The organism is Streptomyces sp. NPDC057438 (assembly GCF_042802995.1).
Classification (GTDB): Bacteria; Actinomycetota; Actinomycetes; order Streptomycetales; family Streptomycetaceae; genus Streptomyces.
The window spans coordinates 1-57,671 of record NZ_JBHVDD010000051.1; the positions used below are offsets into that span (position 1 = coordinate 1).

General features: G+C 72.0%; 43 protein-coding genes and 1 pseudogene (1 of these 44 running past the window's edge). 18 read left to right on the forward strand and 26 right to left on the reverse strand.

Annotation, left to right across the window (positions count from 1 at the left end):
* Both ACFU5F_RS25305 and ACFU5F_RS25310 read left to right on the forward strand, forming a co-directional pair.
* The coding region (locus tag ACFU5F_RS25305) for an acyltransferase (RefSeq protein WP_383891420.1) at positions 1 to 1,687 on the forward strand (1,687 nt) is incomplete at its 5' end.
* A gap of 341 nt (positions 1,688 to 2,028) precedes the next feature.
* Complete coding sequence (locus tag ACFU5F_RS25310; RefSeq protein ID WP_383891422.1) at positions 2,029 to 2,967, forward strand: alpha/beta fold hydrolase; 939 nt, start codon at positions 2,029 to 2,031, stop codon at positions 2,965 to 2,967.
* Between the two features lie 74 nt (positions 2,968 to 3,041).
* Here ACFU5F_RS25310 and fxsT read toward each other — a convergent pair whose 3' ends face one another.
* From fxsT to ACFU5F_RS25350, 8 genes are all read right to left on the reverse strand, one after another.
* Positions 3,042 to 7,031: an FxSxx-COOH system tetratricopeptide repeat protein gene (gene fxsT, locus ACFU5F_RS25315; protein WP_383891425.1), complete on the reverse strand. Its 3,990-nt coding sequence runs from the start codon at positions 7,029 to 7,031 to the stop codon at positions 3,042 to 3,044.
* Positions 7,028 to 8,362: an FxsC protein gene (fsxC, locus tag ACFU5F_RS25320; RefSeq protein ID WP_383891427.1), complete on the reverse strand. Its 1,335-nt coding sequence runs from the start codon at positions 8,360 to 8,362 to the stop codon at positions 7,028 to 7,030. Before fsxC ends, fxsT begins: the two co-directional genes overlap by 4 nt.
* 19 nt (positions 8,363 to 8,381) lie before the next feature.
* A complete protein-coding gene (locus tag ACFU5F_RS25325) occupies positions 8,382 to 8,969 on the reverse strand; it encodes a TIR-like protein FxsC (RefSeq protein ID WP_383891430.1) in 588 nt (195 codons plus the stop codon).
* Between the two features lie 239 nt (positions 8,970 to 9,208).
* Positions 9,209 to 11,653: an FxsB family cyclophane-forming radical SAM/SPASM peptide maturase gene (locus ACFU5F_RS25330; RefSeq protein ID WP_383891433.1), complete on the reverse strand. Its 2,445-nt coding sequence runs from the start codon at positions 11,651 to 11,653 to the stop codon at positions 9,209 to 9,211.
* A 33-nt stretch (positions 11,654 to 11,686) separates the two neighbouring features.
* Entirely contained in the window at positions 11,687 to 11,842 is a 156-nt protein-coding gene (gene fxsA / locus ACFU5F_RS25335; RefSeq protein ID WP_063649857.1) for an FxSxx-COOH cyclophane-containing RiPP peptide, read from the reverse strand.
* A 335-nt stretch (positions 11,843 to 12,177) separates the two neighbouring features.
* On the reverse strand, positions 12,178 to 13,188 hold the full coding sequence (locus ACFU5F_RS25340; RefSeq protein WP_383891437.1) for an ATP-binding cassette domain-containing protein: 1,011 nt from the start codon (positions 13,186 to 13,188) through the stop codon (positions 12,178 to 12,180).
* 8 nt (positions 13,189 to 13,196) lie between these two features.
* Positions 13,197 to 14,273 carry an ABC transporter permease gene (locus ACFU5F_RS25345; RefSeq protein WP_383891441.1) on the reverse strand — a complete coding sequence of 359 codons (1,077 nt, stop codon included), beginning with the start codon at positions 14,271 to 14,273 and terminating at the stop codon, positions 13,197 to 13,199.
* A gap of 5 nt (positions 14,274 to 14,278) precedes the next feature.
* Positions 14,279 to 15,298, reverse strand: a complete 1,020-nt coding sequence (locus tag ACFU5F_RS25350) for a sugar ABC transporter substrate-binding protein (RefSeq protein WP_383891443.1) — start codon at positions 15,296 to 15,298, stop codon at positions 14,279 to 14,281.
* Between the two features lie 653 nt (positions 15,299 to 15,951).
* Between ACFU5F_RS25350 and iolD the strand changes: the two genes are divergently transcribed.
* Both iolD and ACFU5F_RS25360 read left to right on the forward strand, forming a co-directional pair.
* Positions 15,952 to 17,829 (forward strand): 3D-(3,5/4)-trihydroxycyclohexane-1,2-dione acylhydrolase (decyclizing), encoded by a 1,878-nt coding sequence (gene iolD, locus ACFU5F_RS25355; RefSeq protein WP_383891445.1) that lies wholly within the window; start codon positions 15,952 to 15,954, stop codon positions 17,827 to 17,829.
* A gap of 139 nt (positions 17,830 to 17,968) precedes the next feature.
* Positions 17,969 to 18,739, forward strand: coding sequence for a GntR family transcriptional regulator (locus ACFU5F_RS25360; protein ID WP_383891447.1), 771 nt, complete (start codon positions 17,969 to 17,971; stop codon positions 18,737 to 18,739).
* A 60-nt stretch (positions 18,740 to 18,799) separates the two neighbouring features.
* On the opposite strand, the gene ACFU5F_RS25365 is transcribed toward ACFU5F_RS25360, so the two are convergent.
* On the reverse strand, positions 18,800 to 19,951 hold the full coding sequence (locus tag ACFU5F_RS25365) for a Gfo/Idh/MocA family protein (protein WP_383891450.1): 1,152 nt from the start codon (positions 19,949 to 19,951) through the stop codon (positions 18,800 to 18,802).
* A 112-nt stretch (positions 19,952 to 20,063) separates the two neighbouring features.
* On the opposite strand from ACFU5F_RS25365, the gene ACFU5F_RS25370 reads away from it, so the two are divergent.
* A complete protein-coding gene (locus tag ACFU5F_RS25370) occupies positions 20,064 to 21,089 on the forward strand; it encodes a LacI family DNA-binding transcriptional regulator (protein WP_383891453.1) in 1,026 nt (341 codons plus the stop codon).
* A 25-nt stretch (positions 21,090 to 21,114) separates the two neighbouring features.
* On the opposite strand, the gene ACFU5F_RS25375 is transcribed toward ACFU5F_RS25370, so the two are convergent.
* Positions 21,115 to 21,534 carry an ankyrin repeat domain-containing protein gene (locus tag ACFU5F_RS25375; RefSeq protein WP_383891455.1) on the reverse strand — a complete coding sequence of 140 codons (420 nt, stop codon included), beginning with the start codon at positions 21,532 to 21,534 and terminating at the stop codon, positions 21,115 to 21,117.
* Between the two features lie 176 nt (positions 21,535 to 21,710).
* Positions 21,711 to 21,812 (reverse strand): annotated as a pseudogene (locus tag ACFU5F_RS25380) (carbohydrate ABC transporter permease); the annotation flags it as partial.
* 666 nt (positions 21,813 to 22,478) lie between these two features.
* On the opposite strand from ACFU5F_RS25380, the gene ACFU5F_RS25385 reads away from it, so the two are divergent.
* Positions 22,479 to 22,934, forward strand: a complete 456-nt coding sequence (locus tag ACFU5F_RS25385) for an SRPBCC family protein (RefSeq protein ID WP_383891456.1) — start codon at positions 22,479 to 22,481, stop codon at positions 22,932 to 22,934.
* An 85-nt stretch (positions 22,935 to 23,019) separates the two neighbouring features.
* Complete coding sequence (locus tag ACFU5F_RS25390; RefSeq protein ID WP_383891458.1) at positions 23,020 to 23,673, forward strand: class I SAM-dependent DNA methyltransferase; 654 nt, start codon at positions 23,020 to 23,022, stop codon at positions 23,671 to 23,673.
* Positions 23,674 to 23,707: 34 nt separating this feature from the next.
* Here the strand turns inward: ACFU5F_RS25390 and ACFU5F_RS25395 are convergent, their stop codons facing one another.
* The 6 genes from ACFU5F_RS25395 to ACFU5F_RS25420 all read right to left on the reverse strand — a co-directional run bounded on the left by ACFU5F_RS25395 (position 23,708) and on the right by ACFU5F_RS25420 (position 31,297).
* Positions 23,708 to 24,472, reverse strand: coding sequence for a hypothetical protein (locus ACFU5F_RS25395; protein WP_383891461.1), 765 nt, complete (start codon positions 24,470 to 24,472; stop codon positions 23,708 to 23,710).
* 90 nt (positions 24,473 to 24,562) lie between these two features.
* Positions 24,563 to 25,717, reverse strand: a complete 1,155-nt coding sequence (locus ACFU5F_RS25400; protein WP_383891464.1) for an XdhC family protein — start codon at positions 25,715 to 25,717, stop codon at positions 24,563 to 24,565.
* 49 nt (positions 25,718 to 25,766) lie between these two features.
* Positions 25,767 to 27,212 (reverse strand): NCS2 family permease, encoded by a 1,446-nt coding sequence (locus tag ACFU5F_RS25405; RefSeq protein WP_383891467.1) that lies wholly within the window; start codon positions 27,210 to 27,212, stop codon positions 25,767 to 25,769.
* A 205-nt stretch (positions 27,213 to 27,417) separates the two neighbouring features.
* A complete protein-coding gene (locus tag ACFU5F_RS25410) occupies positions 27,418 to 29,805 on the reverse strand; it encodes a xanthine dehydrogenase family protein molybdopterin-binding subunit (RefSeq protein ID WP_383891470.1) in 2,388 nt (795 codons plus the stop codon).
* A gap of 2 nt (positions 29,806 to 29,807) precedes the next feature.
* A complete protein-coding gene (locus ACFU5F_RS25415) occupies positions 29,808 to 30,410 on the reverse strand; it encodes a (2Fe-2S)-binding protein (protein ID WP_383891473.1) in 603 nt (200 codons plus the stop codon).
* Positions 30,410 to 31,297 (reverse strand): FAD binding domain-containing protein, encoded by an 888-nt coding sequence (locus ACFU5F_RS25420; protein ID WP_383891476.1) that lies wholly within the window; start codon positions 31,295 to 31,297, stop codon positions 30,410 to 30,412. The genes ACFU5F_RS25415 and ACFU5F_RS25420 overlap by 1 nt, the downstream gene beginning before the upstream one ends.
* A gap of 341 nt (positions 31,298 to 31,638) precedes the next feature.
* Here ACFU5F_RS25420 and ACFU5F_RS25425 point away from each other — a divergent pair, with 341 nt between their 5' ends.
* Both ACFU5F_RS25425 and ACFU5F_RS25430 read left to right on the forward strand, forming a co-directional pair.
* The gene (locus ACFU5F_RS25425; RefSeq protein ID WP_383891479.1) at positions 31,639 to 33,324 is read left to right on the forward strand and encodes a PucR family transcriptional regulator; all 1,686 of its coding nucleotides are present in this window, start codon (positions 31,639 to 31,641) and stop codon (positions 33,322 to 33,324) included.
* A gap of 150 nt (positions 33,325 to 33,474) precedes the next feature.
* On the forward strand, positions 33,475 to 34,251 hold the full coding sequence (locus ACFU5F_RS25430) for a hypothetical protein (protein WP_383891482.1): 777 nt from the start codon (positions 33,475 to 33,477) through the stop codon (positions 34,249 to 34,251).
* A 216-nt stretch (positions 34,252 to 34,467) separates the two neighbouring features.
* On the opposite strand, the gene ACFU5F_RS25435 is transcribed toward ACFU5F_RS25430, so the two are convergent.
* On the reverse strand, positions 34,468 to 35,358 hold the full coding sequence (locus ACFU5F_RS25435) for a GntR family transcriptional regulator (RefSeq protein ID WP_383891485.1): 891 nt from the start codon (positions 35,356 to 35,358) through the stop codon (positions 34,468 to 34,470).
* 199 nt (positions 35,359 to 35,557) lie between these two features.
* On the opposite strand from ACFU5F_RS25435, the gene ACFU5F_RS25440 reads away from it, so the two are divergent.
* Both ACFU5F_RS25440 and ACFU5F_RS25445 read left to right on the forward strand, forming a co-directional pair.
* A complete protein-coding gene (locus ACFU5F_RS25440; protein ID WP_383891487.1) occupies positions 35,558 to 36,424 on the forward strand; it encodes a (2Fe-2S)-binding protein in 867 nt (288 codons plus the stop codon).
* A 336-nt stretch (positions 36,425 to 36,760) separates the two neighbouring features.
* The gene (locus tag ACFU5F_RS25445; protein ID WP_383891489.1) at positions 36,761 to 37,819 is read left to right on the forward strand and encodes a DUF2637 domain-containing protein; all 1,059 of its coding nucleotides are present in this window, start codon (positions 36,761 to 36,763) and stop codon (positions 37,817 to 37,819) included.
* A 110-nt stretch (positions 37,820 to 37,929) separates the two neighbouring features.
* Here ACFU5F_RS25445 and ACFU5F_RS25450 read toward each other — a convergent pair whose 3' ends face one another.
* Together ACFU5F_RS25450 and ACFU5F_RS25455 are read right to left on the reverse strand one after the other, a co-directional pair.
* On the reverse strand, positions 37,930 to 38,427 hold the full coding sequence (locus ACFU5F_RS25450; protein WP_383891492.1) for an ATP-binding protein: 498 nt from the start codon (positions 38,425 to 38,427) through the stop codon (positions 37,930 to 37,932).
* Between the two features lie 441 nt (positions 38,428 to 38,868).
* The gene (locus ACFU5F_RS25455; RefSeq protein ID WP_383891495.1) at positions 38,869 to 40,917 is read right to left on the reverse strand and encodes a protein phosphatase 2C domain-containing protein; all 2,049 of its coding nucleotides are present in this window, start codon (positions 40,915 to 40,917) and stop codon (positions 38,869 to 38,871) included.
* A gap of 392 nt (positions 40,918 to 41,309) precedes the next feature.
* On the opposite strand from ACFU5F_RS25455, the gene ACFU5F_RS25460 reads away from it, so the two are divergent.
* Positions 41,310 to 41,792, forward strand: a complete 483-nt coding sequence (locus ACFU5F_RS25460) for a DUF456 domain-containing protein (protein ID WP_383891498.1) — start codon at positions 41,310 to 41,312, stop codon at positions 41,790 to 41,792.
* A gap of 39 nt (positions 41,793 to 41,831) precedes the next feature.
* On the opposite strand, the gene ACFU5F_RS25465 is transcribed toward ACFU5F_RS25460, so the two are convergent.
* The 6 genes from ACFU5F_RS25465 to ACFU5F_RS25490 all read right to left on the reverse strand — a co-directional run bounded on the left by ACFU5F_RS25465 (position 41,832) and on the right by ACFU5F_RS25490 (position 49,501).
* Positions 41,832 to 42,341, reverse strand: coding sequence for a methylated-DNA--[protein]-cysteine S-methyltransferase (locus ACFU5F_RS25465; protein WP_383891501.1), 510 nt, complete (start codon positions 42,339 to 42,341; stop codon positions 41,832 to 41,834).
* A gap of 181 nt (positions 42,342 to 42,522) precedes the next feature.
* On the reverse strand, positions 42,523 to 43,632 hold the full coding sequence (gene rsgA, locus ACFU5F_RS25470; protein ID WP_383891504.1) for a ribosome small subunit-dependent GTPase A: 1,110 nt from the start codon (positions 43,630 to 43,632) through the stop codon (positions 42,523 to 42,525).
* Between the two features lie 332 nt (positions 43,633 to 43,964).
* Positions 43,965 to 44,801 carry an alpha/beta fold hydrolase gene (locus tag ACFU5F_RS25475; RefSeq protein WP_383891506.1) on the reverse strand — a complete coding sequence of 279 codons (837 nt, stop codon included), beginning with the start codon at positions 44,799 to 44,801 and terminating at the stop codon, positions 43,965 to 43,967.
* Between the two features lie 236 nt (positions 44,802 to 45,037).
* Positions 45,038 to 46,579, reverse strand: coding sequence for a cellulose binding domain-containing protein (locus tag ACFU5F_RS25480; protein ID WP_383891509.1), 1,542 nt, complete (start codon positions 46,577 to 46,579; stop codon positions 45,038 to 45,040).
* A gap of 367 nt (positions 46,580 to 46,946) precedes the next feature.
* The gene (locus tag ACFU5F_RS25485) at positions 46,947 to 48,290 is read right to left on the reverse strand and encodes a radical SAM protein (RefSeq protein ID WP_383891512.1); all 1,344 of its coding nucleotides are present in this window, start codon (positions 48,288 to 48,290) and stop codon (positions 46,947 to 46,949) included.
* Positions 48,291 to 48,493: 203 nt separating this feature from the next.
* A complete protein-coding gene (locus ACFU5F_RS25490; protein ID WP_383891514.1) occupies positions 48,494 to 49,501 on the reverse strand; it encodes a hydroxyacid dehydrogenase in 1,008 nt (335 codons plus the stop codon).
* A 154-nt stretch (positions 49,502 to 49,655) separates the two neighbouring features.
* Between ACFU5F_RS25490 and ACFU5F_RS25495 the strand changes: the two genes are divergently transcribed.
* The 6 genes from ACFU5F_RS25495 to ACFU5F_RS25520 form a co-directional block, all read left to right on the forward strand.
* Positions 49,656 to 50,903: an FAD-binding protein gene (locus tag ACFU5F_RS25495; protein WP_383891517.1), complete on the forward strand. Its 1,248-nt coding sequence runs from the start codon at positions 49,656 to 49,658 to the stop codon at positions 50,901 to 50,903.
* Positions 50,904 to 51,247: 344 nt separating this feature from the next.
* Positions 51,248 to 52,543, forward strand: a complete 1,296-nt coding sequence (locus ACFU5F_RS25500) for an ROK family transcriptional regulator (RefSeq protein ID WP_383891519.1) — start codon at positions 51,248 to 51,250, stop codon at positions 52,541 to 52,543.
* A gap of 249 nt (positions 52,544 to 52,792) precedes the next feature.
* On the forward strand, positions 52,793 to 54,058 hold the full coding sequence (locus ACFU5F_RS25505) for an ABC transporter substrate-binding protein (protein ID WP_383891522.1): 1,266 nt from the start codon (positions 52,793 to 52,795) through the stop codon (positions 54,056 to 54,058).
* 23 nt (positions 54,059 to 54,081) lie between these two features.
* Complete coding sequence (locus ACFU5F_RS25510; protein ID WP_383891525.1) at positions 54,082 to 55,047, forward strand: carbohydrate ABC transporter permease; 966 nt, start codon at positions 54,082 to 54,084, stop codon at positions 55,045 to 55,047.
* Complete coding sequence (locus ACFU5F_RS25515; protein ID WP_383891528.1) at positions 55,044 to 55,937, forward strand: carbohydrate ABC transporter permease; 894 nt, start codon at positions 55,044 to 55,046, stop codon at positions 55,935 to 55,937. The genes ACFU5F_RS25510 and ACFU5F_RS25515 overlap by 4 nt, the downstream gene beginning before the upstream one ends.
* A 21-nt stretch (positions 55,938 to 55,958) precedes the next feature.
* On the forward strand, positions 55,959 to 57,671 hold the 5' portion of the coding sequence (locus tag ACFU5F_RS25520) for a glycoside hydrolase family 2 TIM barrel-domain containing protein (protein WP_383891531.1). The gene runs 1,194 nt beyond the window's last position; the window shows 1,713 of its 2,907 coding nt (coding positions 1-1,713); it begins with the start codon at positions 55,959 to 55,961; the stop codon falls past the right edge of the window.

The window sequence follows — 57,671 nt, forward strand, 5'->3', positions numbered from 1 at the left end:
GACCACCGAGCAGCGAGCCGCGCAACGTGAACGGCAGCGGTCCCTCGGCGCCGCCAGCGAGGTGGGCGAGCGTTGCTACGTGGCCGGCTCGGCGGCGGTCTTCCCCGACCGGCTCCTCCTCGGCGCCGACTCGTACATCGCCGCCCACGCCTACGTCACCGGCGACCTCAGCACCGGCACGGACTGCACGCTGAACCCGTTCACCGTGGTCCGCGGCACCGTCCGTCTGGGCACCGGCGTACGCATCGGTGCCCACACCTCGCTCCTCGGCTTCAACCACTCGACCGCTCCCGACCAGCCGGTCTTCCGCCAGCCCCAGACCAGCCGGGGCGTCACCGTCGGCGACGACGTCTGGATCGGCTCCCATGTGGTGGTCGTCGACGGGGTCACCATCGGCGACCACTGCGTCATCGGTGCCGGGGCGGTGGTGACGAAGGACGTGCCCGCGTGGTCGGTGGCGGCAGGGAACCCGGCGCGGCGGATCCGGGACCGGCGGGACACGAAGGCCCTACCGGAGACGGAAGGCGGGCAGGAGACGAAGGGCCGGCAGGAGACCGGGGGCCGGCGGCGCCCCGTGGCGCGGGATGCAGGCAGCGGGGTCACCGACGACACACTGGCCCGGTTCGCCGACACCGCGCGCGCCCAGGCCGCCGGCATCCTCGCCCGCTGCTGGAACGGCGCCCATTACACCGACCGCCCCGGCGCCGCCCCCACCGTGCGGGCGCACTGCGACGCCGTGGAGATCGCCGACCTCCTCCTGGCCTCGGTGCCCGAACAGTTGGCCGAGGAGCAGCACATCGAGCGGCTGGCCTCGCTCCAGGACCCGCAGACCGGTCTGGTGCCCGAGTTCGGTGACCGGCCGCCGCGCCCGGACCCCGACGGCTTCGTCGGCGAGGGCCCGGCGCTCTACCACGTCCTGTCGGTGGGTTACGCACTGGATCTCCTGGGGGCGTCGTTCCCCCGACCGATCCAGGGCATAGAAGACATGACGGCCCAGCAACTCATGGACCGCTTGACCAAGTTGCCCTGGCGGGACCAGGCATGGGGAGCGGGCGCCTGGGTCGACTCCTGGGCCACCGCGGCCCATTGGAATCTCCGGCACCCGGACGCCACCGGCCTCACCCCGGGCACCCTCGAAGCACTCTTCGGGTGGCTCCTCACCCGGGCCGACCCCTGGACCGGTATGTGGGGCAGCCCCTCGACCGCCGACGGCCGTCTCCAGGTCGTCAACGGCTACTACCGGCTGACACGGGGTTCCTTCGCCCAGTACGGGGTACCCGTGCCGCATCCGGAGAGGGTCGTGGACGCGGTCCTGGACCACGCCCGCGACGTACGCCACTTCGGCGCGGGCCGCGAGAACGCCTGCAACGTCCTCGACGTAGCCCATCCGTTGTGGCTGTGCACACGGCAGTCGGGAGGTGCGGGCGCGGACGGCGACGGCTACCGCTCGGCCGAGGTCCGCGAGTGGGCCGAGCGACGACTCGCCGCGGTCCTGACCCGCTGGCAGGACGGCCGGGGGTTCGGTTTCGGAGCGGGCACGGCGGGGCCCGGCCCGGAGCCGGGGTTGCAGGGCACGGAGATGTGGCTGGCGATCGTCTGGCTGCTGGCGGACCTCCTGGGCCGCTCCGACATCCTGGGCTATCGGCCGCGCGGTGTGCACCGCCCCGAGCCGGCGCCGGGGGCGTGACACGCGCCACTTTCCGGAACGTCAGCGTCCGTCCTGCTCCGTACGAGGGATGTGTGTTCACCCAGGTGCCGGGCATCACGAAGGTGCGGAACGGGCGTCGGAAGCGCGATGAGGCGGGATATCCCATGGCTCACTCGGTCACCATGAATTCCATCCTCATCCGGCGACTCGTGCCCCGGTGCACTACCTTGGGGCGTGAACAGCCGAGTGGCCCACGTTTACCCAATTCTTGCCACATGAAGCCAGAACGGCTGAGCAGCTACTAGGAGCGGGGCCTCCCATGCGCAATGCTGGGAGGTCCCGCGCTTCACTCCACAGCCGCTGGCACGGGAGGGCATCGGGTGGTCAAGACAGTGAAGACGCCGTCCGGCGGACGGACGATCGCCTACGAGACCTGGGGCGATCCGGACGCACACCCGGTGTTTCTGCTGCACGGAACTCCCGGAAGCCGACTCGGGCCCCGGCTGCGCACCTTCGACCTCCACAAGCTCGGTGTACGGCTCATCGCCTACGACCGGCCGGGGTACGGCGGCTCCGACCGCCATCGCAGACGCACGGTGGTCGACGCCGCCGTGGACGTCAGTACCATCGCCGAGGACCTGGACCTCAAGAAGTACTCCGTGGTGGGCAGGTCGGGAGGCGCGCCGCACGCCCTGGCCTGCGCGGCCCGGAACATCGGCAGCCAGGTGGCGAGCGTCGCGGCGCTGGTCTCGCTCGCCCCGCCCGAGGCCGACGGCGACGGACTCGACTGGCACAAGGAGATGTCCGAGTCCAATGTGTCGACCTACGACCTGCTCGACCGCCACGCCCCCGACGTGACCGAACTGGGGGCACTGCTGGCCCGTAACGCCGAGACCATCCGCCGCGATCCGACCGTGTTCCTCGCGTCCCTGCGGGAGGAGATGCCGAGCGCCGACCGGGTGATCGTCGAGGACGCCGGAATCCGCCAGCACCTCCTGCGGAACTATCTGTCGGCGGTGGGCCGGGCGGAGCAGGGCGAGGAGGAGTCGGTCGATCCGCGCGCGCCGATGGGCTGGGTGGACGACCTGGTCGCCTTCCGGACACACTGGGGGTTCGAACTCAAGGAGATCGACGGTGCGGTGCCCGTGATGCTGTGGCACGGCGAGCGCGACGTGTTCGCCCCTGTCGCCCACTTCCACTGGCTGGCCAAGCGGATCCCCTCGGCCAAGGCCGTACTGCAGCCGTCCGTCGCCCACTTCGCGGCGCTCCCGGCCCTTCCCCAGGTGCTCGCCTGGGCCCGGGACACCGCAGGGCGCTGAGCCGGCACCCCCGCGCGCGAGGTGCGCGGCCGCCGCCGACACCGGCACCGGCCGCGCGCAGGGGCCCGTCGTGCTCAGATCGGGTGCGGCTCCAGGTCGAGGCAGCTGAGCTTCCACTCCTGGAGGGCCACCACACGGGGGTGTTCCCGGCCGATGCGCTTGCTCAGCGCGGCCAGGGTGTCATGGTGCTTGGTGCGGGCCGCGTCGGCCCGGCCCAGGTGGCTGAGGACGACGGCCAGGTTCCCGGCGCAGGTCAGCGTCGACGGGTGGGTGGGACCGAGCACCTCCTTGAGCAGTTCGTAGGCGTCGTGGCTGGTCCTCCTGGCCTCGTCCCACTTGCCGAGCGCGGCCTCCGCCACGGCGAGGTTCGCGCGGCAGATGAGCACATAGGGATGGTGGTCGCCGTTGAGTTCGCAGAACGTCCCCTGCGCCCAGACCAGCAACTCATAGGCCCTCTCCGCCGCTTCGGGGCGGATGGTGGCGATGTCGTCCAGCAGGAGGACGGCGTAGTTGACCGAGCAGGCCACCGTCTGGGAGTGGCCGTCCCCCAGGTTGTTGCGCAGGTCGTCGAGGACTCTGCGAATGAGGGTCAGCGCTTCCTCGACGCGGCCCTGCGCGGCCATGTCGCCCGCCAGGCTCATCTCCAGCAGCGAGCGTTCGGAGGACGATCCCTTCTCCCCCTCGGGGGTGCTCCTCAGCACATGGCGGACGAGTTCCTCGGCCTCCACCGGCTGGCCCGCGCGGCGCAGTGAACCGGCCAGGCCCTTGGCCGTGTTGAGCACGGTCGGCGAGCCCTGGGTGAGGCGCGGGTTGCGCAGACAGCGTTCGTAGGCGCGCTTCAGCAGGGTGACGGACTCCTCGTAGTCCCCGCAGTCACGCAGGTCGCGACCGAGGTTGACCGCCGACTCGATGGTGAGGGGATGGTCATGGAGCTGGATCGCCTCCCGCAGTTCCAGTGTCCTGCGGTCCAGTTCGCGCGCCTTGTAGTAGTCGCCGGACAGGCGCAGGGCGACCGCGAGGTTGTTGGCCGCGCTGAGGGTGCGCGCATGGTCCTCGCCGTAGATCAGCTCGTATCTCTGGTACGTCTCCTTGTCGTAGCGCAGTGCCTCCGTCAGGCGGCCCAGACCGCGCAGGTCGGCGGCGATGCTGCTGGTGGTCATGAGGATGTGCTGGTCGTCCTTGTCGCCGAGCACGGCGAGCTGTCGCGCCAGGATCTCCTGGTCCAGGGAGAGCGACTCCTCGTATCTGCCCTGGGCGCGCAGGATGTTGGCGATCTGGAAGCGCATGTGGAGCGTCCAGCGTTCGTCCGGCGGGCCCAGTGCGGTCCAGGCGTCCACCCGGCGCACGCTGTAGTCCATGGCCTGGGTCAGCTCACCCCGGCGGCGCAGCTGGCGGACGCGGTCGACGAAGAGTTCCCTGATGCCCTCGTCGGAGGACGTCTCGGCCCAGGGGGTGCCGAGGTGCGGCCAGATGATGCGGTACTTCTCCCAGGTGTTGGGGTTCTCGGGGTCGTCCCCGTTGGGCCGGGCGGCGATCAGCGAGCGGTAGACCACCTCGCGGGCGTCCGCGCGCTCCGCCTCGGTCATCTCCTCGCGCATGGCGATCTGCATCATGCGGTGCACCGTCAGGCTCCGGGCCTTGCGGTCGACCGTGACCAGGGAGAAACGGCTCAGCTCCTTGTAGGCGCGGGAGACCGTACGTGCTCCGCCCAGGGCCCGGGAGACCTCGAAGCCCTCCAGCAGGTCCATGGAGATCGGCTCGGGGCTGTAGTAGGAACAGATCTGCAGGAGCTGCACCGCCGGCGGGAAGTTCTCCTTGAGGTGCTTGAGAGCGAACTCCCAGGTGTTGGTGCTGGACTTGACGACCTCGCCGACCGTGTTGTCGGCGGGGGCTCCGGTGGCCTGGGGCTGGAGCTGCTTGATGTAGCCCCGGACGTCGACCCGGGTCTGCTCGATGTAGGCCGCGGCGCGTTCGATGGCGATCGGCAGGTCGCCCAGGGCCTCCGCGATCTGGTCGGCCTCCGTCCAGCCGCAGTCGGGCAGGCGGCTGTGCAGGTGGGCGATGCTCTCGTCCCGCTCGAACACGGGGACGTCGACGGTGTCGACGAACCTGCCCCAGCCCTCCGAGCGCTGACTGGTGATCAGCACATGGCCGCCCCGGCCGTCCATCATGAACTCGGGGAGATAGTCGGCCTCGGTCACGTTGTCCAGGATGACCAGCCAACTGCCGTACGGCTCACCGTGGTTGAGCGCCTCGTACACGGTCTTCGCGGTGTCCGTCGGGTTCGTCCGCTCCGACAGCCCCAGCGGCGCGGCCATCCGCGCGTACTCCTCGACGGCCGGGATCGTCTGCTCGGCCTGGATGTGCCAGATGACGTCGTAGTCGCTCCGGTAGCGATAGGCGAACTCCTGCGCCAGCAGGGTCTTTCCCACGCCGCCCATGCCCTTGAGGACCAGGGCTCTGGTGTCCTCCCGCCACAGCTTCGCCCGGATGCCCTCCAGCAGTTCGGTGCGGCCGGTGAAGGAGGAGGTCCGCAGCGGGACCGAGAAGATCGGCGGCTCCGCGCCGGGGAAGCGGGGCAGCTTCTGCTCCGCGCCGGTGAAGTGATTGCGCGTCAGCGCCTCCGCCGACCGGCCGAAGCTGCTCAGCAACGCCTCGCGGCCGGCCTCCCCGGTGTCGCAGCGGGTCATGTCGGCGAGCTGCTCCGTGAAGGGGGCGTCCAGCGACAGCTTGCGGTCGACCTGCATCGAGACCAGTTGGTGGGAGCGCCGGTCGCCCTCGGCGTAGACCGCCTCCCAGGTGGTGCGGAAGCGGGACGATCTCAGGTACGCCTCGGAGAAGATGACCAGGGTGTGCGAGGCCGACTCGACGCCGCGCTCGATCTCGTCCCTGCGCTGCGCGCTCTCGACCGTGCCCTCCTGGGCCAGGTGCACCTTGAAACCGGCCTGCTCCAGGACCGCGCCCGCCCAGTGGGCCCAACTGCGGTCCTGGGGAACGAAGCTGACGTAGACGTCGGAGATGCGCGGCGGACGGTGGCGGGTGTACCGCTCCAGGGTCTTGCGGCGCAGCGGCTCGTCGATGCGCGGCATGGAGGCGACCTGCCCCTCGGTGATGACCTCGGTGAGCCGCTCGTAGGCGGCGAGCAGGCTCTTGGGGTCCCCGGGCTGTTCACGGAAGGGGGCCAGTGTCTCCTCGTAGGAGTAGATGGGCCGGTAGGGGATCTCCACGCTCCCCCAGTAGTCCTCCGGGTCCTGGTGCGGGATGTGCTTGCGCACGACCCGGTCGAAGCGGTACGCGATCTGCCCGCGGGCGGCGTCCAGCCGGTCGGCCTCGGCGTTCTCGACGCGCATGGGGACCGGCAGGATACGGATGTCGCGGTTGCCGTACATCCCGTCGATGCGCTCGGCGACGCCGGCCGCGCCCTCGATGCTTTGGCTGCTCGGGGTGAAGCAGGTGACCAGGGTGTGGGGCAGGTTGACGGTGCAGATGTCGGAGATGTCGTTGAGCCCGGTGCGGCTGTCGATGAGGACGTAGTCGAAGTTGCCGACGAACTCGCGCTTGAGCGCCTCCAGGAACCTGGTGGCCAGCGGCCCGTCCATGAAGGGCTTCCAGTCGAACTGCGAGAACGCCGACAGATAGCCCTTGTTCTTCGTCCCGGCCGGGAGGTAGTAGAGCTGGCCGCCCTCGGGGAAGTCCCAGTCGACCTGGATGAGGCAGCTGTTGAGGGGGATGCCGTCGGCCGCCCACATGTCGACGGAGATCGACGATTCGGAATCCAGTTCGCCCGGGCGTTTCTGCTCCGCGACCGCGGAGGACTGGAGCATGGACTGGGTGGAGCGGCTGACCAGTTCGAGCACGCCGGGCGTGGAACGCAGCTGGTTCTCGCTGAGGAAGGGGTGCAGGAAGCGGTCCAGGCCGGGAGCGTCGAGGTCCCAGTCGACGACCAGGACCGCCTTGCCCGCGGAGGCCAGGATCCAGGCCGTGTTGGCGAGCGCCATCGTCCGTCCCGTACCGCCCTTGTACGAGTAGAACGTGATGATCCTGCCCGCGTCGTCGCCGGTCATGGCCTGCCCTCCACGCGACGTCCGTCGCTCGGTGCCCCGTCGTCCCTGCCGGCGTCGGGCCGTCGGGGCAGGTCCGCACCGGATTCCGGAACATCCCGGGCGTCAACGGCGCTCCGGGACAATTGCGAATGAATGTACCGTAGATACCGGATCTTGGTCGCCTCGGCCAGCTCGCTGAACCAGCGGGTGAAGACATCCGCCCCGCCCAGGCCGCGTACCGCCTCCTGCTCCCCCGTCCGCCCCTCGCTGAGGAAGCGGGGGAAGTGGGAGAGCAGCAGTCCGCGCAGCCGGTCGGACTGTTCCTTGGTCTGCAGGTCGTCGCCCGCCAGAGTACTCAGCACGCCCGTCCAGGGACGGCGGGCCCTGTCGAACTCCCTTGCCTGGGACGCCATTTGAGGATCCTCCAGAGCCCATGGGTCCACCACCAGGATCCAGGGCGCCGTCGGGATCTCCGTGCTCCTCAGCTCCGCCTGGTGCTTGTGGAAGGGATGCACGGTGGGCTCGAAGCCGAGGTTGCGGGCCAGGGCCTCCATCTGCTCGACCAGCGGTCCCACCGCCGGCCCGTAGGGCCGCCAGTCGTCGACGCGGGGGCCGTAGCGTGTGTTGTCACGGCCGACCGGTAACTGCTCCTCGGTCGGGGCGAGCACGGTGATGTGCAGCGGGGAGGCGAAGGGCGGATCGGCGAAGGCGTCGTCCAGCCCGGCCAGGGTGGCCGGTTCGGCCGTCCGCCCCCCACCGGAGTGCGCCGGGGGCTGCCGGGGCACCGTGGCCGCCTCGGCGACGATGCGCCGGGCGAGCCAGTCGGTGAGCTGGGCGACCTGGGCGGAGAACTGCGCCGCCATGTGCTCGTCGTCCGGGTCCGGTCGTTCGGTCAGGTCGAGCACCTGGTCGAGCAGGCGGTGCAGCCCCATGGAGGCGTAGTTCTCGGCGGTCTCGCCGAAGCCCTCCGGGACCTCGGGGTACTGCTGCTTCGCCTTGATCGTCGCCGGGAAGGACGTGGGTGAGTACCGTGTCCACAGCACTGGGACGATGCTCGGCCGCGCCCCCCGGCCAGTCCCCTGGGTGACGGCGGTCCACTGACGCCCGCACTGCGGATTGCTGAAGTACCGCTGCGAGTACAGCGGAACGAAGACCTGGCAGCCGAGCAGGGCCTCGATCGTCTTCTCCCCAGGCGCGCCGGGCCGCTCGACGTAACCGGCCTCCTCCACCCCACGCAGATTCGCGTGGCGAGCCACTCTCTCGCACAGTTCGTCGAAGAACTGGAAGACCAGCCGGTTGGGGTCCTGCGAGATGTCCCGGTGTTGGGGAGCAGGAACACGCGCATAGCTCATGAAGAACATCGGCATCCCGCTATTCCCCCTCGAAGACGTTCCGGAGGTCACTGAACAGCTCCACGTCGCACGGTTCAAGGCTGGTCTGCTGGGCCACTTTGACGATCATCTGGGCGAGCGCCCATACGGAGCTGCGGTACTTGGCGTGGCGGCCCGCCTGCTTCAGCCCGTAGAGGCCGGACTGCAGGTAATCCTTACCCAGATCGGGATGGGCGTACTGCACCTTGGCCGCGACGGTCGGCAGCGTCAGATGCTGCTCGCCCACCCACAGGACGGGGATGATCGCGTTGCCCGTGTAGGGCCGGGTACGGAGCTGCTGGCGCCGCGCGAAGGCGTCCCATTCCTTGCCGCACCATTCCCGCCTGAAGTAGCGGCTGTTGTAGATCGGCACGAAGACCCGGCAGGTGGCCAGGGCCTGTTTGAGCCGTCCCTCCCAGTCGTCCCCGGGGTGCATTCTCTTGTCCAGGAATCCCGGCAGCTCCTGACCGTCATGGTCGGTCAGCTGCATGATGTCGCTGCATAACTGCACGTGGAACTGTTCCAGCGCCACGTCCGACGCGTCTTTCCTGACCCGCATCCCCGCCAGCGGTGTCCGTGCGTAGCTCATGAAGAACACGTACGGATCGGAGGAATCCGCCGACCGAGTCGCCTGAGATACCGCCTGAACCATGGACTCGCCTTTCCCCTCCCCCGTAAGCCCACCGCGGGCCCCTCCCAGGCCCCGGACATCGCAGCCGGATCTCCTCCAAGGATCCATTGGAACGCGAGAACCACTGCCGGTGCCAGGGGTCGGGCCGGAGCAAGTTGTACCGGACACGGGTGCGAGGAGCGGGAGTTGGCTGACCATTACACCGCGATCGGGCCCGTTTCGGCCACTCCGCCCAGTGTTTCGGCCTCACCTCTCAGTCCGCGTACGAAACGGTGGCCCAGGGCGGTCAGCGAGCCGGTTCCGGCCACGGTGTCGAGCGCGTCCAGCACGGCCGTACGCCATCTGTCCGCCTCCGCGCGGGAGCGTTCGTACAGGGTGGCGCCCACGCCGGTCGCGCCGCGGCGGAGCCTGATCCGCCACACGTCGGCGACGGCGAGATGGGCGTAGGCCCCCTGGACGATGGCGTCGAGGGGTCTGGCGTCGGGCCGCCACAGCACGCGGTAGCGGCGCTCGTCGGCGCCGTCGAGCAGGTCGAACATGTCGAGCATCGCGCCCAGTTTGACGTGCTGGTACTCGTGGACCAGCAACAGGGCCAGGTCTTCGGCCGAGCGGGGCAGCGCGATGCCGACGGCCCCGAAGGCGTGCCGCGAGGTGGCGCTGACGTCGTCGCCGGACGGGGCGGGCGTGAGCGGGGTGACCGTGGTGAGTCCGGCGGCGATGCCCTGCGCGTAGTCGGCGTACTCGGTCCGGATCAGCTCCCATGCCTCGCCGAACATCGTCTCCCAGCGCCGGAACTCGGCCTCGGGCAGCCGGGGGCGGGGCGCGTAGCCGTAGCAGTCGCGGGAGGGGTCCAGGTCGTCCAGGGCCACGTCCAGTCCGTCCGCGGACAGATGGCGCAGCGGCTGCCAGATCATGCCGTCGGGGGGCCGCTCCCGGCCCAGGACGCGTCCCTCGACGGTGAGGGCGGTGTCGGCCGCCGTCACCGTGACCGTGCGGGAGGGGTGGTCGCGGCCGTCGCCGCGCAGCAACAGCCGTCCGATGCCGGGCAGATGGATCGCCGGGCCCTCGGAGCCGTGCCGCAGCGGGACGTCCAGGGTGAGCCGGCCCCCGGTGCGCGCGACGGCCGACAGGGCGGCCTCCGCCGGATGGCCCTCGGCTCGCCGTCGTACCGACTGGCCGCAGGCGAGGGCCCATACGCGCAGGTACGGGTCGGCGAGCAGCACGTCCAGTGCGGCGGCGGGCAGGGCGAGGACCGCGTCCCAGCCGGGTGCCGCATCCGCCGGGCCACCGGGCTCCGTGCCGTGCCCCGGGACCGGCGCCGGGCTGCCCGGTCCCGGGTGGGCCGGTCCCTGGGTGCCCGGTCCCTGGGTGTCCGCGCGGCGGGCGGCCGCCAGCAGGGCCCGCCGCTGGCTGTTCTGGGCCGCTGCCAGCGACCGGACCGCCGCCGTGCTGCCGTGCCCGGCGGCCAGTTCGTCGAAGTGGACCCAGGACAGACCGTGCCAGCCGTGCCGGACGTCGGCGTCGTCGCGTTCCGCGCCCTGGACGTACTCGATGATCCTCAGCAGGTCGGCGCAGTAGACGGAGGGGTTGTCGAAGCCGTTGGACCTGCGGTGGCGGTGCCCGTAGAGGCCACCGCCGCAGACCGTCACGACGGGACAGGCACGGCACTGCGCGCTGAGGCCGTCCAGGCCGGCGCGGCGGGCCTGGATGCCCCGGTGCGCTGCCGCCTCCTCCAGACGGTGGGTGTCGATGTGCATCCCGGTCTCGGGGGCGCCCGGATAGGCCGTCTTCAACCAGTCGGCCTGCTCCACGGCGCCGTCGGTCTCCACCACGAGCAGGTCCGAACTGCCCAGCCCCAGCGCCTCGGTGAGGCTGCCGCGACCCCGGCTCAGCCGGCTGATCGACTCGAACATCCGGATCCGCATCGGCATGCCGTCCGCGGTCCACTGCTTGTGCACGGCGATCAGCCAGTGGGCGTACTCGGTGCCGGTCTCCCCGCCGGGGCGGGGCGGCGGATACTCCCAGGTGGCGTGTGGCAGGAGGAAGTCGACGGCGGGCGGGTCGAGTTCGGCCAGTGCCCGGTACACCTCCACCGGGTCGTTCTCGACGTCGATCGTGCACAGCAGCCCGCCGAAGGCGGAGCGGTGGGCCGGCGCGCCCAGCAGGCGCACCGCGCGCACCACGTCGTGGTACGAGCCGGAGCCGTCCCGTCTGACGCGGTGCCGGTCGTTCGACGCCCGGTCCCCGTCGAGCGAGACGCTGGTGACGACGGACTCCTCGACGAGCATCGCGCAGAACGCGTCGTCCAGCAGGAGTCCGTTGGTCTGCATCCGCAGATCGAGCGCGGCCACGCCGTCGAGGGCCGAGCGCAGTGCGCGGGCGTGGCCGCGCAGCCGTTCCCGTCCGGCGAGCAGCGGTTCTCCGCCGTGCAGGACGACATGGACGCGGGGGAGCCGGTGGGCGGCGGCGTGCTCGGCGATCCGCTCGGCCGTACGACGGAACGTCTCCTCGGACATCGCCCCCGGACGTCGCCGCCAGCTCTGGTCGGCGTGCTGGTAGACGTAGCAGTGGTCACAGGCCAGATCGCACCGGCTGTGCACCTTGATCACGAACTGGCGGAAGGGCCGCGCCGCCCCCGTCACCGGTACGGTTCCCCGTCGTTCCGGCCGGGCCGGTCAGAGCGACGACTGGAAGGCGGCCACCGGCTCTCCGCCACCTGCGAGCGTCCTTGCCATGGCCGACTCCTGAGCGGACTCCGGCACCTCGTCCAGTGAGGTGTCGTGCAAGTCCCTGACGACGCTCGTGGCGAAGGGCTGCTCGTACCTGTCCATAGGCGTCTCCTCGAGCGTACGGCTCCGGGCGGCACACCTCATGGTGACGGCCCGGTAACCGAACAGCAAGGCGATCGCCAGCCAAGTCGTGAACCGGGCGGACGGCGCCCCGGCCTCGGCCGCGGCGCCGGAACGCCGGTCCGGGGCTGGTGAACCGCGGTGACCGGCAGGGGACTTCGTCTCCCGGACCGCCGTCGGCGCACGGCCGCGGTCGGCAGGACGCCTCTCCCGGGCGCCCTGCGGGTGACGGGGCACCCATGGGTTCCGGAGAGCCGTCCTGACGACCGCGGCCGTGTCACCGGCGCGACCGCTCGCGGGGAGCGGCGGCCGGGGTGTTACGCGGCCCCGTCCTTCGAGGCGGCCGCGGGTGCGGTGAGTTCCTCCGCTTCGGGGAGTTCCTCGACGTCGACACCGCGCACCTGGGCCAGTTCGTGCTTGAGGGCGGCGAGTTCGGTGCCGCCGGCCATGTGGTTGGTGAGTTCGTCGAGGCTGACCCGGTCGCGGGCGGCGCTCAGTTCGAGGGTGCCCAGGCGCAGGACGCTGAAGTGGTCGCCGACCATGTAGGCGTGGTGGGGGTTGTGGGTGATGAAGATGACGCCGAGGCCGCGGTCGCGGGCGGCGGCGATGTACTTCAGCACCACGCCGGACTGCTTGACGCCGAGGGCGGCGGTGGGCTCGTCCAGGATGAGGACCCGGGCGCCGAAATAGACGGCGCGGGCGATGGCGACGCACTGGCGCTGGCCGCCGGACAGGGTGCCGATGGGCTGGTCGAGGTCGTCCAGGACGATGCCCATGTTCCGCAGTTCCTCGTCCGCGGTCTTCTTCATCCGCTCGATGTCGAGGCGGCGCACGGGCCAGGGGCCCTTGGTCATCTCGGAGCCGAGGAAGAAGTTGCGCCAGACCGGCATCAGGGGCACGGTGGCCAGGTCCTGGTAGACGGTGGCGATGCCCGCGTCCAGGGCCTCGCGCGGGGTGGTGAACCGCACCGGCTTCCCGTCGACGAGGACTTCGCCCTCGGTGTGCTGGTGCAGGCCGGAGATGATCTTGATCAGGGTGGACTTGCCGGCGCCGTTGTCGCCCAGGACACAGGTGACACGGCCGGGGTGGACGGCGAGGTTCACGCCGTGCAGGGCGCGGATGTTGCCGTAGGACTTGCCCGCCTCGCGCAGCTCGACGACCGGGGCGTCCGAGCCGGGCGCCGCGTCCCGCGCGGCACCGTGCGCGGTGTCCTTCCCGGCGCTGTTCACGGTGTCCTTCGCGGCGCCGCTCGTAGCGCCGTTCGGGGCGCTGTCCGGGGCGTCGTTCGCGGCCGCACCGTCGGCCGCTGATCCGTTGGGGTCGGTCATGGGGTGGTTCACCTCCGGGTCGCCTGGCTGCGGACCCACAAGTTGACGAGGGCGGCGATCAGGAGCATCACGCCGAGGAAGGCCTTGAACCAGTCGGGGTTCCAGTTGGCGTAGACGATGCCCTGCGAGACCATGCCGAAGATGAAGGCACCGATCACCGGGCCGACCGCCGAGCCGTAACCGCCGGTCAGCAGACAGCCGCCGATCACCGCGGCGATGATGTACAGGAACTCGTTGCCCACGCCCTCACCGGACTGCACGGTGTTGAACGAGAACAGCAGGTGCATGCCCACGAACCACGCGCCCGCGCCGACCCCCATGAACAGGGCGACCTTGGTGAAGTTCACGGGCACGCCGACGGCCCGCGCACTGTCCTTGTTCCCGCCGACAGCGAAGATCCAGTTGCCGAACCTCGTGCGCAGCAGCAGCCACGTCGCGATCGCCGCGAACGCCAGCCAGTAGAAGACCGTGACCTTGACGTCCACGCCGCCGATGCCGACCTCGGAGGCGAAGACGCTCTTGGCCTGGTCGAAGCCGTCCATGTCGCTGATGGAGTCGCTGGCGACGTTGCCGGTGAAGATCTTCGTCACCGCCAGGTTCGAGCCCTGAAGGATCAGGAACGAGCCCAGCGTGACGAGGAAGCTGGGCAGACCGGTTCTGATCAGCAGCCAGCCGTTGAACGCCCCCACGGCCAGCGACACGATCAGCGCGACGAACACGCCCGTCCACACGTTCACCGTGAGCTGGAAACTCAGGATCGCGGCGGTCAGGGCGGAGGTGGTGACCGCGACACCGGCGGACAGGTCGAACTCGCCGCCGATCATCAGCAGGGCCACCGGGATCGCCATGATGCCCATGACGGAGGCCTGGTAGAGCACGGTCGCCAGCGAACCGGCCTCCCGGAAGGACGGGGCCACCGAGAAGAAGAAGACGTACACCCCGATCGCGGCGATCAGCGCCCCGACCTCAGGGCGGGCCAGCAGCCTGCGCCCGAGCGAACGCTGCGCGGTGCGCCCGTCCTTCTGGGTGCCGGCCGGCGGAGCCGGCGGCGAGGAACTCGCCGCCGGAGCCGTTGCTTGGGTCATTCAGATCACCGGGTGCCCTTCGCGGCGAACTTGGCGATCGTGTCGACGTTCTTCTGGTCGACGAACGCGGGGCCGGTCAGCACCGCCTGCTCGCCACCGCCGCTGTAGTTGCCGTTGTTCTTGTAGAGCCACAGCGAGTCCACGGCCAGGTAGCCCTGCAGGTACGGCTGCTGGTCCACCGCGAACTGGATGTCACCGCTCTTGATGGCGTCCGTCAGCTCCTTGTTCAGGTCGAAGGTGGCGATCTTCGCCTTGCTGCCGGCGTCCGCGACCGACTGGACCGCGGTCAGGGCGTAGGGGGCACCGAGGGCGACCACGTAGTCGATGGCGGTGTCCTGCTTGAGCTTGGCGGTGATGGTCGACTTCACGGACGGCATGTCGGTGCCCGTGACGTTGAGGATCTCGGTGTCGCCCTCGAAGGTCTTCTTCACACCGGCGCAGCGCTGCTCCAGGCCGACGTTGCCCTGCTCCTGCACGACACAGACGGCCTTCTTCGCACCGACGTCGTTCAGCCGCTTGCCGAACGCCTCGCCCGCCACGCTCTCGTCCTGCCCGAAGAAGGACATCAGACCGAGGTTCTGCCAGTCGCTCAGACCGGAGTTGAGGCCGACGACGGGGATGCCCGCCTTGGTCGCCTTGGCCACGACGTCCTTCATCGCGTCGGGCTTGGCGAGGGTGATGGCGATGCCGTCGACCTTCTGGTCGATCGCGTTCTGCACGAGGTTGGCCTGGGTGCCGGCGTTCGGGTCCGCCGAGTAGATCAGCTCGATGTTGTCCTTGGCGGCCGCCGCCTGCGCGCCCTTGCGGACGATGTCCCAGAAGGTGTCGCCGGGGGCCTGGTGGGTGACCAGCGCGACCTTCATCCGGGGGGTGTTCGCCTTGCCCGCGGAGGCGTCCGCCCCGCCCTCCTCGGACTTCTTGCCGCCGGAACCGCTGGAGCAGCCGGCTATCAGCAGCGCGGACGCGGCGGCCATGGCGAAGAAGGGGGCCACTCTGCGTGAGCGGGAGTGAAACGTGCGGTCCATCTTTCCTGCACCTCACTGTGCGACGGGGGGAAAGGGATCGGGACAGCGTCGGGCGGAGCGCCCGCGCGGGCCCGGACTCGGAAAGTCCGGATCATTGTGCCGGTAGGCCGACTGCGCTGATTCGTTGGGACGGGATACAAACCCCTGGCGGACCCCCCTGTCAAGGCTTTGTTAAGACATTATTTCAGGAGCAAGTCAGGATGTCAGTACAAAGCCTTGACAGGGGGTCGTTCCGGGTCCTACACCTGGGATACATCCGGACCCGAGCGCGCGCATCCCCGGGCGCCGCGGGCCTCCGGAGGCCCGCATCCCCCGCCCGAGGAGCGACGCGCATGCCCGAGTCCGCCGAATCCTTCGTTCCGGTCACGACGGCCGTGTCGGAATCGATCTCCATCCGTTGCAGACCGGCGTCCTTCCCGCGCGTGTCGAACCCCGCTGCGCGGCCCGGTGCGAGGTGCTGAAGGGGATCCTTGGTCCTCGTTCGTCCGCGGCCCGGTGGCCTTCTCGCGCGGTTCCCCGCGGTCCTGACAGGCCGGGAGTGCGCCCGTGCCCTCCAGGCCCGCAGGACCTGGTCCTTCAGGACCAGCCCCACCCACGTGACAGCTCCGCACCACCCGCCCGACACCCCACCCATCCCAACCCGTGAGGTCCCGATGCCCCAGTCCCCCACCCGCCGTCTGACCGTCGCCCAGGCGCTGGTGCGGTTCCTGTCCGCGCAGTACACCGAGCGCGACGGGGAGCGTCACCGGCTGATCGCCGGGACCTGGGGCATCTTCGGCCACGGCAATGTCGCGGGCCTCGGCCAGGCGCTCCTGGAGGCCGGCGAGGAGACGATGCCCTTCCACCAGGGCCGCAACGAACAGTCGATGGTGCACGCCGCCGTCGGGTACGCCCGCCAGCTGAACCGGCTCTCCGCGCAGGCGGTCACCACCTCCATCGGCCCCGGCGCCACCAACCTGGTCACCGGCGCCGCCCTCGCCACCATCAACCGGCTCCCCGTACTGCTGCTGCCCGGCGACTACTTCGCGACCCGCACCGCCGACCCGCTGCTCCAGCAGTTGGAGCACCCCACCGAGGCCGATGTCTCGGTCAACGACACCCTGCGCCCCGTCTCCCGTCACTTCGACCGGATCACCCGCCCCGAGGCGCTGATCCCCGCCGCCCTGAACGCCATGCGGGTCCTCACCGACCCGGCCGACACCGGCGCCGTCACCCTCGCTCTCCCCCAGGACGTCCAGGCGGAGGCGTACGACTGGCCTGAGGAGTTCTTCGCCGAGCGCGTGTGGCGCGTACGGCGTCCCGTGCCCGACCCGGTGGAGCTGGCGGAGGCGGTGCGGGCGGTCCGCGGCGCGCGGCGGCCGCTGATCGTCGCGGGCGGCGGCGTCCACCACAGCGAGGCCGAGGAGGCGCTGAAGGCCCTGGTCGACGCCACGGGCATCCCGGTCGCGTCCACCCAGGCCGGCAAGGGGTCCCTGCGCTTCGACCACCCGGGCGACCTCGGCGGCATCGGCCACACCGGCACGGCCGTCTGCGACGACATCGCCCGCACCGCCGACCTGGTCATCGGCGTCGGCACCCGCTACACCGACTTCACCACCGCCTCGAACACCCTCTTCCAGACCCCGGACGTCCGTTTCGTCAACCTCAACATCGCCGCGTTCGACGCCCACAAGCTGTCGGCCCGGACGGTCGTCTGCGACGCGCGGGCCGGTCTCACCGCGCTGACCGGGGCGCTGGAGGGCCACCGGGTGAGCGAGGCGTACGAGGCGGAGTACCGGGCCGGCAAGGAGCGGTGGGAGCAGGTCGTCGAGGCCGCCTACGCCCCGGCCGACGAGAACGCCGCGCCCACCCAGACCCAGGTGCTCGGCGCCCTGGACGCGGTCGTCGGGGACGAGGACGTGGTCATCAACGCGGCCGGTTCGCTCCCGGGGGACCTGCACAAGCTCTGGCGGGCCCGCAGCCCGCGCCAGTACCACCTGGAGTACGGCTACTCCTGCATGGGCTACGAGATCCCCGCCGGGATCGGTGTCCAGCAGGCGGCGCCCGGCACGGCCGTCTGGTCGCTGGTCGGGGACGGCACGTACCTGATGATGCCGACGGAGATCGTCACGGCCGTCCAGGAGGGTCTGCCGGTCAACCTGGTCCTCCTCCAGAACCACGGGTACGCCTCCATCGGCGGCCTGTCCGAGTCTGTCGGCGGCGAGCGCTTCGGCACCGCCTACCGCTACCGCGCCGCCGACGGCACCTTCTCCGGCGCCCCGCTCCCGGTGGACCTGGCGGCGAACGCGGCCAGCCTCGGCATGGACGTCGTCCGCGCCAAGACGGTGCGGGAACTGCGCGAGGCTCTCACGACGGCCCGCGCCTCGGACCGGCCGACCTGTGTGTACGTGGAGACGGACCCGGCGCCCACCGCTCCGCCCGCGCAGGCCTGGTGGGACGTCCCGGTCGCCGAGACCGCCTCCCGTCCGGCGGCCGTGGAGGCGCGCGCGGCGTACGACCGCGACGCGGCGGGCCGGCGGCGCCACCTCTGACGGGTCGCGGAACGCCGCCGAGGGGCTCACGACGGAACCCCCTCGGCGCCGCCCAAGGCCTGGATCCCAGCGAATCGCGGATCATGTCAGGACAATGCGATGACAGGGGTTCCTGTCATCCGGACGGAGGGCTACTCTCATGGGCGTGACCAGCGCGACCACGGGGAGTACAGGGAGTCTCGGCCTCAGCGTCGACCGGAGCAGCCCGGTGCCGCTGTACTACCAGCTGGCCCAGCAGCTGGAGTCGGCGATCGAGAACGGCGCCCTCGGCCCCGGCAGCCTGCTCGGCAACGAGATCGAACTCGCGGGCCGGCTCGGCCTCTCCCGCCCGACCGTGCGGCAGGCCATCCAGTCGCTCGTCGACAAGGGCCTGCTCGTACGCCGCCGGGGTGTCGGGACACAGGTGGTGCACAGCCAGGTGAAACGGCCGCTGGAGCTGAGCAGCCTCTACGACGACCTGGAGGCGGCCGGGCAGCGGCCCACGACCAGGGTGCTGCTGAGCGAGATCCGGACGGCCTCCGCCGAGGTCGCGGCCGCCCTGGGCATCGCCGAGGGCGACGAGGTGCATCTCGTCGAGCGGCTGCGCCTGACCCACGGCCAGCCGGTGGCGTACCTGGCGAACTTCGTGCCGGGCGGGCTGCTGGACCTCGGCACCGAGCGCCTGGAGTCGACGGGTCTGTACCAGATGATGCGCAACGCCGGCATCACCCTGCACAGCGCCCACCAGAGCGTCGGCGCCCGCCTCGCCACCCCCGAGGAGGCCGAGCGCCTCGGTGAGCCGGAGGGCGCCGCGCTCCTCACCATGCAGCGCACGGCGTACGACGACACCGGGCGCGCGGTGGAGTTCGGCACCCATGTGTACCGGGCCTCGCGCTACTCCTTCGACTTCCAGCTCCTCGTCCGCAACTGACCGACGGCTAGCGGGAGTCCGGGCGCGGGAACGGTCCGACGGCGGTGTCCGCCCACGGGCTCAGAGCTGCACCCACGCCCCCGACCCGGCCGATCGGCTCATCGCGTCCAGCGCGGTGGCGCTGTGCACGGCGTCGGTCAGGGTGGTGCCGTACGGGGTGCCCTCGGCGATCGACCGCAGGAAGTGGTGCGCCTCCACGACCTTGAGGTCGTCGTAGCCCATGGCGTTGGCGGAGCCGGGCTGGAAGGCCCCGTACGCGCCGTGGCCGGGGCCGACGAAGACGGTGTGCACGGACTGGTCCTGGTAGGCCTCCCCCGTGCTGACGCCGAGCTCGCCCATGCGGCGGAAGTCCCAGAAGAGGGCGCCCTCGGTGCCGTGGATCTCGAAGCCGTAGTTGTTCTGCTCCCCTACGGAGACCCGGCACGCCTCCAGGACACCCCGGGCGCCGGAGGCGAAGCGGAGGAGGCAGTTCACGTAGTCCTCGTTCTCGACCGGGCCGAGTTCGCCGCCCGAGGCGCGGCTGTGCCCGGCGGTGGCGCCGGTGGGCCGGGCCCGCTCGGGGACGAAGATCGCGGTGTCGGCGGTCAGGGAGGTGATCTCGCCGAGCAGGAAGCGGGCCAGGTCCACGCCGTGCGAGGCAAGGTCGCCGAGGACGCCGCTGCCGCCGCGTTCCCGCTCGTACCGCCAGGTCAGGGCGCCGTCGGGGTGGGCGGCGTAGTCGCTGAGGAGGCGGATGCGGATGTGGGTGACCGTGCCGATCCGGCCGGCGGCGATCAGCTCGCGGGCGGCCTCCACCGCGGGCGCGTTGCGGTAGTTGAAGCCCACGGTGCCCTGGACGCCGGACCGGGCGGCCGCGTCGGCGACGGCGCGGGCGTCGGCGGCGGTGAGCCCGACCGGCTTCTCGATCCAGATGTGCTTGCCCGCCTCGGCCATGGCGACGCCGATCTCCCGGTGCAGGAAGTTCGGCGCGGTGATGCTGACCGCCTGGATCCGGGGATCGGCGGCCACCTCGCGCCAGTCCCGGGCGGTCGAGGCGAACCCGAACTGCCGGGCGGCCTCCTCGGCGCGGCCGGGCACCTCCTCGACGACGGTGACCAGCTCGGGCCTCAGGGCCAGCCCCGGGAAGTGGTGGGCCACGCGGGCGTACGCCTGCGTGTGCACCCGTCCCATCCAGCCGAACCCCACCACGGCGACACCGAGCGCACTCACCATGACCGCCCTTCTTTGGACCGTTCCAAACGCGTACGCCGCTCACATTGTGGGGCAGGGTCGGTGACTGTCAAGCCCTTTGACACGGGCACCACGCTGTGGAACGGTCCAGGCCATGAGACCCGGACCCGCGACCCCGACGATCCGCGATGTCGCCGAGCGGGCCGGCGTGTCGAAGTCCCTGGTCTCCCTGGTGCTGCGGGGCTCCGACCAGGTCCGCCCCGAGAAGCGGGAGGCCGTGCTGACGGCCGTGGACGAGTTGGGCTACCGGCCGAACGCCGCCGCGCGCAGTCTGAGCGAGCGCCGCACCCGCACGGTCGGCGTCCTCCTCAACGACATGCGCAACCCCTGGTTCGTGGAACTGCTGGACGGCCTCAACTCCCGTCTGCACGACAACGGTCTGCGCATGCTGCTGGCCGACGGCCACCTCAACCGGCGGCTCGGCGAGGACCTCACCCGCACCTTCACCGAGCTGCGGGTCGACGGGCTGATCGCGGTCGGCACGCTGCCGCCGTCCGAGGCCCTGCGCACGGCGGCCGGGCTCGTCCCGACCGTGGTGGCGGGCGCCCGGGAGCCCACGCTCCCCCAGGTGGACGTCGTCGCGGGCGACGACCAGCTCGGCGTCCGTCTCGCCACCGAGCATCTCATCGGCCTCGGGCACCGGCGCATCGCCCATATCGCCGGGGACGGCGTGGTCGGCGCGCTGCGCCGCCGCAGCTTCGAGACGGTGATGCGCGAGCACGGGCTGGGCGATCTGGCGTCCGTCGAGCGGGGCGACCTGACGGAGGAGGGCGGCTACCGCGCCACGGTCCGGCTGCTCGGCACCGCCGAACGCCCCACCGCCGTCGTGGCGTTCAACGACATGGCCTGCGTGGGCGCCCTCTCCGCCGCCGAGGAACTGGGCCTGAAGGTGCCGCGCGACCTCTCCCTCGTCGGCTACGACAACACCTACCTCGCCCGTCTGCGCCACCTCTGGCTCACCACCGTGGACGCCGCCAGCCACGACGTCGGCAGGGCCGCCGCCCAGTGCCTTCTCGACCGCATCGCCGACCCGACGCGCCCCGGCAAGGTCGTCCTGACGACGCCGACCCTGGAGGTCCGCGGCACCACGGGCCCGCCCGCCTCCCACCCGCACGGATAGCCCCCGCGCCGGACGCGACCGGGCCCTAGGAAGGCCGCGCCCCCGCGGCGAGCAGCAGGGCCGCCGACTCCGGGTGGGGGCCGGCGGCCGCCCAGTCGAGCGGGGTGCGGCCCGTGCCGTGGTCCTCGCGGAGGCCGGGGGCCGCGCCGTGGTCGAGGAGGGCGCGCACCGTCTCGGTGTGCCCCCAGCATGCGGCGGCGCACAGCGGTGTGCCCTCCGTGCCGCGCCCGCTCTCGGTGTCGGGCAGGGCCCCGGCCGCGAGCAGCACACGGACCGTGTCGGCGGCTCCGTGCACGGAGGCCGCGTACAGGGGTGTCGTCCCCGCGGCGTCGGCCGTCTCGGCAGGGGCTCCGGCCCGCAGCAGCGTCTCGACCCGCGCCGTGTCACCGACCATCGCGGCCGACACCAGCCGTGTGGACCACTTCTTCCGCCGCCGCCTGTTCACCGTGCGCCGCTCCCCCCGCTGTCGACGTGCGCGTGCGTCAGCCCATCACACGCCCGGCCGGGGGGCGACCCCTTTTCCGCGGCCGTCCACGGCGGTGAGCGCCGGCGCGGGCGCCGGTACGAGGAGGGCGAGGGGCAGCAGCATCCAGGCGCTCAGCGCCGCCGTGGCCACGGCCGGTTGGACCATTCCAGTCCGCTCGGCAGCGGGTCCAGGCCGGCGATCACCTCGTTCGCCGGCTCGAGGGAGGTCGCGAGGAGCCAGGCGAGCGGATACGGCATCACGAGCGGCGCGGCCGCGCAGCCACCCGACGAGGCGCCCGATGACCTCTCCGGGCAGCCGGCCCGCGTAGGCGGACATCAGCTCGACCCGGCCGCCCCCGCCGCCTGCCCCGCTCCCGGCCTCGCCGCTCTCCCCGGCGCACGTGACGAAGCCGTCGATCAGGGCGGCGGCCCGCTCCTCGGCGTACGGGAGGACCGCCGCGACCCTCACCGGCGACAGCCCTCGCACGATGAGGGCCCGCAGTTCCTGGTACAGGGCGCCGTCAGCGGTGACGACGGCGGGGCAGCCGCCGAAGCCACCGCCGAGCACGGCCGGCGCCGCAGGGGCGGGCATGACGTCCGGGCGCAGCGCGTTCGCCGAGGAGAAGTCCTCCGCGCGCCGCAGCACCTCCCGTACGTCGGCGTCCCGCGCCACCAGCCAGGAGGCCAGCTCGGGGACGCACGTCAGCCCCTCCGCCGCCCTGGCCGCGCGTAGTGCGGATACGGATCCCGCTGCAACTCGTGGAGCCTGCCGTGCAGTTCGGCGTCCACGGGAGCACCTTCCGGCCGGGGGCGGACGTGCGGTGCGCCGCATCGTGCCGTACGGCGGGGCGGGGCGGTAGGTCTCCGCGCCGGGACGGCCGTGCGGGTCCGGCGGGGCCGGGCCCGTGCACCTACGATCACCTCGTGGTTCTCTTCCTCCTGGAACGCCTCCCCCCGCTCCCCGCGGACCGCGCCTGGCAGCGTCTGACCGACTGGCCCCGGCACGCCGGCGTCGTCCCGCTGACCCGCGTCACCGTCCGCACGCCTCCCCCGACCGGCGAGGGCACGGTGTTCGTGGCCCGCAGCGGTGTGGGCGCGCTGGCCTTCGACGACCCGATGGAGGTGACGGTCTGGCAGCCGCCGGAGGGGGAGGCGGGCGGGAGGTGCCGTCTCGTCAAGCACGGTTCGTTCGTCACCGGGTGGGCCGAGATCGAGGTCCGTCCGCATGGTGCCGGCGCGTCCCGTGTCGTGTGGCGGGAGGACCTGCGGGTGCGCGGGCTGCCAGGATTTCTCGACCGGCCGCTGGCGCTCGTGGCGCGACGGATGTTCGGACGGGCCGTGGACGGGCTGCTCGCCTCCGACGGCCGACGGCCGGGCTGAGCCGTCGGCGCGGCGGTCACCGGGCGGCGTCCCCCGCTCCCGGTCACGACGGCGTTGTCGGACCCCCCGGCTACTGTCGAGGAACATGACCTCACACCACTCGGACGCCACCCGGGCGTCCTACGACACGGTCGCCGCCGACTACGAGAAGCTGCTGAGGGACGAGCTGGCGAACAGCCCGTTCGAGCGGGCGATGCTGGGGGTGTTCGCCGAGCGGGTGCTGGGCGCCGGAGGCGGCCGCGTGGCGGACCTGGGGTGCGGTCCGGGCCGGGTCACCGGGCATCTGGCCTCGCTGGGGCTCGACATCTGCGGGATCGACCTCTCACCGGAGATGGTCGCCGTGGCCCGCTGGGCCCACCCCCGGCTGCGGTTCGACGTGGGCACGATGACCGCGCTCGACTTCGGGGACGGCTCCCTGGCGGGCGCCCTCGCCTGGTACTCGACCGTCCACACCCCGGCCGCCGGACTCCCGCCCCTCTTCCGTGAGTTCCACCGTGTCCTCGCTCCCGGCGGCCTCCTCGCGCTGGCGTACAAGGTGGGGGACGGGTCCGTGCACCTGTCGCACGCGTACGGTCATCCCCTCGACCTCGACGTGCACCGCTTCCCGCCCGGCCTCGTCGCGGAGCTGCTGACGGACGCCGGGTTCGTCGAGTCGGCACGGCTGGTCCGGGAGGCGGACGGACCGGACACCACGGCGGTCACACCACAGGCGTACGTGCTGGCGCGCAAGCCCGCGTGAACCTCCGGGGACGACCGCGGACCGGGGCCGCCGGTCAGGACGCCCCCGGATCCCCGTTACGGGCCGCGGCCAGGCCGTCGCGGCGGTCGCGGTCGCCGTCGCCCGTGGTGCTGAGGAGGGTGTCGCAGATCTCGCGGAGCTTGTCGGTGGCCTGCTTGGAGAACAGCCCACAGAGCCCGGCGATGCCGGAGAAGCCGTACGGGTTGGTGGCACCGGCGCCGGAGCTGCCCGCGAACAGGCCACCGCGCAGCAGGAGGTACACGAGCAGGGCGAGGGCCACGCCGATACCGGCGCGCAGGAGGTACCACCACAGCCAGCTCGCGTAGAGCCGCCGGTTGCCGACGTAGGTCGCGAAGGACGTGGCCGCGTGGACGAAGCTGCCGAGCGCGCTGCACACGACCACGGCGAGCAGCATCGCGGTGTCGGCGGTCACGGACCAGTCCCCGAGACCGAAGGGCGACCAGCGCGCGGTGGCCGTCGGCTCCGCCCCGGGCTCGACCGTCGCCAGCACCACGGGCCAGAGCGTCACGAGGGCCCCGCAGACGAAGACGACGTCGACGAGGAGGAAGAGGCCGAGCAGGGCCGTCGGGGCGGCGGACAGCCGCCGGTCGTCGACGGGGCGGTCGGGGGCGCCCGGGGACGGGCCGCCGCCGTTCCGGCTGCCGCTCCCGTCCCCGCTTCCGCTCCCGTCCCCGCTTCCGTTCCCGCTTCCGTTCCCGTCCCCGCTTCCGTTCCCGCTCCCGTTTCCGCTTCCAGCCGCGCCCCCGGTCGGGCGCTCCTCGTCGCTCGCCGCACTCAACTGTCCGCCCCCGTGATGCTGTTGTCCTGATGCCACGGTCCGCCCTGGCACTGCGGGGGTCAAGGCACGGGCGCGGGTTCGGGTGGGGCCTCAGGAGACCCGCAGGCTCGGCAGCCGCATGACCTCGGGGGAACCGTCGTGGTGGATCGGGGTGTGCGCGCCGGTCAGGGGGACTCCGCTGCCGCCGCGCCGCGCCGCGACGATCTCGGCGGCGATGGAGAGAGCCGTCTCCTCCGGTGTGCGGGCCCCGAGGTCGAGCCCGATCGGGGACCGGAGCCGCGTCAACTCCACCTCGGTGACGCCCACTTGGCGGAGTCGCTCGTTGCGGTCGAGGTGGGTGCGGCGGGAGCCCATCGCGCCGACGTAGGCGACGGGCAGCCGCAGGGCGAGCCGGAGGAGCGGGACGTCGAACTTGGCGTCGTGGGTGAGGACGCAGAGGACCGTACGGGCGTCGACGGTCGTCCGCTCCAGGTAGCGGTGGGGCCAGTCGACGACGATCTCGTCCGCCTCCGGGAAACGGTCACGGGTCGCGAACACGGGGCGGGCGTCGCAGACGGTGACGTGATGGCCGAGGAACTTGCCGACGCGGACCAGTGCCGACGCGAAGTCGATCGCGCCGAAGACGATCATCCGGGGCGGCGGGACGGACGACTCGACGAGCACCGTGAGCGGTGCTCCGCACCGTGAGCCCCGCTCTCCGATCTCCAGGGTGCCCGTGCGGCCGGTGTCGAGGAGGGCGCGCGCCTCGGCCGCGACCGTGCGGTCCAGTTCGGGGTGGGCGCCGTAGCCGCCGTCGTACGAACCGTCCGGGCGGACCAGCAGGGCGCGGCCCCGCAGGTCCGCCGGGCCGGAGACGATCCGGGCCAGCGCCGCCGCCTCCCCGCTCGCGGCGGCGGCGAACGCGGCGGCGACCACCGGGCGGACGGGGTCGCCGGTCCGCACCGGGGTGACGAGGATGTCGATGATGCCGCCGCAGGTCAGACCGACCGCGAAGGCGTCCTCGTCGCTGTAGCCGAAGCGTTCGAGGATCGGTTCGCCGTCCGCCAGCGCCTGTCGGCACAGCTCGTAGACGGCGCCCTCCACACAACCGCCGGAGACCGAGCCGATCGCGGCGCCCCCGGCGTCCACGGCGAGGGCGGCACCCGGCTGCCGGGGAGCGCTGCCGCCGACGGCCACCACCGTGGCCACGGCGAAGTCGCGGCCCTGCTCGACCCACCGGTGGAGTTCTTCGGCGATGTCCAGCATGTCGGTCTCCTCAAGCGAAGTGTGCGCGGACGGTACTCGGCGAAGGGCCCTAGTGCACGCCCAGCCAGCTCTCGATCGGGTTCAGGGCGAAGAAGACGAGGAAGACCGCCGTCAGGCCCCACATGAACGCGCCGATCTCCCGCGCCCGGCCCTGGGCCAGCTTGACGGCGACGTAGGAGACGACTCCGGCGGCGACGCCCGCGGTGATGGAGTACGTGAACGGCATGATCACGACGGTCAGGAAGACCGGTACCGCGGTGGCCCGGTCGGACCAGTCGATGTGCCGGGCGTTCGTCATCATCATGGCGCCGATGACGACGAGCGCGGCGGCCGCGACCTCGCCGGGCACGATCGCGGTGAGAGGGGTGAAGAACAGACAGGCCGCGAAGAACAGCCCGGTGACGACGGAGGAGAGTCCCGTGCGGGCGCCCTCTCCGACGCCGGTCGCCGACTCGACGAAGACGGTCTGGCCCGAGCCGCCGGCCACGCCGCCGATCGCGCCGCCGGCGCCGTCGATGAACAGCGCCTTGGACAGACCGGGCATCCGGCCCCTGTCGTCGGCGAGCCCGGCCTCGGTCCCCACCCCGATGATGGTGGCCATGGCGTCGAAGAACCCGGCGAGCACGAGGGTGAAGACGATCATGCCGACCGTCATCGCGCCGACGTCCCCCCAGCCGCCGAACTCGACGTGCCCGAGGAGCGAGAAGTCCGGCATCGAGACCGCGGCGCCGTGCAACTCCGGCGCGCCGCCCGCCCATTGCTTCGGGTCGATGACGTCGAGAGCGTTGAGGAGCACGGCGACGACCGTGCCGCCGACGATGCCGAGCAGGATCGCGCCGGGCACGCCCCGGGCCTGGAGCATGAAGATCGCGAGGAGGGTGACCGCGAAGAGGAGGACCGGCCAGCCGGCGAGTTCACCGGCGGGGCCGAGGCTGACCGGGGTCGCCGTGCCCTGGTGCACGAAGCCGGCCTTGTAGAAGCCGATCAGGGCGACGAAGAGGCCGATGCCCATGGTGATGGCGTGCTTCAGTGCCAGCGGGATGGCGTTCATGATCAGCTCGCGGAGGCCGGTGACGACCAGGAGCATGATGATCACGCCGTACATCACGCACATGCCCATCGCCTGCGGCCAGGTCATCTGCGGGGCGACCTGCGAGGCGATCACGCCGGAGACGGAGAGGCCGGCGGCGAGGGCGAGCGGCACCCGGCCGACGAAGCCCATGAGGAGGGTGGTGACGGCGGCCGCGAGCGCGGTCGCCGTGATCAGGGCCTTCTGACCGAGGGCGGTGCCCGCGGCGTCCGGGCCGGACAGGACGAGCGGGTTGAGCAGGAGGATGTACGCCATCGCCATGAAGGTGGTGACGCCGCCGCGGACCTCCCGGGCGACGGTGGATCCTCGGCGGGTGATGTGGAAGTACCGGTCGAGACGCGACCGGCCTGTCGGGTCCGGGGTGCCTTCGGCGGTCGTCCTCGGCTTGAGGGACTGGTGGGTCATGGGGCCTTCTCCCAAGGTTCACAGGGACACCCGGCCGTTGCCCTGGGCTTCGGCGGGATTTGGGAAGGTGCCCGACCCGGGGGACGGCCCGAGACGAACGTGGTGGGTGGTGAGTGGAGGGTGGGTGCGTTGTCGGGTGCGGGTGCGTGGGGCCCGCACCCGCCGAGGATCCCGCACCCCCGAGCTCCTAGGCGCCCGGCGGCAACTACGCCGTACCGGTCAGATGCTCCGGCCGCACCGGCGTCCTGTTCAACTCCAGCCCCGTCGCGGAGCGAATCGCCGCGAGGACGGCCGGGGTCGACGACAGGGTCGGCGCCTCGCCCACCCCGCGCAGCCCGTACGGCGCGTGGTCGTCGGCGAGTTCGAGCACGTCGACGGGGATGGTCGGCGTGTCGAGGATCGTGGGGATGAGGTAGTCCGTGAAGGAGGGGTTGCGCACCTTCGCGGTCTTCGGGTCGACGACGATCTCCTCCATCACCGCGATACCGAGACCCTGGGTCGTACCGCCCTGGATCTGGCCCACCACGGACAGCGGGTTGAGCGCCTTGCCGACGTCCTGCGCGCAGGCCAGCTCGACGACCTTGACCATGCCCAGCTCGGTGTCGACCTCGACGACCGCGCGGTGCGCGGCGAACGAGTACTGGACGTGGCCGAACCCCTGCCCGGTCCGCAGGTCGAAGGGTTCGGTCGGCCGGTGCCGCCACTCCGCCTCGACCTCGACGGCCTCGTCACCGAGGACGTCCGCGAGGTCGGCCAGCACCTCACCGCCGTCGGTGAGGACCTTGCCGCCCTCCAGCACCAACTCGGCGGTGGCCCAGGCGGGGTGGTACGTGCCGAACCTGCGGCGCCCCAGCTCCAGCACCTTCTCCCGCACCAGCTCGCAGCTGTTCTTCACGGCGCCGCCCGTGACGTACGTCTGCCGGGAGGCGGAGGTCGAGCCCGCCGAACCCACCTGTGTGTCGGCGGGGTTGATCGTCACCCGGGCGACGCCCAGCTCCGTGCGGGCGATCTGCGCGTGGACGGTGATGCCGCCCTGACCGACCTCCGCCATGGCCGTGTGGACCGTCGCCACCGGCTCGCCGCCGACGACCTCCATCCGCACCCGCGCGGTCGAGTAGTCGTCGAAGCCCTCGGAGAAGCCGACGTTCTTGATGCCGACGGCGTAGCCGACGCCCCGGACGACGCCCTCGCCGTGCGTGGTGTTGGACAGGCCGCCCGGCAGCTGCCGTACGTCCGCGGCCTCGCCCGCCGTGAGCCACTGCTGCTCCGGCGGCAGGGGCATCGCCTTGACGCGGCGCAGGAGTTCGGCGACGGGTGCCGGGGAGTCGACCGGCTGGCCCGTCGGCAGGAGGGTGCCCTGCTCCATGGCGTTGATCTGCCGCAGCTCCACCGGGTCCATGCCGAGCTTCGCCGCCAGCTTGTCCATCTGCGCCTCGTAGGCGAAGCACGCCTGGACCGCGCCGAAGCCGCGCATCGCGCCGCAGGGCGGGTTGTTGGTGTAGAGGGCGATCGCCTCGATCTCGACGTCGTCGATCACGTACGGGCCCGCGCCGAGCGAGGCGGCGTTGCCGACCACGGCCGGGGAGGCGGAGGCGTAGGCGCCGCCGTCCAGGACGATGCGGGCCTTGAGGTGCGTGAGCCGGCCGTCACGGGTCGCCCCGTGCTCGTAGTGGAGTTTGGCGGGGTGGCGGTGGACGTGCCCGAAGAAGGACTCGAAGCGGTTGTAGACGATCTTCACGGGCTTGCCGGTGCGCAGGGCCAGCAGACAGGCGTGGATCTGCATCGACAGGTCCTCGCGGCCGCCGAAGGCCCCGCCGACGCCGGCCAGCGTCATCCGGACCTTGTCCTCGGGCAGTCCGAGGACCGGCGCGATCTGGCGCAGGTCGGAGTGGAGCCACTGGGTGGCGATGTAGAGGTCGACCCCGCCGTCCTCGGCGGGCACGGCGAGTCCGGACTCGGGGCCGAGGAACGCCTGGTCCTGCATGCCGAAGACGTACTCGCCCTCCACGATCACGTCCGCGCGCTCGCGGGCCGCCGCCACGTCACCGCGGACGATCGGCTGGCGGTGGACGATGTTCGGGTGGCTGACATGTGCGACGTGATGGTCGTCGCGGCCCTCGTGGACGAGGACGGCGTCCGGCGCGGTCGCGGAGGCCTCGTCGGTGACGACCGGCAGTTCGCGGTACTCCACCTTGATCCTGGCGGCGGCGCGGCGGGCGGTCTCCGGGTGGTCTGCGGCGACGATCGCGACGGGCTCGCCGTGGTGGCGGACCTTGCCGTGGGCGAGGACCGGGGTGTCCTGGATCTCCAGACCGTAGTGCCGTACGGCGGTCGGCAGGTCGTCGTACGTCATCACCGCGTACACACCGGGGGTGGCGAGGGCCTCGGCGGTGTCGATGGAGAGGATCTCGGCGTGGGCGACCGTGGAGCGCAGGATCTGGCCCCAGAGCATGTCCTCGTGCCACATGTCGGAGGAGTACGCGAACTCGCCGGTGACCTTGAGGGTGCCGTCCGGGCGGAGCGTGGACTCGCCGATGCCGCCCCTGGTGCGGGAGCCCTGGGTGAGGTGGACGGGCAGGCCGGTGGTTCCCATGGTCAGACCCCTTCGGACTGCCGGGCGGCGGCCAGACGGACCGCGTCCATGATCTTCTCGTAGCCGGTGCAGCGGCACAGGTTGCCCGACAGCGCCTCGCGGATGTCGGCGTCGCTCGGGTTCGGGGTGCGCTCCAGCATCTCGTCGGCTGCGACCAGAAGACCGGGCGTGCAGAAGCCGCACTGGACGGCGCCGGCGTCGATGAACGCCTGCTGCACCGGGGAGAGTTCGACCCCTTCGCCGGTCTGCGAGTCGGCGCCTCGGGCGGCCCACCGCCGGGCCGAGTCGAGCGAGGTCCCGTCCGCGCCGGCCGTACCGCACGCGCCGGACGCGCAGCCGCCGTGCTCGGCGCGCTGCCGGGCGAAGTCCGCCAGTCCCTCGACGGTGACGACCTCGCGGCCCTCCACCTGTCCGGCGGCGACCAGGCACGAACACACGGGCACGCCGTCCAGCCGGACGGTGCAGGATCCGCATTCGCCCTGTTCGCAGGCGTTCTTGGAGCCCGGAAGTCCCAGGCGCTCCCGCAGGACGTACAGCAGGGACTCGCCCTCCCACACGTCGTCGGCTTCCTGGGGACGGCCGTTGACCGTGAAATTGACGCGCATCACGCAGCTCCCTCGGTGGCGGCGGTGCCGCGGTAGGACTCCCAGGTCCACATCAGCGTGCGGCGGGCCATGACGCCGACCGCGTGGCGGCGGTAGCTCGCGGTGCCGCGGACGTCGTCGATCGGGTTGCAGGCGCCGGCACAGAGGTCGGCGAACTGCTTGGCGACGGATGGGGTGATGATCCGGCCGTTGTCCCAGAAGCCGCCCTCGTCGAGCGCCGCGTTCAGGAACTCCTCGGCGGCCCTGGCCCGGACGGGGGTCGGCGCGGCCGAGCCGATGCCGGTCCGGACGGTCCGGGACGACGGGTGGAGGGCGAGTCCGAAGGCGCACACGGCGATGACCATGGCGTTGCGGGTGCCGACCTTGGAGTACTGCTGCGGGCCGTCCGCCTTGTCGATGTGGACGGCGCGGATCAGCTCGTCCGGGGCGAGGGCGTTGCGCTTGACGCCGGTGTAGAAGTCGTCGACGGGGATGAGCCGGGTGCCGCGTACGGACTCGGCCTCGACCTGGGCGCCCGCCGCGAGGAGGGCCGGGTGGGCGTCGCCGGCCGGGGAGGCGGTGCCGAGGTTGCCGCCGACGCCGCCGCGGTTGCGGATCTGCGGGGAGGCGACCGTGTGCGAGGCCAGGGCGAGGCCGGGCAGCTCGGTACGGAGGTTCTCCATGATCCGGGTGTAGGGGACGGACGCGCCGAGGCGGACCGTGTCAGCGCCGACCTCCCACTCGGAGAGTTCACCGATCCGGTTCAGGTCGAGCAGGTACTCGGGCCGACGGTGGTCGAAGTTGATCTCGACCATCACGTCGGTGCCGCCGGCGATCGGCACAGCGGTGGGGTGCTCGGCCTTCGCGGCGAGCGCCTCCTCCCAGCTGGCGGGGCGAAGGAAGTCCATGTGACCGGCTCTCTTCTTCGTCTGTGTCGTTCTCTTTGAGCCAGATCGTGTGCGGCGGGCCCGGCTCGTCCATGGGCTGTTCACGTGTGGTGTGTCTCAGTACACAGCGCCCGCCGGGCCCGGGTCAGTCACGGAAAACATGAAGGAGTTGGCTGGCCAAGGGGCGCATCTTGTAGATTCGTATGAACGGAGACCGTCGGCAACCTCTGCGTTTTCGGCTGGAAACATGCCGCACACACGCGGGGTCCCGGCCTCCGCGACCAACCCTCCTCCGGAAGCCCCGCACACGCTTCCCGGGCGAACCGGACGTTGTTTTCTAGACAAGAACGGCGGCGACGAGAATGCGGCTGCGCGCACTGCTGGACACCGACGCGCTGGGTCTGCGGCTGCTCGGCGGCGGGGACGAGCTGGACCGCGCCGTGCGCGGGGTGATGACCACCGACCTCAGGGACCCCAGCCGCTATCTCTCCGGCGGCGAGCTGGTGCTCACGGGCCTGGCCTGGCGCCGCGACGCCGCCGACTCCGAGCCCTTCGTGAGGCTCCTGGCCGGTGCCGGGGTGGCCGCGCTGGCGGCCGGGGAGGCCGAGCTGGGCGACATTCCGGAGGACCTCGTCGTGGCCTGCGCCCGGCACCGGCTGCCGCTTTTCGCGGTCAACGAGTCGGTGGCCTTCGCGACGATCACCGAGCACGTCGTACGGCAGGTCTCCGGCGAGCGCGCCGGGGACCTGGCGGCCGTGGTGGACCGGCACCGCCGGATGATGACCTCCGGCCCCGCGGGCGGCGGCCCGGACGTGGTCCTGGACCTGCTGGGCTCGGACCTGGACCTGCGCGCCTGGGTGCTCTCCCCCACCGGCCGGCTCGTCGCGGGCCCCGAGGACGCCGGGCCCGTCCCGCCCGCCGAACTGCGCGCGCGGCTGGCCGCCGAGCACCTGGCGGCGACCCGCACGGGACGGCGGGGACCGCACCGCGTGGCCGTCGGCTCCACCACGTACTCGCTCTTCCCCGTCGGCGGCGCGAGCCGCGGCACGGACCCCGGCGGGGCCGCCGCGCGCGACATGCGCGCGGCCGTGCTGTCCGAGTGGCTCCTCGCGGTCGAGGCCGACGCCGGGGACTGGCCCGCCGAGCGGCTCGACCTGCTGTACGGCGTCACCCAGCTGATCGCGGTCGAGCGCGACCGGCGCGACGCGGCCCGTACGGTACGGCGCCGGCTCGCCCAGGAGGTGCTGGAGCTGGTGCAGGCGGGGGCGGCCCCGGCCGAGATCGCGGCGCGGCTGCGGGTGGCCGCGCCGGTGCTGCTGCCCGGCCTCGGGTCGGCGCCGCACTGGCAGATCGTCGTGGCCCGGCTGGACCGGGACGGCGACGGGGCCGACGGCGGTCCGGTCACCCAGGCGCTGCTGGAGGAGATCCTCGTCGACCCCCTGGCGACGGGCCCGGAGCCCTCGGACCGCATCGCCGTCGCCCACACGGGTGAGGAGGCCATCGCCCTCGTCCCCCTCCCCGCGCTCGCCTCGGGGCCCGACGGCACGGAGCCCGGCGTCCACGCCGACACGCTCCTCACCGCCGTACGGGACCCGCTGACCGCCGGCCTCGACGACGACGGGCGGCTCACCCTCGGCGTGAGCGCGGCCGTGCACTCGGCGGAGGGCCTGCGCGGCGCGCTGGAGGAGGCCCGGCACGCCCGCCGGGTGGCCGCCGCCCGCTCCGGCCGGGTGTGCGCGGCCGGTCACCAGGAACTGGCCTCGCACGTACTGCTCCTGCCCTTCGTCCCCGACGACGTGCGCCGCGCCTTCACGGCCCGGCTCCTGGACCCGCTGCGCGACTACGACCGCCGGCACCGCGCCGAGCTGATTCCCACCCTGGAGGCGTTCCTGGAGTGCGACGGCTCCTGGACGCGCTGCGCCGCCCGGCTCCACCTGCACGTCAACACGCTGCGCTACCGGGTGGGCCGCATCGAGCAGTTGACGGGCCGGGACCTCTCCCGGCTGGAGGACAAACTGGACTTCTTCCTGGCCCTGCGCATGAGCTGAGGCCATGGGGTGGTGGGACAAGATCCAAGTGCGCCGTCCGCACCCCATGACTTTGTGAATTCCTTCACCCACCCCCTTGGCCGGGCCCCGGAATCCGTGCTGAGATGCGGCCACCACTCAAAGCTCAAGGGCGTGCTCGGGGAGGGCAACGTGGCGCATACCGCCATGTCTGGTAACGGAACGACCGCCGGTGACGATCCACTCCAGACCGCGGTATGGCGGCTGCGCTCACGCGCCTGCTGGGTCGACGCGGCAGCCCTGATCGAGCCCGACACCCCACGGTCCTCGCTGCAGCGGACCGCGCTGCTCGTCGAACGCTGCCTCTACACCGAGCAGGGCTGGGAGGAGGCCGAGGACGCGCTGCGCACGGCCGAGGCGCAGGCCCGCACCGACGACGAGCGGGGCGCCGCGGCCTGCGAGCGCGGGCAACTGGCGTACGCGGCCACGCTGCTCCGGGTCCGGGACCGCGCCGACGAGGCGCGGGCCGCGCTCGGCCGGGCGGCGGCCCTGATCGCTCCCGGCGCGCCCGGCCGGGCCCTGCTCGACTTCCGGCGGGGCGTCCTCGCCGAGAACCTGGCCCGCTCCCCGCAGGCCGCCCGCGCGGCCTATCGCCGGGCCCACGCCGGTGCCACCGCGCACGGGGACCTGCTCCTGCAGTCCTTCACCTGGCGTCATCTCGCCGGGCTCGCCCTGCGGGACGGCGAGCTGGCCGAGGCACGGCACGGCTTCGCCGAATCCCTGCGCATTCGCGAGGAGTTGGGCTACCTGGTCGGCACCGCCCCCGCTCTCGTGGCCCTCGCCGACACCGAGTCCGAACCGGAGGCCGCGCGCCTGCGCGAGGAGGCGGGGCGGCTGTTCCGGCTCCTGGGAGGCGTACCGACGTGGCTGGCCCGGCAGTTGGCGCCCCCGCCGGCCGCGACGGCTTGACGGGACGGGACGGAAAGTCGCGCCGGGGAGCGATTTCGGCTTCGGGCCCGTGGGACTTCTCGCGCAGTTCCCCGCGCCCCTGAAAGGCAGGGGCTGCGCCCCGAGCGTTTCAGGGGCGCGAGGCCGTCGTCCTTCAGGCCCGCAAGGGTCTGGGCATTGAGGGGCGCGGGGAACTGCGCAAGAAGCCCCACCGGGCCCGCGGTCGCCGACGCGACCTCAGCCCAGCACCCCGAAGTGCTTCTCCACCAGACAGCACGCCGCTTCCAGGTCCTCCGCCACCAACGCGTCCAGCAGCGCGATGTGTTCCGCCGCGTCGGCCATCAGCTCGACCCGGCCGCCGCTCCCGATATCACCCGAGTGGCCCGCCCCCAGGGGGAGTTGCGTACGCCGGTGCAGATCGTCCGTGATCTGCAGAAGCTGCTCGTTCCCGGCCAGCCCCAGCACCCCCCGGTGGAAGGCCCGGTCCGCGTCGCCGTACGTGGCCCGGCACCCGGAGGACGCGGCGCGTGCCGTCTCGTCGGCGAGCGGCCGCAGTGCGCCCCAGCGGTCCGCCGGCACCGTCCGCGCGAGCCGCAGGACCACCGGCACCTGCAGCAGCGCCCGTACCTCGGCCAGCTCGGCCAGCTCGCGGGCGCCCCGCCGTACGACCCGGAACCCCCGGTTGGGCACGACCTCGACCGCGCCCTCGATGGCCAGCTGCTGCATCGCCTCGCGCACGGGGGTCGCGGACACCCCGAACCGCTCACCCAGCGCGGGCGCCGAGTACACCTCGCCCGGTGCCAGCTCCCCGCCCGCGAGCGCGGCCCGCAGTGCGTCGAGGATCTGCCCCCGCACGGAGGCCCGCTGAACGACGGGGCGCCCGGGCGTGCGCGGGAGCGGGATGGGGGTCTCGCTGTGCGTGTGCTCGCCCCGGGCCGCGTCGGCGACGGCACCCGTGCCGCCACGCGCCGGAGCGGGGCCGCCCCCGTCCGCCGCGATGCCCCGCTCCCGGTCGACGTCCGCGACTCCGGGCTGCGCGGGCACGCGGTAGGCCGACGCGGGACGGGCGGCGGCGGCCTCCGTCGCACGCGCGGCGGCCTCACGCGAGCGCGGTCCGGCCTGCTCCACGGGTCCTCCTGCGAGCCGAGTCGTGTGTCGAGTGGATCGAGCAGCGCGGCCCGCCGGGGTACATGGGGGCGCTTAGGTCACTACTGGGGTTGTTACCGGTCGTAAAGCACCATAGGCGCACATGCCCTCAGTTCAAACCTCGACCACCTCGGGTAAGGTAAGCCTTACTTGGCAGCGATGGCGAAACGGCGGTCCCCGTATGCCCCACTCAGCTCCGGCACCGGCCCCCACCGTGCGCACGTCGCCGCTGACGGCCGCGTACGCCCGCATGACCGAGGTCCTGCCGATGGTGAGCGTGACAGAACTCTCCCCCACGGATCCGCTGCCCGACGGCGAGGGGTGGGTGTCGGCCGCCGGACTCGCGGCGGCCGGAGCCGAGCTGGACGCGTTCCTCGCCTGGGACGAGGCGCAGATACGCCGGGACCACGGCCGCGAGGGGCGCCCCGACGTGGTGGCGGCCTTCGGACTGCACCGGTACGCCTGGTACGCCTGCCTCCTCTTCACCGTCCCCTGGTTCCTGCGGCGCCGGGTGCCCCGGTTCCCCGCCGGGCAGGTCGCGTTCCACCGCGAGGAGAGCCGGCTGGCGGTGCGGGGCGCGTCGTTCAGCTGTCTGCCGGGCGATCCGGCGGCCGGCGACCCGGGCGCGCGGGTGGTCCCGGACGAGGAGGCGCTGCGGGCCGAGGTGCGGGCGGCGTTCGCCGAGCACATAGAGCCGGTCCTCGGCGGTTTCGGCCCCCGGATGAGGCGGCGCGGGCGGGCGCTGTGGGGCATGGCGACCGACGAGATCGTCGAGGGGATCTGGTACGTCGCCGAACTCCTGGGCGCCGACGAGCAGGAGCGGTGCCGACGCGAGCTGGAGCTGCTCCTGCCGGGCGCGACCCGGCCGTACGTGGGCGCCGCCGGCTTCCGTGAACTGACCGGCCCCGGCGGCGAGCCGCTGCCCACCCGGGACCGGGCGAGCTGCTGCATGTTCTACACACTGGCCCCCGAGGACACCTGCGCCACCTGCCCGCGCACCTGCGAGGCGGACCGGATCGGCAAACTGGTGGCCGCTGCCGCCGGTTGACGGACCGTCGCGGGACGGGGATGCTTCTCGCCGGGCGACCCCCCGGTGATCGCGCACGGCATGTGCCGTAAGATCAACTCCGGATGGGACCCTCGTTCGATTACAGGTAGTTCACAAGTTCCTCACTTGCCGCAGGAACTTTCCGTGGAACCACTCGAACGGGTAATCTCACTCGCACTCAACTCCCGTCCCTCGCGCGGTAGTTCGAGCAGAATGCCGCCTGGCGTCACTCATTGCACTTCTTTGGCGGTCTCTTGCCCCGAAACCCCCTGAGGGCCGCGAGGATTGGGCCACTATGGCGGGCGTTACGCCCTATCCCAATGCAAGGGACCCCTGATGAGATTGACCGACATATCGCTGAACTGGCTGCTTCCGGGCGCCGTACTGCTCCTGGGGATGCTGGCGGCGGTTGCGGTGCTCGCGCGCGGCAAGCGCTCCGGGGAGCACGCGAAGACCGATGATTCCTGGGAACGCAGCGAGGAGCGCCGCCGGCGCAAGGAGGCTCTGTACGCCACCGCCTCCTACATCCTCCTCTTCTGCTGTGCCGCGGTGGCCGCCGCGCTCTCCTTCCGCGGCCTGGTCGGCTTCGGCGAGCAGAACCTCGGCCTCAGCAACGGGTGGCAGTACCTGGTTCCGTTCGGCCTGGACGGCGCCGCCATGTTCTGCTCGGTGCTCGCGGTGCGCGAGGCCAGCCACGGTGACGCGGCCCTCGGTTCACGCATACTCGTCTGGACGTTCGCGGGTGCGGCTGCCTGGTTCAACTGGGTGCACGCGCCCAGGGGCCTCGGTCACGACGGCGCGCCGCAGTTCTTCGCAGGCATGTCCATGTCCGCCGCGGTGCTCTTCGACCGTGCCCTCAAGCAGACCCGCCGGGCCGCGCTGCGCGAGCAGGGCCTGGTCCCGCGCCCGCTGCCGCAGATCCGCATCGTCCGCTGGCTGCGGGCCCCGCGTGAGACCTACAAGGCCTGGTCGTTGATGCTTCTGGAGGGCGTGCGCAGCCTGGACGAGGCCGTCGACGAGGTGCGCGAGGACAAGCGGATCAAGGAAGAGAACCGGACGCGCAAGCGCGAGCAGGAGCGTCTGGAGCGCGCCCACCTGAAGGCGATCAGCCGGGGCCACCGGGGCCTGCCCGGTCGTGGCGGCGGTGGCGGTGGCGGTGGCCAGCGCCAGGTGGACACCACGGTGGAGCGTGTACCGGCGGCCCAGGTGGCCTCGGAGCCTGCCATATCGACGCCGGAGCAGCTGCCCGTGCGCTCGCGTCCCTCCCTGCAGCCCGTGCGCAACGCTGACAAGTCGCTCACCGTCGACCTCACCGCCGAGGACGACACGATGGCCCTGCCGCGCCTCGACTCCCTGGAGCGCAAGCTCAAGGACCTGGAGCAGCAGTTCGGCTGAGCACGAGCGACGGCTCGGACGGAGCCACACATCGGACAGGGGCGCGGCAGGAAGCCGCGCCCCTGTCCGTTGCGTGCGTCTGTCTCACGCGCCCCGTGCAGACACCCGTGTCATGACGTCGAGGGGGCCGTCAGCCCGCCGTCGAGGTCGAACCACACCGCCTTGCCCACGCCGTGCGGCCGAACCCCCCAGGCGTCGGCGAGGGCCTGGACGAGAAAGAGACCGCGCCCGCCGGTGCTGTCGTCGGCGATCGGCGCCCTCGGCCTGGGCCTGCGCCCCACGAAGTCCCGGACCTCCACATGGAGTCCGTTCGGTGAGACGGTCGCCGTCAGCACCGCGTCGCGGTCGGTGTGGATGAGCGCGTTGGTGACCAGCTCGCTCGTCAGCAGTTCCGCTATCTCCGATCGCTCCGGCCGCCCCCATTGCCGCAACAGCTCCCGCAGGGCCCTGCGCGCCTCGGGCACCGCCTTCAGATCCGCCCGACCCAGTGTGCGCTCCAACTGCTCCGCGTCGGCCCCGTCCGTCGTGTCGCCGACCGCATCCTCCACCGTCTCTGCCGAGGTGGCCCCTTTCGCCACGGGACCGCTCCCTCGCGCCTGCCTCTTCATGACCCCCGCCCACGCGCCGATGACAATTCCCCCTGTTCCGAACACGTACACGGGGATCCATGCCCCGTCCGGATCGCGGCACTCATGTCGAATCGTCAACGACCCTCCGTACGCTTTCAAACGCACAGGGTCAAGCCAGCCGTCGGCGACGGGGGAGAGCGCTTGTCCTCCCCGGAACCCCCGGCACAGCGCGTCGGGCCCGAACCCGCCGCATGCCCGGCACCCCGCACCCGGCGCGGCGGACGGACACAACCGCCCATGCGAGGGCGCGGATCCGGCCGCCGTCCACCGGGCTACGGCCCCCGGTCACGCGGCGCGCTCCCCGCCCGAACCGGCCACCCGGCTCGATGATGTTGATTGGCCGGAAGTGTGCGCCGGAACGGGCCACTGCGCCGGGGCTGCGCGGCTGATTGACGCCCTTCCTCGTCCTGCGGGCGGCGGTCACGCCTCCCACACGGCGGCGGCCGTACGGTCGTCCGCGTAGCCCTTGACCCTGACCTGCGCATCGGCGAGGAAGGCGGCGAGACCGGGTGGCTCGCCCGCTCCCCAGCGCGAGGCCAGATGCTCGGCGAGCGGGGCCTCTCCCCGCAGTGGTTCGGCCAGACCGCCGCTGCACAGGAGCAGGACGTCCTCCTCCCGGGCTACGGAGGCGCGGAAGCGGAACGGTTCGCGAGGAGGCGCGGGGGCGGGTTCGTACGGGCTCGGGGGCGTCGTGATACCGAGGTCCATGGTGAGGCGGTCGCCCTCGGGGGTCTCGTGCGGCAGTGAGCCGAAGCCGAGCACCGGCGCACCCGGCGTGTCGGCGACCCGGGGCTCTATGTCCTGCCACTCCCCGTCCCGCAGCCGGAACAGCCCGCCGGCGCCCACCCCGAAGAACACACGCGTACGGCACCGGGGGTCGGCCGGGATCAGCAGGCAGCGCAGACTCGCCGTGTACTCCTCCGGATCGAGGCCCTGCTCGACCGCGCCGGCGCGCAGCTTGCCGAGGCTGCGGTCGGTGAGCCGGTGCAGCCCGGACTTGAGGTCACCGCGCCGGGCCGCGCGGATGTCCTCGACCAACCGGGTGTGGCTCAGCCCGACGGCCCGCCCGATCCACCGGCACGCCTCCGCCGCCGCGCGGTGCGCACCCGGTGTGGCGCGGGCGCCGGTCGCCATGGCCACCAGGACGAGTGCCTGTTCGCCGAGGCCGAAGCGGGCGGTGAGGAGCGCGTCACGGCGCGGCTCGCCCCGGTAGCGCGCGGAGTCGCCGCGCAGCGACGCGGCTCGAATCGTGCACGCCCCGTAGCGCGCGCCGTCCAGCACCGTGTCCGCGACCAGGTCCCCGAGGTCCTCCGGGTCCGCCGGGGGCAGTGTGGTCGGCTCCGCGTCGTACGTGGGCGGCCCCGACCCGACGTAGTCGACCCGGACCCGCCGGCTGCCGGTGACCGGGGTGGCCTCCTGGGCCTGGAGGCCGGGGGGCCGGGCGTCGGACGGTTCGGCGGAGGAGGGAGCCGACGGGCTCACGGCGGGCACTCCGCCCGGGGAGCGCTGCGCGGGCGCACGCCTCCAGGGCGCCACCGCGCGGACGCCCGGCGGGGTGAGCCCGGCCGGAAAGGTCACCGGCCCCGACGGCTGCGCCGCCGGCGGCTCCCAGGGCGCCCGCCGCGAGACGGGCCCGCTGTGCCGGCGAGGGTCCTCGACGGGGACGGGGGGCGGCGAGGGAGGGATGCGGTCGGGGGGCAGAGCGGGGACCGGAGGTGGAGGGGCGTGGCCGGGGGACGGCGGGGCGTGGTCGGGAGGCGGAGGGGTGCGGCCGGGGGACGGTGGGGTGTGCTCGGGCGGTGGAGGGGTGCGGCCGGATGAGGGCGGGGCGTGGCCGGGGGACGGCGGGGTGTGCTCGGGCGGTGGAGGGGTGCGGCCGGACGACGGCGGGAGGCCGGCGCTCGGGGTGGTGCCGGTGAGCGGGGGCGGGGCCGGGGGCGCGAGGGGAATCGTGCGGTCGTCCGGCACGCTCCTGTCTTCCCGGCCCCGGGGCCCGGCCGACCGGCTCTGCGGAGGCACCCGGTCCGTGTGCGGGACCGGGGCGCGGCCGGTGGGCTGGGGCGCGGCGTCGGCCGAGCCCCTTGTCGTGTCCGGGGCGGTCACCGGCCCGCCCGGGGGTCTGTCGGGCACCCCACGGGACGTTCTCCTCGCGGCGGAGGTGTCCGGCACTGCTGCCCAGGCACCGGAGGTGCCTGGTACGGCCCCCCAGGCGCCCGGCGCGCCCGACGCCCGCGGCACGTCCGCGGGACCGGTCGCGTCCGGCGGCCCCGCCGCCCCCGACGCGTCCGGTGCGTCCTGCGCGCTTCTCGTGGTCTGCGGCGGCTCCCCGACCGTGTCCGCCGCCGAGGCGAAGCGGTCGTCTAGGGAATCGGCCGCGACCGAGGGGCCCGTGTCCCCGTCGGTGTCGTCGTACAACTGCCGCCACCAGTCGTCCTCGTGACCGGTGGGCCTCTCCCCCTGCTGGCTCATGCCCCTAATTGTCCACCTCGGGAGCCGTATGAAAACGGGGCATCCGGAAAATCGGTCCGCGGAGCCGACGAGCTCACGGCGTGTCGGACTACACGTCGAACTCCGGTGCGAGGCAAGGGAGTCGGGGGATCGCTGGGACCACGAGGTCGACAGACCGCCGGGCGGTGCCACCCCCCACGGGAGAAACCGCCCGGCGGCGCAGGCGACCGGGGCGCGGTGCGGGCGCGCGGGCCGGTCGGCCCGAGTGTGGCGCAGGTGCCTGGGAGTCCGCTGTGGGGCCACGCCCCGTCGGCCGCCGACCGGTGCGGGGACCCCGCCGCCAGACCCCGGTGGTGACCGGGGACCGGCCTTTCTGACCTGCGCTTTCGGGCGTGGTCCGGCACCCTGGGCAGATGGGAGCGTGGGAACTCCTGCTGGTCGCGGTGGTGCTGCTGCTCGGCCTGTGCGGAGTGCTGGTGCCCGGCGTGCCGGGGTCCTGGCTGGTGTGGGCCGGGGTCATGTGGTGGGCGCTGGAGGACCCGCGGCCCGCCGCCTGGTGGGTGCTGGTCGGCTCCACCGTCGTGCTGCTCGCGTCTTGGGCGGTCCGCTGGGGCCTGCCGCCCCGCCGCCTGGCCGAGAGCGGCGCCACCCCCCGCATGGGCATGTACGCGGGCTCCGGTGCCTTCCTCGGCTTCGTGCTGCTTCCGGTGCTCGGCGCGATCCCCGGCTTCGTCGGCGGTATCTACCTCTCCGAACGGCTCCGCCTGGGCCGTCACGCCGCGGCGAAGGCCGCCACCCGCGCGGCGATGAGGGCGGGCGGGTCGAGTGTCCTGGCGGAACTCTTCGCGTGCCTGCTGGTGGCGGGGACCTGGGTGGGCGTGGTGTTCGGGAACTGAGCCGGGCCCGGGCCGTCCGGTCCCGGGGCCCTCGGCCACTCACCCCGGGCCGCTCCCCAGCACGCCCTCCAGGCCGAGGAGGAGGCGCTTGCGGCCGAGGCCGCCGGCGTACCCCGTGAGGCTGCCGTCCGCGCCGATCACCCGGTGACAGGGGCGGAGGATGAGCAGGGGGTTCGCGCCGATCGCGCCGCCCACGGCCCGCACGGCGGCCCGGGGCGCCCCGATACGGGCGGCGACGGCCCCGTACGTCGTGGTCGCACCGTAGGGGACGTCGTCGAGCGCGGCCCAGACCCGTCGCCGGAAGTCGGTGCCCTCACCGCGCAGGTCCAGACGGAATTCCCTGAGTTCTCCGGCGAAGTAGGCGGCCAGCTGCTCCTCGGCCGCCCGGAAGGGCCCCGGGTCGCGCAGCCAGCCGGGCAGCGGGACCCGGCCGCCCTTCTGGTCCGGCACGGAGAGGGAGGTGAGAACGCCGGACTCGTCGGCGGTGAGGAGGAGTCGCCCGGCGGGGCTCTCGACGACGGAGTAGTACGTGCCCTGCCCGGTGCTCACGACGGAACTCCCTGTTCCAGACCGATCATCTGTGCCCGTGCCCGAATCCGGGCCTGTGCTTCCGTGCCCCCGGGGGGTGGGGCAAGGGGAAGGCGGCGCTGCCCGCTTCCCCTCCCACCAGGATTCCACGCGGGTGGGCGGGGCCGCGCGACAGGCCCCGCTCACCCGCTCCTCGGGACGGTCAGCGGCGACCACCCCGCTTCGCCTCCATGGCCGCCCGGCCCTCCGCGTGCTTGCGCTTCCAGTCCTTCCGGATCTCGGCCCGCACCCGCGCGTCGCTCTTGGCGACGATCCGCTGGTTCTCGCGGAGCAGCTTGCGGTAGCTGTCGAGCCGTCGTTCGGGCAGTTCACCGGACTCGACCGCGCCGAGGACCGCGCAGCCGGGCTCGGCGATGTGCGCGCAGTCGTGGAAGCGGCAGTCGGCGGCGAGTGCCTCGATCTCGGCGAAGACCTGCCCGACCCCGCTCTCGGCGTCCCAGAGGCCGACGCCGCGCAGCCCGGGGGTGTCGATGAGGACCCCACCGCCGGGCAGGGCGAGGAGGTTACGGGTGGTGGTGGTGTGCCGTCCCTTGCCGTCCACGTCCCGGATGGCCTGGACGTCCATCACGTCGTCGCCGAGCAGCGCGTTGGCGAGGGTCGACTTGCCGGCGCCGGACTGCCCGAGCAGGACGGAGGTCCCGCCGGAGAGCACCGCGGCGAGGACGTCGAGGCCCTCGCCGTGGGCGGAGCTGACCGTCAGCACCGCGACGCCGGGCGCGACGGTCTCCACGTCCTGCACCAGGTGCGCCAGTGTGGCGGCGTCCGGCACGAGGTCGGCCTTGGTGAGCACGACCACCGGTTGTGCCCCGGACTCCCAGGCCAGCGCGAGGAACCGTTCGACGCGGCCGAGTTCGAGTTCCACGGCGAGCGACACGGCGACCACCGCGTAGTCGACGTTGGCCGCGAGGATCTGCCCCTCGGCGCGCTTGGAGGAGGTGGAGCGTACGAAGGCGCTGCGGCGGGGCAGGTAGGTGCGGACGTACCGGGGGTCGCCCGCGGGTTCCACGGCCACCCAGTCGCCCGTGCACACCACCCGCAGCGGGTCGTGGGGGGTGACGAAGGCGGTGTCGGCCCGCAGCAGACCGTCCGGGGTGATGACGTCGCACTGGCCTCGGTCGACCCGGACGACACGGCCGGACAGGAGGCCCTGTTCGGCGTGGACGGCGAACTCCGCTTCCCAGCCCTCGTCCCAGCCGTACGGGGTGAGGGGGTGCGAGGAGATCGAAGAAGCCGAAGGAGAAAGGTGGTTCAAGGGAAACCCTTCACAAGGGCGGCCCCGGCGGCACGCGTGTGCGTGCTGTGGTGGGAAAGGTCAGCCGGAGGCCACGGAGGTGGAGTGGATGATCTTCTGGTTGCGGGCAGCGCCCATCACAGAGACAGCCATCGGTCACACCTCCCGTTTCTCGCACGACTGAACATAACGGCTGACACCGGCAGCCCGGGGGCCACCGCGTGAAGCCCCCTCAGGATAGGAACACCGGGCGGCGGACGCCAACCGATTTAGAGGAGACCGCGCACGGCACGGCCGTCACGGGGGCGGGACCGGCCCCCGGGTCTCCCCGGCCGCCGGTCCCGCGCCGGACGTCACTTCTCCAGGAAGGCCAGGAGCGCGGTGTTGACCTCCTGCGCGTGGGTCCACAGCAGGCCGTGCGGGGCGCCCTCGATCTCGACGTAGTCGGCGGACGGGAGCGCCTTGTGGAACTGGCGCGCGGTGCCGTCCACGGGGAGGATGCGGTCGCCCGTGCCGTGCAGGATCAGGGCCGGCACGTCGATGGCTGGGATGTCCTGGCGGAAGTCGGTGTACCAGGTGGAGGGCGCGGCGGCGGCGGCGAAGAACCCGCCGCCCGCGGCCACGTCCCAGCTGTGGCGGACCGCTTCCTCGCTGATCCTGGTGCCGAGGTTCTCGTCCAGGTTGTAGAAGTCCTTGTAGAAGTCCGTGTAGTAGGCGTAGCGGTCCGCCTTGACGGCCGCGACGACCCCGTCGAAGAACTCCTTCGGAGCGACGCCGCCCGGGTTGTCGTCGGACTTCAGCAGGCAGGGCTCCAGCGACGCGAGGAACGCCACCTTGGCGACGCGCTCGGTGCCGTAGGCGGAGACGTACCGGGCGACCTCGCCGGTGCCCATCGAGAAGCCGACGAGGACGGCGTCACGCAGGTCGAGGGTCTCCATGACGGTGTTCAGGTCGGCCGCGAAGGTGTCGTAGTCGTAGCCGGTCGTCGGCTGGCTGGACTGCCCGAAGCCACGGCGGTCGTACGTGATCACGCGGTGTCCCGCCTCCAGCAGGACGGCGCTCTGCCGCTCCCAGGAGTGGCCGTCGAGGGGGAAACCGTGGATGAGGACGACCGGCTGCCCGGTGCCGTGGTCCTCGTAGTAGAGGTCGATGGTGGTGGAGTTTTCCTGGCCCACGGTGATGTACGGCATGGGGATCGTTCCTTCGTTCGACGCTGACCGGCGTCCGCCGGCGGCCCGCACTGCGGGGATGCGACGACCCTAGGAAGAACGGACCACTGTCACTCGTCCGCGCGTGCACCGGTTCTTGCCCCGTAGCGCAACGGCCGGCCGGCACGGGGCCGTGGGCGCCGGTCGCACGGCCGGAGGCGATGACGAGGGCTTCGTGGACCGGGACCGGGCGAGCGGGGCCGCTCGCCCGACCGCGTTCACTTCCCCGTGGCGCAGGGGCTGCCGTCGAGCGTGAACTTCACGGGGGCGGGGTTGTCGAAGCCCTGCCAGATGCCCAGGAAGCCCACGCCGAAGGTGCCGCCCGCCGCGACGGTCTTGTTGTAGTCGGCGGCGGTGACGCTGACCTGGGAGCCCTCCTGGTCGAAGGTGCCGTCCCACATCTGGGTGACGCGCTGGTCGCCCGCGTAGGTCCAGCCGAGGCGCCAGCCGTCGAGGGCCTTCTTGGAGGTGACGGTGAGGGTGGCCTGGAAGCCGCCGGGCCACTCGTTGACGAGCTCGTAGCGGACGAGGCACGTGGCGCCGGGCGACTTGCCGGGCTCGACCGGCTTGTGGGAGACCCGGGCCGGCGTCGAGGCGTCGCCCTGGGGTTCCTCGTTGCTGTTGCCGTTCTTGTTCTTGTCCTTGTCGTCGCCCGCGTCGTCCTTCTTCCCGGAACCGGTCGCCTCGGGCCGTGTCGTGCTCTGCAGTCCGGATCCCTCGTCGGACGGGGCCCCCGTCACCGGGAACCTCGGGTCCTGCTGGACCACCGGCGACCCGTCGGCGGAGGAGCCGCCCGCGACCGTGTCGTCCCCGCCGAAGGGTGTGAGGGAGACCGCGAGCGTCAGCACGGAGACGAGACCGGCGGCGACGAGCAGGCCGTTGCGGCTGAGGGTGAACCGGGGCCTGGCCTCGCGGCCCGGCGAGAGTCCCCGGTCGGTGCCGGTGGCGTCGGCGCGTCCGGGCAGCATCCCCGCGTCGGCCGCGCGGCGGCGGCGTTCCAGGTAGGCGAGTCCGCTCCAGCCGATCACGCCGCCGGCGAGCGCGGCGGGCAGCCCGCCGCCGTGCAGGCCGAGACAGGCCGCGGCCTCGGCGCACCCCACGCAGGTGGCGAGGTGGCGCGACAGGTCGTCGGGGGTGTCGGTGCCGGGTGAACGGGTGACCGCGTCGAGCAGCCGGGCGTAGACGCGGCAGTCGGGGTTCATGGGCGTGTCGAGCTGGCTGCGGTGGCAGCGGTCCCTGAACAGCGCCCGCACCTGGTCGAGTTCGGACGCGGCGACCGCCGGGTCCAGGCCGAGTCGGCGGGCGACCGAGCCCACCGGCAGCGACTCGACCTCGGCGAGCCACAGCAGGGCCGCGTCGGGTTCCTGCATGTCGCGCAGGGCGCGCAGGGCGAGGGGGCGGTGCAGCGGCGGGCCGGTGTAGCGCGCGGCCTTGTCCGAGTTGAGCCACAGGCGCAGGTCGGGGTCGAGCCGGTGGCCCTGGCCGCCGGCCTCCCAGGCCGTGGCGGTCGTCCTGACCCAGGTCAGGAGGAAGGGTATGCGCGGCAGTCGCAGGGCACGCCGTCCGGCGCCGCGCTCTGCTCCCGCGTCGAACTCCAGGGCCTGCGCCTCGTGCATGCCGTGCGTGAAGGCATCGGTGGCCAGTTGGGTCGCCGCGGCCGACCCGGAGGTGCACAGGTCGGCGTACGACAGGACCGCGTCCCAGCACTCCGAGAACAGCGCGGCTTCGGCGGCGTCCTGGGGCTTCGGCAGGTCGGGCATGGGTCTCCTGCATCCACAGAGCGAGGGGGGAAGTTCGCAAAAGCGGTCAACTACCCTTTGCTTCAAGGGAGTTCGGGGGGACCACCTTGCGGGTGGCCCAGAGCTTTTCACGGTTTCCGCACAACTGACAAGCTGCGTCTTCAAAAGCCGTGACCAGCGGTCACGCTTGGGGAGTTGTACGTACGCCGACCCCGAACGACTCAACCGCCACGGGAGTTACCAAACGGAAACATCGTCGGCACTCTCCGTGTCGGCCCTCTTCCCCGCCGCGGGCCCGCTGTTCCCGCGCCCTCGCCCACTCCCCAGCCCTGCACCCTCGCCCGCTAGCCCTGCACCCTCGACTCAGCCGTCCCCCTGGACCGTCGTGTCAGCCGTCCCGCCGCGCCGCCCCCTCGGTCGCCTCCTCGACGGCCGGGAGGCTGTCCATGAACGAGCTGACGGAGAAGACGGCGTTGCCGGGTCCGGGCGGGCCGTATCCGGGCGGCGACGACAGCCCGAACTCCTCCATCGTGGCGCGGTAGGCCTGCAGCAGCCGGATGTGGTACTCCAGCGGCGCGCCCTGCGGGTTGGCCTTGCCGAGCGGGGTCGTGGGCTCCGGGCACCAGGTGGTGAAGCGGGGCGTGATGCCGTGCGACATGAAGAAGCGCAGGCCCTCGGTGGTCGAGGCGATGGCCTCGTCGACCGTCTTGAAGCCGAAGGGCTCGGCCATCTCCACGCCCGCCACGAAGTTGGGGATCACGTTGCGCGCGCCGAAGACGCCCGCCGAGTCCAGGATCCGCCGGTGCCACTCGTCGCGGCCGACGTAGCGCTCCTTGCCGGGGCAGTACATCTTGAAGAGGTACTCGTCCCACACCTCGTAGTTGGGGTGGTAGATCTTCACGCCGTAGTCGTGGAAGCGCTTGACGTCGTCCAGCGGCAGCGCCTGGGCGACGACCTTGCCGATCCAGCGGTCCGGGAACCGCTCCTCGATGGCCTTGGCGTAGTGGCCGTAGAAGTCGGCCTCGTCGCGGCCCGAGACCGTCTTGGTGATGGCCCCGCCGGTGAGCGTGTACGCGGTGGACGTCTTCGCCGTGTCGTACCGGTCGATGATCTCCAGGGCTTCGAGGACCTCGTCGACGTCCTTCACGCCCGTGTAAGGGCGGCCCGCGGCCTTGTGCTGGCGCCAGTTGTGGTTGATGTCGCAGTACTGGCACTCCTCCTTCGCGCCGAAGTACTGGCAGACCCGGAAGACGGTGAGGTAGATCAGATAGCCCCACTGGATGGTCGGGGCCACCTCCATCACGGACTTCCCGTTGGAGAGGGTGTGCTTGTAGTACTCCGGCATGGGGGGAACGCCGACGTCCGCGATGCGCCTGCCGTCGAGGTACAGACCGAGGAGGCCGTCCTCGTCGGACGCCACCCGGTAGGGCGAGGACGGGTTGACGCGCACGGAGACGACCGTACGGCGCAGGTCGTACGGGCCGCCGGTGAGGATGATCTCCTCCGGCGGGCGGCGCAGCGCGGCCTCGCCCAACTCGGGGAGGGTGCCGTGGTCGAAGGAGAAGATGAAGTACGACTTCGGCTTCACCTCGCCCTTCTCGTTGTCGCTCAGCGCGGAGGCGTCGAAGGCCACACCGCCCCTGAGCAGGTCCTCCTTGAAGACGGCTTCCCGTGGCACGTGCGGGAACCTCTCCATCAGGTCCTCCACCAGTGCGGTGCGGCTGCCATCCATCCCGTTGTCTCCTCGCTCACGACGACGACGTCCGGGGGTCGCCCGCACGCACCTCCCCACGGTATGCCTCCGGCGGTCGGACGGAGGGGTGGGGGGTGCGGGTGCGTCGCCGAGTGCGAGAGGGAGGGGGCGCTCGCGCGGTTCCCCGCGCCCCTGGACAGCATCCGCGGCCGGCTCCGGGTCACGTCACGGCTCGACTCGGGTCACGCCGTCCGTTCCAGCACCGACCTGTCCAGCGCGTACGCCAGCTCCGTTCCGGCGGCGAGGCGTTCGGCCTCCTCCGTGACCGCCAGGCCGAGGCGGGCGACCTCGTTGCCCTGGGAGCCGGCCAGGTGGGGGGTGACGAAGGCGTTCGGCAGGTCGAGGAGAGGGGAGTCGGCGGGCAGGGGCTCGGGGTCGGTGACGTCGAGGATCGCGGAGAGCCGGCCGGTGCGCAGCTCGTCGACGAGCGCGTCGTGGTCGACGAGCGCGCCGCGCGCGGTGTTGACCAGGACGGCGCCGTCGGGCATCAGAGCGAGGGCGCGGCGGTCGAGGAGCCGGTGGGTCTCAGGGGTGTCCGGGGCGTGCACGGTGACGATGTCGCAGGTGCGCAGCAGTTCGTCGAGCGGCAGCAGCGGTACGCCGAGGGCGGCGGCCCCGGACTCGTCGACGTAGGGGTCGGTGAGGCTCACCCGCAGGTCGAACGGGCGCAGCAGCTCGATGACCCGGCGGCCGATGCGGGAGGCGCCGATGACACCGACGCGGCGGCCGTGGTTGCCGATGCCGGGGACGAATCCCCAGCCCGGCGAGACGCGCTCGGTCCGCAGGCGTTCGCGGCGGTTGAGGATGTCCTTGCCGGCGAGCAGGACCATGGCGAGCGTGTACTCGGCGACGGGCACGGCGTTGGCGTCGGCGGCCGTGGAGACGGCGATCCCGCGCTCCCAGACGTCCGGCGTGACGAACCCCTTCACCGAACCCGCCGAGTGCAGGATCGCCCGCAGGCCGGGCGCGGCGTCCAGGACCGCCCGGTCGATGCGGGGGCAGCCCCAGCCGGTGACCAGCACCTCGGCCGCCGCCAGCGTCTCCCGGACCCGGGGGTCGGAGAAGTCCTCGGCGACCAGGGCGGGATCGATCTCGACGGTCTTCCGCAGCCGGGACAACACCTCCGGCGGGAAGACCTGCGGAACGTTCTCGGCCGTCATGGCGAACAGAGCGAGCGGACGCTCGGGCAAGGAAGGACCTTCCGACTGGAGGAGGAGGCGGCGCGGCAGCAACCGCTTCCTACGGTAGGCAGGCGCTCACGAGAGGGTCAATGAACGGGGACCGGCCCGGAGCGGAGAGGATGGCCCCGACAGCTACGGCTCACGGAGCGCGAAGGACAGCCGCATGATGACGGAGACCCTGACCAACTGGGCCGGGAACATCACGTACACCGCGCAGGAGCTGCACCGGCCGCCCTCCGTCGACGCGCTGCGGGCACTGGTCGCGGGAAGCGAGCGCGTGCGGGTGCTGGGCAGCGGGCACTCGTTCAACGAGATCGCGGAGCCCGGCCCCGAGGGCGTCCTGCTCTCCCTGACCGGGCTGCCACCGGCGATCGACGTGGACACGGCGGCCCGTACGGTCCGGGTCGGCGGCGGGGTCCGGTACGCGGAGCTGGCCCGGGCGGTGCACGCACACGGTCTCGCCCTGCACAACATGGCCTCTCTCCCGCACATCTCCGTGGCGGGCTCGGTGGCCACCGGCACCCATGGCTCGGGCGAGGGCAACGGCCCGCTGGCGGCGGCCGTGCGCGAGGTGGAGCTGGTGACGGCGGACGGGTCGACGCTGACGCTGACCCGCGGCGACGACCGCTTCGGCGCGGCGGTCACCTCGCTCGGGGCCCTCGGCGTGGTCACCGCGCTCACCCTCGACCTGGAACCCGCCTTCGGGATGACCCAGCACGTGTTCGGTGAACTTCCCCTGGACGGGCTGGACTTCGCCGCCGTGTCGGCGTCCGCGTACAGCGTGAGCCTCTTCACCCGCTGGCAGCACTCCGGCTTCGACCAGGCGTGGGTCAAGCGTCGCCAGGACCGGCCCACGACGGACTTCCCGTGGGCCGAACCCGCGACCGAGGCGATGCATCCGGTGCCGGGCATGCCGACGGTGAACTGCACCGAGCAGTTCGGGGTGCCCGGCCCCTGGCACGAGCGGCTGCCGCACTTCCGCGCGGAGTTCACGCCGAGCAGCGGGGAGGAGCTGCAGTCGGAGTACCTGATGCCGCGCCCGTTCGCTCTGGACGCCCTGCGCGCGCTCGACTCGATCCGGCACACCGTGGCCCCGGTGCTGCAGGTCTGCGAGGTCCGCACGATGGCCGCCGACGCGCAGTGGATCAGCCCCGCGGAGGGCCGGGACACGGTCGCGCTGCACTTCACGTGGATCGCGGACGCGGCGCCCGTCCTGCCGGTGGTGCGGCGGGTGGAGGAGGTGCTCGCGCCGTTCGAGGCCCGGCCGCACTGGGGCAAGGTGTTCACCGTGCCGGCCGCCGAACTGGGGCGGTTGTACCCCCGGCTGGGTGATTTCCGGCGGGTGGCCGACGAGCTGGACCCGGCGGGCAAGTTCCGCAACACCTTCGTCCGGGAGGTTCTCGACGCGTGAGACGCGCGCGGAGCGTGCGGTGGGCGAGGCGGGCACGAGCGTGTGGCGGGTGAGGCGGGCACGAGCGTGTGGTGGGTGAGGCGGACGCGAGCGCGTGGTGTGCCGGGGTGCGCTCAGGGGGTCGGGCCCGCGCGAGGGCGTGCGGGAGTCGGATGAGCCGGCCGGCCCGCGCGGCCGTCGCCGTGTCGCGTCGGCCGTCGGTCTCCGGCCACGGCACGCGATGCGTCGGGGCGACTTCGTAAACCCCCTTTCCTAACCCCTTGTAGAAAGCCCCTTCCGCGCCATAGCCTTCGACCGCGCCGGGGCAGCAGGCCTCGTCATGGCCTGGAGGGACCGAGGGGATCATGTCGTCGGTGAAGCGCACCTCACGCGACATTCGCACCGCGAACCGGTACGAGGTGCTGCGCCAGATCATCGCCAAGTCTCCCACCTCCCGTCAGGAGCTGGCGGCCGCCACCGGGCTGAGCCTGGCCACGGTCGCCACGCTCGTCGGTGAGCTGCTGGACCTCCGCATGATCACCGAGGTCGGGTTCGAGGACTCGGCCGGGGGCCGCCCCCGGGGGCTGGTGGCCGTCAACGCGTCGGGGGGCGCGTTGATCGGCGTCGACATCGCGGAGACGTACGTCCATGTCGAGCTGTTCGACCTCGCGCTGAACGTGCTGGCCCGGGCCGAGGAGGACGTCCGTCCGGGTGAGAGCCTGCCCGAGCAGATGGTGGGGCACGTCGCCGCCGCCGTCGGCTCCGTCGTCGCCCAGGCCGGCACCGAGGGCGCCCGGGTGCTCGGCGTCGGGGTGAGCGTGCCGGGGCAGGTCGACCGCGCCACCGGCATCTCGGAGTACGCGCCCAACTGGGACTGGCACGACGTGCCGCTGCTCGACCTGCTGACCGAGCACATCGCCTACCCGCTGTACCTGGACAATCCGCTGCGTGCGGTCGCGGTGGCCGAGCTGTGGTTCGGGGCCGCCCGCGGACGCGGGGACGCCGCGGTGATCACCCTGGGGACCGGCGTGGGCGCCGGGCTCGTCCTGGACGGCGGGCTGCACCGGGGGGTGAGCAACAGCGCCGGCGAGTGGGGCCACACGACGATCGTGCTGGACGGCCGGCTGTGCCACTGCGGCAACCACGGCTGCGTGGAGACGTACGTGGGCGCCCCGGGGATCATGCTGAACCTCCGGGAGCTGAGCCCGCGCAGTACGCTGCTGCACCCCGAGGACCAGACGGCCACCATCGCGGCCCTCGCACGGGGTGTGGCCCGGCACGATCCGGTGGCGGTCAAGGTGGTGCGGGACACGGCCCGGTATCTCGGCGCCGGCATCGCCGACCTGGTCAATCTGTTCAATCCCGAAGTGGTCGTGCTCAGCAGCTGGGTCGCGGCCGCGCTGGGCGAGCCCCTGGTCGCGGAGGTGCGCGAGGCCGTCGCCCGGCACGCGCTGCCGCGCCCGATGGCAGCCACCGAGATCGTGCTCTCCCAGATCCCTTCGGACCCGGCCTGCCTGGGCGCCGCGACGTTCGCGCTCGAAGGGGCGCTGCAGTCCGTGGGGCAGAAGCCGGGCCCCCGCGCCGCCCCGGTGCGCGGCAGGCCCGCCGTGCGCCGCCGAGGGCGGCCCGAAGAGCGCGAACGCCTGCGCGAACACCCCTGAGCCGAGGGCCGCCGGACCCTGACCCGGCGGCCCTCATACCCACGTCAAATCCGCGGCAACGCACGGACGTTCGGAACACCGAACCGAATACAACGCTTCGAACAGACTTCGTCCAACCCCTTGCCGAAGCCTTAGCCGAAGGTTAACGTCCCGCACCGCAAGCCTCTTTGAGCCACTGGGTCAACAGGCACTGAGCCGCAGAGCCTCCAGGCACAGCGCCACAGCCGTACTCGAGACAAGGACGTCAGCATGTCGGCAATGAGCAACAGCAACTTCGACCGCCGCTCCGTACTGCGGGCCGCTATGGGCCTGGCCGCCGCCGGCGGTCTGGCCGCATGCGGCAGCAACACCGGTCGGAGCAACGGCGGGGGTGCGGGCGCCGGTCTCACGCAGTACTTCCACGCGTACGGCGAGGCGGGCACCGAGCAGGCCATCAAGAGGTACGCCAAGGCCTACAAGGGCGGCAACGTCACCACGCAGTGGATCACCGGTTCCAACTTCGAGAGCAAGCTGTTCGCCTCGCTGCTCACGGACAAGGCCCCCGACTGCTTCGAGTTCCACCCGCAGCTGCAGATGATCGAGAGCGGCCAGGTCGCGGACCTGACCGACCTGATAGACCCGGTCAAGGACGACTTCAACCAGGCCGACATCCAGTCGCACACGGTCGACGGCAAGATCTACGGCATAAGGATGATCGACGACCCGCAGTTCTTCTTCTACCGCAAGTCGCTGTTCGAGAAGGCCGGTGTCGAGGTTCCGCAGACGCTGGAGGAGTTGGCCGAAGCCGCCGCCAAGCTGACCACCAGCAAGGTCAAGGGCGCCTACCTCGGCAACACCCTGCACTCGATGGTCAACCCGCTGATCTGGTCGGCCGGCGCGCAGCACCTCGACGACAAGAACCAGATCGCCTACCACACGGACGCGGTCGTCGACGGCTTCAAGCAGCTGCGCAAGCTGTTCACCAGCGGTGACCTGCTGCTCGACGCCCCGACCGACTTCTGGGACCCCTCGGCGCTCAACCAGGGCCTGACCGCCATGCAGTGGTGCGGCATGTGGGCGATGCCGCAGATGCAGAAGGCGCTCGGCGACGACCTCGGCATCTTCCCGTTCCCCAAGGTCGGCGACGCGGGCAAGCTCTCCGTCTACAACGGAGGCTGGTCGATGTTCGTCAACGCCAAGGGCAAGAACCTCGACGAGACCAAGGAATACGTGAAGTGGCTGTGGATCGACCAGAAGGAGTACCAGGAGGACTGGGCGCTCTCCTACGGCTTCCACATCCCGCCGCGCACCTCCATCGCGCAGTCGGCCGAGAAGCTGAAGTCGGGCCTGCCCGCTGAGGGCGTCAAGCTGTTCACCGACTACGGCCACTTCGACAACATCGGCTGGACCCAGGCGAGCATCACCGCCCTGGAGGACGTCCTCGCCAACTCGGTGCGCAAGGGCGGCGACCCGGACAAGGAACTCACCAAGGCCGACGCGAAGGTCAACAAAGAGCTCAAGAAGCTCTTCGGATAGGTCGGCGGACAGGTACTCACGACATGTCGACCCTCACCAAGGACGGCGTCTCCAGCCCCGCCCCGGTCAAGGCCACTCCGGCCCGGCCGCGGCGGGGGCTGCGGGGCTCCCCCACGTTCAACTTCTGGATCTTCACCGGGCCGTTCCTGATCGGTCTGGCGATCTTCGTCTACCTGCCGATCCTGTGGAGCCTCTACCTGTCGTTCTTCGAGGCCCGCTTCACGGTCACCCCGAGCACCTTCGTCGGCCTCGACAACTACGTGACGATGCTGACCGACGAGGAGTTCATGGGCTCCCTCGTCACCTTCACGGTCTTCGCCGTCTGCATCGTGCCGATCACCTGGGCGACCTCGCTCGGACTGGCGCTGATGGTGAACCGGCTGCGGTTCATGCGGGCGTTCTTCCGGTCGGTGTTCTTCCTGCCCACGGCGGTCAGCTACGTCGCCGCCTCGCTGGTGTGGAAGATGTCCATCTTCAACGGTGTCCGCTTCGGTCTCGCGAACACCTTCCTCGGCCTGTTCGGCATCGACAACACCGCCTGGCTGGCCAGCCCCGACCCGCCGTGGTACTGGCTGGTCATCCTGAGCGTCCGGCTCTGGCTGCAAGCCGGCTTCTACATGATCCTCTTCATCGCGGCCCTGCAGAACATCCCGCAGGAGATGTACGAGGCCGCCGCGATCGACGGCGCGAAGCCCGGCTGGCAGACGTTCTGGCACATCACCCTGCCGCAACTGCGGGCCACCTCCACCGCCGTGATCCTGCTGCTGCTCGTGGCGGCGTACCAGGCGTTCGACGAGTTCTTCAACCTGCTGTCGAAGACCACCTGGGGCAGGCCGCCCCTGGTCGAGCTGTACTACAAGGCGCTCGGCGACAGCCAGGACTACGGCGCGGGCAGCGCGGGCGCGCTGCTGCTCACCGTACTGATCTGCCTGGTCACCCTGCTCCAGGGCAGGTTCATGGGATTCGGAAGGGGTGAGGAGTCCAAGTGACCACCACCACGACACCTCCGGCGGACCGGGTCGACGTGTCGGCCAAGCCGCGCCGCGTGCGCACCGGCAGCGTGATCGGCTCGACCGGGCTGTACCTCGCCACCGGCTTCGCCGCGCTCCTCTTCCTGATCCCGTTCTATCTGATCGTCCGCAACGCGTTGATGACGGACCCGGAGATCACGGGCGAGGAATGGAAGTGGTTCCCCACCGAGATCCAGTGGGGCAACATCAGCGAGCCGTTCGACGACCCGTCGGTCGACTTCGCGCGCTCGTTGTGGAACTCCGCGGTCGTCGGCGTCCTGCACACCGTGGGGACGCTCCTCGTGTGCTCGCTGGCCGGCTACGGCCTGGCCCGCATCCCGTACAAGCACGCCAACAAGGTGTTCTACGCCGTCCTCGGCACCCTGATGGTCCCGACCGCCGTGACCTTCGTGCCCAGCTTCGTGCTGGTGTCCTCCCTCGGCTGGATCGACACCTACCGGGGTCTGATCATCCCGGGCCTCTTCAGCGGTTTCACCTGCTTCCTGTTCCGGCAGTACTTCCTGGGGTTCCCCAAGGAGCTGGAGGAGGCGGCGCGGGTGGACGGGCTCGGTTACATGGGCGCGTACTGGCGGGTCGTCGTACCCAACTCGCTGAACTTCTTCGCCGCGATGGCGACGATCACGTTCATCAGCGGGTGGAACTCCTTCCTGTGGCCGCTGGTCATCGGCCAGGACCCGAGCGCGTGGACCGTCCAGGTCGCGCTCTCGAACTACATGACCGGCCAGACCGTCAACTTCCACCTGATCTTCATGGCCACGGCCATCTCCATCCTGCCCCTGGTGTTCGTCTTCCTCTTCCTCCAGCGCTGGCTGGTGCAGGGCATCGCGCAGACTGGGATCAAGGGCTAGGAAGAACCAGCAAGGAGACCGATGTCTTTCCGCACCACCGGCACCGCCGCCGAGGCCGTCACCGGCACCTCCGTCGACTACGTCGAGGACGTCTCACCGGGCAGCGGGGCCCTGCCGCCCCGCGCCTGGTACGCGTCCTCCGACGCCCGGTCGCTCTCGCTCAACGGGAGCTGGCGCTTCCGGCTCTCCCCCACCGCCGACGCCGAGGACGACTCGTTCGCGGCGCCGGGGTACGACGCCGGGGGCTGGGCCGAGGTGGCGGTGCCGGGCCACTGGGTCCTGCAGGGGGACGGGGCCTTCGGGGCGCCGATCTACACCAACCACCTGTACCCCTTCCCGGTGGACCCGCCGAGGGTGCCGTCGGAGAACCCGACCGGCGACCATCTGCGGTTCTTCGACCTGCCCGAGGGGTGGCCCGCTCGCGACGAGGGCGGGGCGGTGCTGCGGTTCGACGGTGTGGAGTCCTGTGCCCGGGTGTGGCTGAACGGCACGGACATCGGTGAGTTCAAGGGGTCCCGGCTGCCGCACGAGTTCGCGGTCGGGCACCTGCTGAAGCCGGCCGGGAACGTCCTCGCCGTCCGGGTCCACCAGTGGTCGGCGGGCTCCTACCTGGAGGACCAGGACCAGTGGTGGCTGCCCGGCATCTTCCGGGACGTCACGCTGCTGCACCGCCCGGCGGGCAGCGCCCTCGACTTCTTCGTGCACGCCTCCTACGACCATGTCGGCGGCATCGGGACCCTGCGTGTCGACTCCGACGTCGACGGCCGGGTCCTCGTGCCCGCCCTCGACATCGATGTCGCGACCGGCGAGGCGGTGACGGTCCCGGTGGAGCCGTGGACCGCCGAGACACCCCGGCTGTACGACGGTGAGCTGGTCACGGCGGGCGAGCGCGTCCCGCTGCGGATCGGTTTCCGCACGGTCGTGCTGGAGGACGGTCTGCTCAAGGTCAACGGCAGGGCGATCCTGTTCAAGGGCGTCAACCGGCACGAGTGGCATCCGAAGAAGGGCCGCTCCCTCGACCTGGAGACCATGCGCGAGGACGTGCTGCTGATGAAGCGGCACAACATCAACGCCGTGCGCACCTCGCACTACCCGCCGCACCCCGCCTTCCTCGACCTGTGCGACGAGTACGGCCTCTGGGTGATCGACGAGTGCGATCTGGAGACCCACGGCTTCACCGAGCAGAACTGGCGGGACAACCCCGTCGACGACGACCGCTGGACCCCGGCCCTGCTGGACCGCGCGGCCCGGATGGTGGAGCGCGACAAGAACCATGCCTCGGTGGTCATCTGGTCCCTGGGCAACGAGGCGGGCACCGGCCGCGGCCTCACCGCCATGGCCGAGTGGATCCACGGCCGCGACGGCTCACGTCTCGTGCACTACGAGGGTGACTGGGACTGCCGCGACACCGACATGTACTCCCGGATGTACGCCGACCACGCCGAGACCGAACTCATCGGCAAGCGCCTGGACGGCGGCCCCCTCCGGCGCCGGCAGCTTCCCTTCATCCAGTGCGAGTACGGCCACGCCATGGGCAACGGCCCCGGCGGCATCGCCGACTACCAGCTCATCTTCGAGGCGCACGAGCGCATCCAGGGCGGCTTCGTCTGGGAGTGGATCGACCACGGGATCACCCACCCCGAGCTGGGCTACGCCTACGGCGGCGACTTCGGTGAGGAACTGCACGACGGCAACTTCGTCTGCGACGGCCTGATCTTCCCGGACCGGACGCCG

Coding starts and splice junctions, on each gene's coding strand:
- ACFU5F_RS25500 (WP_383891519.1), top strand. CDS start 51,248: ATGTCGTCGGTGAAGCGCACCTCACGCGACATTCGCACCGCGAACCGG.
- fsxC (WP_383891427.1), bottom strand. CDS start 8,362: ATGAGCTATGCGCGTGTTCCTGCTCCCCAACACCGGGACATCTCGCAG.
- ACFU5F_RS25390 (WP_383891458.1), top strand. CDS start 23,020: ATGACCTCACACCACTCGGACGCCACCCGGGCGTCCTACGACACGGTC.
- ACFU5F_RS25365 (WP_383891450.1), bottom strand. CDS start 19,951: ATGGTGAGTGCGCTCGGTGTCGCCGTGGTGGGGTTCGGCTGGATGGGA.
- ACFU5F_RS25505 (WP_383891522.1), top strand. CDS start 52,793: ATGTCGGCAATGAGCAACAGCAACTTCGACCGCCGCTCCGTACTGCGG.
- ACFU5F_RS25425 (WP_383891479.1), top strand. CDS start 31,639: ATGCGGCTGCGCGCACTGCTGGACACCGACGCGCTGGGTCTGCGGCTG.
- ACFU5F_RS25370 (WP_383891453.1), top strand. CDS start 20,064: ATGAGACCCGGACCCGCGACCCCGACGATCCGCGATGTCGCCGAGCGG.
- ACFU5F_RS25480 (WP_383891509.1), bottom strand. CDS start 46,579: ATGCCCGACCTGCCGAAGCCCCAGGACGCCGCCGAAGCCGCGCTGTTC.
- ACFU5F_RS25495 (WP_383891517.1), top strand. CDS start 49,656: ATGATGACGGAGACCCTGACCAACTGGGCCGGGAACATCACGTACACC.
- ACFU5F_RS25460 (WP_383891498.1), top strand. CDS start 41,310: ATGGGAGCGTGGGAACTCCTGCTGGTCGCGGTGGTGCTGCTGCTCGGC.
- fxsT (WP_383891425.1), bottom strand. CDS start 7,031: ATGACCGGCGACGACGCGGGCAGGATCATCACGTTCTACTCGTACAAG.
- ACFU5F_RS25340 (WP_383891437.1), bottom strand. CDS start 13,188: ATGACCGACCCCAACGGATCAGCGGCCGACGGTGCGGCCGCGAACGAC.
- fxsA (WP_063649857.1), bottom strand. CDS start 11,842: ATGGACAGGTACGAGCAGCCCTTCGCCACGAGCGTCGTCAGGGACTTG.
- ACFU5F_RS25455 (WP_383891495.1), bottom strand. CDS start 40,917: ATGAGCCAGCAGGGGGAGAGGCCCACCGGTCACGAGGACGACTGGTGG.
- ACFU5F_RS25410 (WP_383891470.1), bottom strand. CDS start 29,805: ATGGGAACCACCGGCCTGCCCGTCCACCTCACCCAGGGCTCCCGCACC.
- ACFU5F_RS25345 (WP_383891441.1), bottom strand. CDS start 14,273: ATGACCCAAGCAACGGCTCCGGCGGCGAGTTCCTCGCCGCCGGCTCCG.
- ACFU5F_RS25485 (WP_383891512.1), bottom strand. CDS start 48,290: ATGGATGGCAGCCGCACCGCACTGGTGGAGGACCTGATGGAGAGGTTC.
- ACFU5F_RS25405 (WP_383891467.1), bottom strand. CDS start 27,212: ATGACCCACCAGTCCCTCAAGCCGAGGACGACCGCCGAAGGCACCCCG.
- ACFU5F_RS25420 (WP_383891476.1), bottom strand. CDS start 31,297: ATGGACTTCCTTCGCCCCGCCAGCTGGGAGGAGGCGCTCGCCGCGAAG.
- iolD (WP_383891445.1), top strand. CDS start 15,952: ATGCCCCAGTCCCCCACCCGCCGTCTGACCGTCGCCCAGGCGCTGGTG.
- ACFU5F_RS25325 (WP_383891430.1), bottom strand. CDS start 8,969: ATGAGCTACGCACGGACACCGCTGGCGGGGATGCGGGTCAGGAAAGAC.
- ACFU5F_RS25475 (WP_383891506.1), bottom strand. CDS start 44,801: ATGCCGTACATCACCGTGGGCCAGGAAAACTCCACCACCATCGACCTC.
- ACFU5F_RS25415 (WP_383891473.1), bottom strand. CDS start 30,410: ATGCGCGTCAATTTCACGGTCAACGGCCGTCCCCAGGAAGCCGACGAC.
- ACFU5F_RS25350 (WP_383891443.1), bottom strand. CDS start 15,298: ATGGACCGCACGTTTCACTCCCGCTCACGCAGAGTGGCCCCCTTCTTC.
- ACFU5F_RS25440 (WP_383891487.1), top strand. CDS start 35,558: ATGCCCCACTCAGCTCCGGCACCGGCCCCCACCGTGCGCACGTCGCCG.
- ACFU5F_RS25450 (WP_383891492.1), bottom strand. CDS start 38,427: ATGAAGAGGCAGGCGCGAGGGAGCGGTCCCGTGGCGAAAGGGGCCACC.
- ACFU5F_RS25400 (WP_383891464.1), bottom strand. CDS start 25,717: ATGCTGGACATCGCCGAAGAACTCCACCGGTGGGTCGAGCAGGGCCGC.
- ACFU5F_RS25510 (WP_383891525.1), top strand. CDS start 54,082: ATGTCGACCCTCACCAAGGACGGCGTCTCCAGCCCCGCCCCGGTCAAG.
- ACFU5F_RS25445 (WP_383891489.1), top strand. CDS start 36,761: ATGAGATTGACCGACATATCGCTGAACTGGCTGCTTCCGGGCGCCGTA.
- ACFU5F_RS25360 (WP_383891447.1), top strand. CDS start 17,969: ATGGGCGTGACCAGCGCGACCACGGGGAGTACAGGGAGTCTCGGCCTC.